This window comes from Paenibacillus sp. FSL H3-0457, assembly GCF_037981725.1.
GTDB classification, from domain to species: domain Bacteria; phylum Bacillota; class Bacilli; order Paenibacillales; family Paenibacillaceae; genus Paenibacillus; species Paenibacillus amylolyticus.
Genome location: NZ_CP150283.1, coordinates 4,613,723 through 4,670,692 on the forward strand (window position 1 = coordinate 4,613,723; position 56,970 = coordinate 4,670,692).

The 56,970-nt window shown below is 45.3% G+C and carries 63 protein-coding genes, 2 tRNA genes and 1 pseudogene (2 of these 66 only partly in view); 13 read left to right on the forward strand and 53 right to left on the reverse strand.

The features are described from left to right. Positions 1-1,620, reverse strand: the 5' portion of a protein-coding gene (acsA, locus tag MHH25_RS20430) for an acetate--CoA ligase (RefSeq protein ID WP_340017936.1). The gene continues 105 nt to the left of window position 1, outside the view; 1,620 of the gene's 1,725 nt are visible here — the first part of the coding sequence; it begins with the start codon at positions 1,618-1,620; its stop codon lies beyond the left edge, outside the window. A 298-nt stretch (positions 1,621-1,918) separates the two neighbouring features. Here acsA and MHH25_RS20435 point away from each other — a divergent pair, with 298 nt between their 5' ends. Beyond that, positions 1,919-2,551, forward strand: a complete 633-nt coding sequence (locus tag MHH25_RS20435) for a GNAT family N-acetyltransferase (protein ID WP_340017937.1) — start codon at positions 1,919-1,921, stop codon at positions 2,549-2,551. Positions 2,552-2,688: 137 nt separating this feature from the next. On the opposite strand, the gene MHH25_RS20440 is transcribed toward MHH25_RS20435, so the two are convergent. From MHH25_RS20440 to MHH25_RS20455, 4 genes are all read right to left on the reverse strand, one after another. Further along, a complete protein-coding gene (locus MHH25_RS20440; protein WP_340017938.1) occupies positions 2,689-3,384 on the reverse strand; it encodes a 5'-methylthioadenosine/adenosylhomocysteine nucleosidase in 696 nt (231 codons plus the stop codon). Positions 3,385-3,503: 119 nt separating this feature from the next. After that, positions 3,504-4,517, reverse strand: coding sequence for a catabolite control protein A (ccpA, locus tag MHH25_RS20445; protein WP_036674877.1), 1,014 nt, complete (start codon positions 4,515-4,517; stop codon positions 3,504-3,506). A gap of 92 nt (positions 4,518-4,609) precedes the next feature. Continuing rightward, positions 4,610-4,957: a bacillithiol system redox-active protein YtxJ gene (gene ytxJ, locus MHH25_RS20450; protein ID WP_036674876.1), complete on the reverse strand. Its 348-nt coding sequence runs from the start codon at positions 4,955-4,957 to the stop codon at positions 4,610-4,612. Between the two features lie 122 nt (positions 4,958-5,079). Then, on the reverse strand, positions 5,080-5,493 hold the full coding sequence (locus tag MHH25_RS20455) for a hypothetical protein (RefSeq protein WP_083677402.1): 414 nt from the start codon (positions 5,491-5,493) through the stop codon (positions 5,080-5,082). A gap of 276 nt (positions 5,494-5,769) precedes the next feature. Between MHH25_RS20455 and MHH25_RS20460 the strand changes: the two genes are divergently transcribed. Next, positions 5,770-6,294 carry a type 1 glutamine amidotransferase domain-containing protein gene (locus MHH25_RS20460; protein ID WP_076328047.1) on the forward strand — a complete coding sequence of 175 codons (525 nt, stop codon included), beginning with the start codon at positions 5,770-5,772 and terminating at the stop codon, positions 6,292-6,294. Positions 6,295-6,414: 120 nt separating this feature from the next. Here MHH25_RS20460 and ptsP read toward each other — a convergent pair whose 3' ends face one another. From ptsP to aroA, 4 genes are all read right to left on the reverse strand, one after another. Further along, positions 6,415-8,175: a phosphoenolpyruvate--protein phosphotransferase gene (ptsP, locus tag MHH25_RS20465; RefSeq protein WP_036674873.1), complete on the reverse strand. Its 1,761-nt coding sequence runs from the start codon at positions 8,173-8,175 to the stop codon at positions 6,415-6,417. Further along, positions 8,172-10,052 carry a glucose PTS transporter subunit IIA gene (locus tag MHH25_RS20470; RefSeq protein WP_036674872.1) on the reverse strand — a complete coding sequence of 627 codons (1,881 nt, stop codon included), beginning with the start codon at positions 10,050-10,052 and terminating at the stop codon, positions 8,172-8,174. Before MHH25_RS20470 ends, ptsP begins: the two co-directional genes overlap by 4 nt. Positions 10,053-10,248: 196 nt before the next feature. Next, on the reverse strand, positions 10,249-10,683 hold the full coding sequence (locus tag MHH25_RS20475) for a CoA-binding protein (RefSeq protein WP_340017939.1): 435 nt from the start codon (positions 10,681-10,683) through the stop codon (positions 10,249-10,251). Between the two features lie 61 nt (positions 10,684-10,744). After that, positions 10,745-12,040 (reverse strand): 3-phosphoshikimate 1-carboxyvinyltransferase, encoded by a 1,296-nt coding sequence (gene aroA / locus MHH25_RS20480; RefSeq protein ID WP_047843705.1) that lies wholly within the window; start codon positions 12,038-12,040, stop codon positions 10,745-10,747. A 105-nt stretch (positions 12,041-12,145) separates the two neighbouring features. Here aroA and MHH25_RS20485 point away from each other — a divergent pair, with 105 nt between their 5' ends. After that, positions 12,146-12,451 (forward strand): rhodanese-like domain-containing protein, encoded by a 306-nt coding sequence (locus MHH25_RS20485; protein WP_017687407.1) that lies wholly within the window; start codon positions 12,146-12,148, stop codon positions 12,449-12,451. 137 nt (positions 12,452-12,588) lie between these two features. On the opposite strand, the gene MHH25_RS20490 is transcribed toward MHH25_RS20485, so the two are convergent. The 4 genes from MHH25_RS20490 to MHH25_RS20505 all read right to left on the reverse strand — a co-directional run bounded on the left by MHH25_RS20490 (position 12,589) and on the right by MHH25_RS20505 (position 17,418). Next, positions 12,589-13,098 carry a shikimate kinase gene (locus MHH25_RS20490; protein WP_036614703.1) on the reverse strand — a complete coding sequence of 170 codons (510 nt, stop codon included), beginning with the start codon at positions 13,096-13,098 and terminating at the stop codon, positions 12,589-12,591. 592 nt (positions 13,099-13,690) lie between these two features. Continuing rightward, on the reverse strand, positions 13,691-15,100 hold the full coding sequence (gene gndA, locus MHH25_RS20495) for an NADP-dependent phosphogluconate dehydrogenase (RefSeq protein WP_036614715.1): 1,410 nt from the start codon (positions 15,098-15,100) through the stop codon (positions 13,691-13,693). 172 nt (positions 15,101-15,272) lie between these two features. Then, complete coding sequence (locus MHH25_RS20500; protein ID WP_036614719.1) at positions 15,273-15,872, reverse strand: hypothetical protein; 600 nt, start codon at positions 15,870-15,872, stop codon at positions 15,273-15,275. Positions 15,873-16,125: 253 nt separating this feature from the next. Then, the gene (locus MHH25_RS20505) at positions 16,126-17,418 is read right to left on the reverse strand and encodes an MFS transporter (protein WP_340017941.1); all 1,293 of its coding nucleotides are present in this window, start codon (positions 17,416-17,418) and stop codon (positions 16,126-16,128) included. 177 nt (positions 17,419-17,595) lie between these two features. On the opposite strand from MHH25_RS20505, the gene MHH25_RS20510 reads away from it, so the two are divergent. Next, on the forward strand, positions 17,596-19,071 hold the full coding sequence (locus tag MHH25_RS20510) for an aminotransferase class I/II-fold pyridoxal phosphate-dependent enzyme (protein ID WP_036675042.1): 1,476 nt from the start codon (positions 17,596-17,598) through the stop codon (positions 19,069-19,071). Between the two features lie 207 nt (positions 19,072-19,278). Here MHH25_RS20510 and MHH25_RS20515 read toward each other — a convergent pair whose 3' ends face one another. The 11 genes and pseudogenes from MHH25_RS20515 to MHH25_RS20565 form a co-directional block, all read right to left on the reverse strand. Beyond that, a complete protein-coding gene (locus MHH25_RS20515; RefSeq protein WP_036614722.1) occupies positions 19,279-19,596 on the reverse strand; it encodes a DUF1292 domain-containing protein in 318 nt (105 codons plus the stop codon). Positions 19,597-19,693: 97 nt separating this feature from the next. After that, entirely contained in the window at positions 19,694-20,248 is a 555-nt protein-coding gene (locus MHH25_RS20520) for a copper amine oxidase (protein WP_036614723.1), read from the reverse strand. Between the two features lie 475 nt (positions 20,249-20,723). After that, the gene (locus MHH25_RS20525) at positions 20,724-20,903 is read right to left on the reverse strand and encodes a hypothetical protein (protein WP_017687398.1); all 180 of its coding nucleotides are present in this window, start codon (positions 20,901-20,903) and stop codon (positions 20,724-20,726) included. Between the two features lie 142 nt (positions 20,904-21,045). Further along, positions 21,046-21,465, reverse strand: a complete 420-nt coding sequence (locus MHH25_RS20530; RefSeq protein ID WP_017687397.1) for an organic hydroperoxide resistance protein — start codon at positions 21,463-21,465, stop codon at positions 21,046-21,048. Between the two features lie 202 nt (positions 21,466-21,667). Beyond that, positions 21,668-22,354 (reverse strand): hypothetical protein, encoded by a 687-nt coding sequence (locus tag MHH25_RS20535; RefSeq protein ID WP_047843708.1) that lies wholly within the window; start codon positions 22,352-22,354, stop codon positions 21,668-21,670. 2 nt (positions 22,355-22,356) lie between these two features. Further along, a complete protein-coding gene (locus MHH25_RS20540) occupies positions 22,357-23,355 on the reverse strand; it encodes a hypothetical protein (protein ID WP_076318898.1) in 999 nt (332 codons plus the stop codon). Beyond that, positions 23,342-23,614 (reverse strand): hypothetical protein, encoded by a 273-nt coding sequence (locus tag MHH25_RS20545; RefSeq protein ID WP_076318897.1) that lies wholly within the window; start codon positions 23,612-23,614, stop codon positions 23,342-23,344. The genes MHH25_RS20540 and MHH25_RS20545 overlap by 14 nt, the downstream gene beginning before the upstream one ends. 182 nt (positions 23,615-23,796) lie before the next feature. Further along, positions 23,797-26,007, reverse strand: a complete 2,211-nt coding sequence (locus MHH25_RS20550; RefSeq protein ID WP_076318896.1) for a M1 family metallopeptidase — start codon at positions 26,005-26,007, stop codon at positions 23,797-23,799. A 225-nt stretch (positions 26,008-26,232) separates the two neighbouring features. After that, the gene (locus MHH25_RS20555) at positions 26,233-27,411 is read right to left on the reverse strand and encodes a recombinase family protein (RefSeq protein WP_340020528.1); all 1,179 of its coding nucleotides are present in this window, start codon (positions 27,409-27,411) and stop codon (positions 26,233-26,235) included. A gap of 18 nt (positions 27,412-27,429) precedes the next feature. After that, positions 27,430-27,882 (reverse strand): annotated as a pseudogene (locus MHH25_RS20560) (recombinase family protein); the annotation flags it as partial. A 197-nt stretch (positions 27,883-28,079) separates the two neighbouring features. Beyond that, positions 28,080-28,151: transfer RNA gene (locus MHH25_RS20565), tRNA-Val, on the reverse strand. A gap of 204 nt (positions 28,152-28,355) precedes the next feature. Between MHH25_RS20565 and MHH25_RS20570 the strand changes: the two genes are divergently transcribed. From MHH25_RS20570 to MHH25_RS20580, 3 genes are all read left to right on the forward strand, one after another. Beyond that, positions 28,356-28,613 carry a hypothetical protein gene (locus tag MHH25_RS20570; RefSeq protein ID WP_076318894.1) on the forward strand — a complete coding sequence of 86 codons (258 nt, stop codon included), beginning with the start codon at positions 28,356-28,358 and terminating at the stop codon, positions 28,611-28,613. A gap of 238 nt (positions 28,614-28,851) precedes the next feature. After that, positions 28,852-29,295, forward strand: a complete 444-nt coding sequence (locus tag MHH25_RS20575; protein WP_036614958.1) for a GNAT family N-acetyltransferase — start codon at positions 28,852-28,854, stop codon at positions 29,293-29,295. A gap of 112 nt (positions 29,296-29,407) precedes the next feature. Next, positions 29,408-29,644 carry a DUF3892 domain-containing protein gene (locus MHH25_RS20580; protein WP_076318893.1) on the forward strand — a complete coding sequence of 79 codons (237 nt, stop codon included), beginning with the start codon at positions 29,408-29,410 and terminating at the stop codon, positions 29,642-29,644. Between the two features lie 75 nt (positions 29,645-29,719). Here the strand turns inward: MHH25_RS20580 and MHH25_RS20585 are convergent, their stop codons facing one another. The 4 genes from MHH25_RS20585 to MHH25_RS20600 all read right to left on the reverse strand — a co-directional run bounded on the left by MHH25_RS20585 (position 29,720) and on the right by MHH25_RS20600 (position 31,082). Beyond that, positions 29,720-30,001 (reverse strand): hypothetical protein, encoded by a 282-nt coding sequence (locus MHH25_RS20585; RefSeq protein WP_076318892.1) that lies wholly within the window; start codon positions 29,999-30,001, stop codon positions 29,720-29,722. After that, entirely contained in the window at positions 29,985-30,206 is a 222-nt protein-coding gene (locus MHH25_RS20590; protein WP_017687387.1) for a hypothetical protein, read from the reverse strand. Before MHH25_RS20590 ends, MHH25_RS20585 begins: the two co-directional genes overlap by 17 nt. 190 nt (positions 30,207-30,396) lie before the next feature. Continuing rightward, positions 30,397-30,717, reverse strand: coding sequence for a DUF3889 domain-containing protein (locus tag MHH25_RS20595; RefSeq protein WP_036614744.1), 321 nt, complete (start codon positions 30,715-30,717; stop codon positions 30,397-30,399). A 56-nt stretch (positions 30,718-30,773) separates the two neighbouring features. Further along, positions 30,774-31,082, reverse strand: a complete 309-nt coding sequence (locus MHH25_RS20600; RefSeq protein WP_036614747.1) for a hypothetical protein — start codon at positions 31,080-31,082, stop codon at positions 30,774-30,776. Between the two features lie 261 nt (positions 31,083-31,343). Between MHH25_RS20600 and MHH25_RS20605 the strand changes: the two genes are divergently transcribed. After that, the gene (locus tag MHH25_RS20605; RefSeq protein WP_036614750.1) at positions 31,344-32,246 is read left to right on the forward strand and encodes a manganese catalase family protein; all 903 of its coding nucleotides are present in this window, start codon (positions 31,344-31,346) and stop codon (positions 32,244-32,246) included. Between the two features lie 218 nt (positions 32,247-32,464). On the opposite strand, the gene MHH25_RS20610 is transcribed toward MHH25_RS20605, so the two are convergent. The 11 genes from MHH25_RS20610 to MHH25_RS20660 all read right to left on the reverse strand — a co-directional run bounded on the left by MHH25_RS20610 (position 32,465) and on the right by MHH25_RS20660 (position 41,329). Further along, positions 32,465-32,758: a DUF6809 family protein gene (locus MHH25_RS20610; protein ID WP_074095811.1), complete on the reverse strand. Its 294-nt coding sequence runs from the start codon at positions 32,756-32,758 to the stop codon at positions 32,465-32,467. Between the two features lie 140 nt (positions 32,759-32,898). Then, a complete protein-coding gene (locus tag MHH25_RS20615; RefSeq protein WP_047843716.1) occupies positions 32,899-33,078 on the reverse strand; it encodes a ribbon-helix-helix domain-containing protein in 180 nt (59 codons plus the stop codon). A 185-nt stretch (positions 33,079-33,263) separates the two neighbouring features. Next, the gene (locus MHH25_RS20620) at positions 33,264-34,349 is read right to left on the reverse strand and encodes a DUF3626 domain-containing protein (RefSeq protein ID WP_076318891.1); all 1,086 of its coding nucleotides are present in this window, start codon (positions 34,347-34,349) and stop codon (positions 33,264-33,266) included. Positions 34,350-34,440: 91 nt separating this feature from the next. Then, positions 34,441-34,710, reverse strand: coding sequence for a hypothetical protein (locus tag MHH25_RS20625; RefSeq protein WP_076318890.1), 270 nt, complete (start codon positions 34,708-34,710; stop codon positions 34,441-34,443). A 42-nt stretch (positions 34,711-34,752) separates the two neighbouring features. Then, positions 34,753-35,163 (reverse strand): DUF5071 domain-containing protein, encoded by a 411-nt coding sequence (locus MHH25_RS20630; RefSeq protein WP_076318889.1) that lies wholly within the window; start codon positions 35,161-35,163, stop codon positions 34,753-34,755. A 278-nt stretch (positions 35,164-35,441) separates the two neighbouring features. Further along, entirely contained in the window at positions 35,442-35,780 is a 339-nt protein-coding gene (locus MHH25_RS20635; RefSeq protein WP_083669814.1) for a DUF3221 domain-containing protein, read from the reverse strand. A gap of 126 nt (positions 35,781-35,906) precedes the next feature. Further along, positions 35,907-36,236 (reverse strand): hypothetical protein, encoded by a 330-nt coding sequence (locus MHH25_RS20640; protein ID WP_076318888.1) that lies wholly within the window; start codon positions 36,234-36,236, stop codon positions 35,907-35,909. A gap of 233 nt (positions 36,237-36,469) precedes the next feature. Beyond that, positions 36,470-38,185 (reverse strand): ABC transporter ATP-binding protein, encoded by a 1,716-nt coding sequence (locus MHH25_RS20645; RefSeq protein WP_076250814.1) that lies wholly within the window; start codon positions 38,183-38,185, stop codon positions 36,470-36,472. A gap of 44 nt (positions 38,186-38,229) precedes the next feature. Next, complete coding sequence (locus tag MHH25_RS20650) at positions 38,230-39,261, reverse strand: iron ABC transporter permease (protein WP_036674863.1); 1,032 nt, start codon at positions 39,259-39,261, stop codon at positions 38,230-38,232. Between the two features lie 2 nt (positions 39,262-39,263). Further along, entirely contained in the window at positions 39,264-40,319 is a 1,056-nt protein-coding gene (locus MHH25_RS20655) for an iron ABC transporter permease (protein ID WP_036614761.1), read from the reverse strand. 272 nt (positions 40,320-40,591) lie between these two features. Then, positions 40,592-41,329 carry a glycerophosphodiester phosphodiesterase gene (locus MHH25_RS20660; protein WP_076250811.1) on the reverse strand — a complete coding sequence of 246 codons (738 nt, stop codon included), beginning with the start codon at positions 41,327-41,329 and terminating at the stop codon, positions 40,592-40,594. A gap of 231 nt (positions 41,330-41,560) precedes the next feature. Here MHH25_RS20660 and MHH25_RS20665 point away from each other — a divergent pair, with 231 nt between their 5' ends. Next, a complete protein-coding gene (locus MHH25_RS20665) occupies positions 41,561-41,827 on the forward strand; it encodes a hypothetical protein (RefSeq protein WP_076318886.1) in 267 nt (88 codons plus the stop codon). A 218-nt stretch (positions 41,828-42,045) separates the two neighbouring features. Here MHH25_RS20665 and MHH25_RS20670 read toward each other — a convergent pair whose 3' ends face one another. From MHH25_RS20670 to MHH25_RS20690, 5 genes are all read right to left on the reverse strand, one after another. Further along, on the reverse strand, positions 42,046-42,174 hold the full coding sequence (locus tag MHH25_RS20670) for a hypothetical protein (RefSeq protein WP_255319930.1): 129 nt from the start codon (positions 42,172-42,174) through the stop codon (positions 42,046-42,048). Positions 42,175-42,294: 120 nt separating this feature from the next. After that, entirely contained in the window at positions 42,295-42,879 is a 585-nt protein-coding gene (locus MHH25_RS20675) for a TIGR00730 family Rossman fold protein (protein ID WP_047843721.1), read from the reverse strand. 239 nt (positions 42,880-43,118) lie between these two features. Further along, positions 43,119-43,538, reverse strand: a complete 420-nt coding sequence (locus MHH25_RS20680) for a hypothetical protein (protein WP_017687369.1) — start codon at positions 43,536-43,538, stop codon at positions 43,119-43,121. Between the two features lie 19 nt (positions 43,539-43,557). After that, a complete protein-coding gene (gene ung, locus MHH25_RS20685; RefSeq protein ID WP_282320785.1) occupies positions 43,558-44,226 on the reverse strand; it encodes a uracil-DNA glycosylase in 669 nt (222 codons plus the stop codon). Positions 44,227-44,467: 241 nt separating this feature from the next. Then, positions 44,468-45,688, reverse strand: coding sequence for a MalY/PatB family protein (locus MHH25_RS20690; protein ID WP_076318884.1), 1,221 nt, complete (start codon positions 45,686-45,688; stop codon positions 44,468-44,470). Between the two features lie 250 nt (positions 45,689-45,938). Here MHH25_RS20690 and MHH25_RS20695 point away from each other — a divergent pair, with 250 nt between their 5' ends. Next, positions 45,939-46,646, forward strand: a complete 708-nt coding sequence (locus tag MHH25_RS20695) for a helix-turn-helix transcriptional regulator (RefSeq protein ID WP_017687366.1) — start codon at positions 45,939-45,941, stop codon at positions 46,644-46,646. Between the two features lie 150 nt (positions 46,647-46,796). Here the strand turns inward: MHH25_RS20695 and MHH25_RS20700 are convergent, their stop codons facing one another. The 3 genes from MHH25_RS20700 to MHH25_RS20710 all read right to left on the reverse strand — a co-directional run bounded on the left by MHH25_RS20700 (position 46,797) and on the right by MHH25_RS20710 (position 51,051). After that, positions 46,797-49,718 (reverse strand): insulinase family protein, encoded by a 2,922-nt coding sequence (locus MHH25_RS20700; protein WP_076318883.1) that lies wholly within the window; start codon positions 49,716-49,718, stop codon positions 46,797-46,799. Positions 49,719-50,089: 371 nt separating this feature from the next. Beyond that, positions 50,090-50,175, reverse strand: a tRNA-Leu gene (locus MHH25_RS20705). A 426-nt stretch (positions 50,176-50,601) separates the two neighbouring features. Then, entirely contained in the window at positions 50,602-51,051 is a 450-nt protein-coding gene (locus MHH25_RS20710; RefSeq protein ID WP_036674857.1) for a general stress protein, read from the reverse strand. Positions 51,052-51,258: 207 nt separating this feature from the next. Here MHH25_RS20710 and MHH25_RS20715 point away from each other — a divergent pair, with 207 nt between their 5' ends. Beyond that, positions 51,259-51,483 (forward strand): hypothetical protein, encoded by a 225-nt coding sequence (locus MHH25_RS20715; RefSeq protein ID WP_076318882.1) that lies wholly within the window; start codon positions 51,259-51,261, stop codon positions 51,481-51,483. A 194-nt stretch (positions 51,484-51,677) separates the two neighbouring features. Here MHH25_RS20715 and MHH25_RS20720 read toward each other — a convergent pair whose 3' ends face one another. Beyond that, positions 51,678-52,160, reverse strand: coding sequence for a NucA/NucB deoxyribonuclease domain-containing protein (locus tag MHH25_RS20720; protein WP_051450038.1), 483 nt, complete (start codon positions 52,158-52,160; stop codon positions 51,678-51,680). 109 nt (positions 52,161-52,269) lie between these two features. Then, on the reverse strand, positions 52,270-53,418 hold the full coding sequence (locus MHH25_RS20725; RefSeq protein WP_076318881.1) for an ATP-binding protein: 1,149 nt from the start codon (positions 53,416-53,418) through the stop codon (positions 52,270-52,272). Between the two features lie 313 nt (positions 53,419-53,731). Here MHH25_RS20725 and MHH25_RS20730 point away from each other — a divergent pair, with 313 nt between their 5' ends. Both MHH25_RS20730 and MHH25_RS20735 read left to right on the forward strand, forming a co-directional pair. After that, positions 53,732-53,920, forward strand: a complete 189-nt coding sequence (locus tag MHH25_RS20730; protein ID WP_083669812.1) for a DUF6199 family natural product biosynthesis protein — start codon at positions 53,732-53,734, stop codon at positions 53,918-53,920. A gap of 140 nt (positions 53,921-54,060) precedes the next feature. Then, positions 54,061-55,284 carry an MFS transporter gene (locus MHH25_RS20735; protein ID WP_076318879.1) on the forward strand — a complete coding sequence of 408 codons (1,224 nt, stop codon included), beginning with the start codon at positions 54,061-54,063 and terminating at the stop codon, positions 55,282-55,284. A gap of 41 nt (positions 55,285-55,325) precedes the next feature. On the opposite strand, the gene MHH25_RS20740 is transcribed toward MHH25_RS20735, so the two are convergent. From MHH25_RS20740 to MHH25_RS20755, 4 genes are all read right to left on the reverse strand, one after another. Beyond that, on the reverse strand, positions 55,326-55,655 hold the full coding sequence (locus MHH25_RS20740; protein WP_036614785.1) for a DUF1904 family protein: 330 nt from the start codon (positions 55,653-55,655) through the stop codon (positions 55,326-55,328). Between the two features lie 160 nt (positions 55,656-55,815). Beyond that, complete coding sequence (locus MHH25_RS20745) at positions 55,816-55,929, reverse strand: YjcZ family sporulation protein (RefSeq protein WP_082219140.1); 114 nt, start codon at positions 55,927-55,929, stop codon at positions 55,816-55,818. A 91-nt stretch (positions 55,930-56,020) separates the two neighbouring features. Beyond that, on the reverse strand, positions 56,021-56,719 hold the full coding sequence (locus MHH25_RS20750) for a hypothetical protein (protein ID WP_076318878.1): 699 nt from the start codon (positions 56,717-56,719) through the stop codon (positions 56,021-56,023). Positions 56,720-56,890: 171 nt separating this feature from the next. After that, positions 56,891-56,970, reverse strand: the final stretch of a protein-coding gene (locus MHH25_RS20755) for a hypothetical protein (RefSeq protein ID WP_036674855.1). Its footprint extends 100 nt past the window's final position; only the last 80 of its 180 coding nucleotides appear in the window; its start codon lies beyond the right edge, outside the window — the gene reads right to left on this strand; its stop codon occupies positions 56,891-56,893.

Below are 56,970 nucleotides of genomic sequence, written 5' to 3' on the forward strand. Positions count from 1 at the left end.
GAACTCAATCTCACGCGGAGCAGCGTGGGCAGACAGGCCCTCTTTGACAAAACGATAGATCTCTTCTTTCAGCTCCGGTGTCGCCTCATATCCTTCACGAAGCGCCACAAAGGCCTTGATGATCTCCCCACGTGTCACATCCGGCTTACCGATTACACCCGCCTCTGCTACCGCAGGATGCTCCACGAGCTTGCTCTCGACCTCAAAGGGGCCAATACGCTCGCCTGACGAATTAATCACATCATCAATACGTCCCTGGAACCAGAAATATCCTTCTTCATCCATATAAGCGGAATCACCGGATACATACCAACCCGTAAGCCTGAAATACTCCTCGTATTTCACCGGGTTATTCCAGATCTTCGCCATCATGGATGGCCAAGGTGCCCGTATGGCCAGATTACCCATACTGTACGGCGGTAATTCCTGCCCGCGATCATCAATAATCGCTGCTTCGATTCCAGGCAACGGACGTCCCATGGAGCCAGGCTTAATCGGCATTCCGGGATAGTTACAGATTAGCTGTGCACCTGTTTCCGTCATCCACCATGTATCATGAATCCGCTGACCATAGGCTTTCCATCCCCAACGAACAACCTCCGGATTGAGCGGTTCACCAACAGACATGACATGACGCAGACTGCTCAGATCATGCTGGGCAATGGTCTCTTCTCCCGCTCCCATCAGCATACGAAAGGCCGTTGGTGCACTGTACCAGATCGTGACTTTGTTCTTCTGGATGGTGCTGTACCAATCTTGAGGACTGAAACGACCACCCCGTATCACATTGGTCACTCCGTTGAGCCATGGAGCAAAGATACCGTAAGAAGTGCCTGTCACCCAACCAGGGTCAGCAGTGCACCAGTATACATCATCCTCGCGTAAATCCAAGACAACCTTACCTGTATAATAGTGCTGAATCATGGCATTTTGAACATGGTACACCCCTTTGGGTTTACCCGTAGAGCCTGAGGTATAGTGAATAAGCAAACCATCCTCACGATTCAGCCACTCTACTTCCATCTCATCCGAAGCGGCTGACATCTCTGCATCAAAATCGATGAGTCCTTCCTCAGTCTGCGCGCCCCCACCCACAATAAATATATGTTTGAGCTCGGGCAATTCGGAACGTTTGATGCGTTTTAGCAATTCCGGAGTGGTGACGAGCGCTACTGCTCCGCTATCCTCCAGCCGATCCTTCACAGCCGTTTCCATAAAAGCTTCGAATAACGGGCCCGCGATGGCTCCAGCTTTCAATATACCCAGGAGACTAAAATACAGCTCAGGACTTCGAGGCATAAAAATAAACACCCGTTCCCCTTTGGCTATGCCATATTTGCGGAGAACATTCCCGAATCGGCTCGACTGTTCACTCAGATCAGCAAAAGTATAGGCCTCTTCACGTGAAGCATCGCTATACAATAAAGCGGTTTTCCCGCCCCTTCCTTCCAGTACATGACGATCAATCGCTTCATGCGCCATGTTTACTTTTCCGCTGGCGTGCCACGTAAAGTGCCTTTCCACCGATTCCCAATCGAACCGGCTTCTCGCCTCCGTGTAATCGCCCAGATTAGATTCAGACACAACCGTTTGCAGCATCTCACCATGTGCTTGACTCATGCTTGCCAGCCTCCTTCAACTCGACATTTCGATTCCCGTTAGGGGTCACTTCTCATTGCCTTTGTGTTGACTGAACTTCCAGTTAGCGCTTACATTAGTAGAGAGAACTTCTCATCATGTACTTGCTCGGCCAAACAGATGTTAACTATACTGTATTGAATTGTGAACATTTTTTGTCTACGCAATTATAGCAAATCTTTTCAATTGTCGTCTATGGCTTTTCAATTTTTTGGATTTTTGCTATAGCGTTCTTTTTGAAGAACAACCTCTATAAGTAGGAAAGAGAGGAGCATGAACCATGGAACATATCAAAGAACATCATATGCGTTCCATCTTCAAGTCCGGCCACCGAATTACTGTTGAAGGCCCCGTGCAGGCCGAGGAGATAACCCATCTTGCCTTCCATCCAGATCTGGATGCCTTTCGGCGCCCAACGGAGCAGCAGGAAGCTCTGGCCGAGATCGCAGCATTGCCTGAAGGGCGAATTATCATTGCACACGAAAATGAAACGATTATCGGCTATGTAACCTTTCACTATGCGGATGATTGTGAACGCTGGTCCGAGGGTAATATGACTGATCTGATTGAGCTTGGGGCAATCGAGGTTGCGGATGACTATCGCTCGCTTGGCATTGGACGTGAGATGTTGCTTACTGCTCTGGAAGATAAATACATGGAGAACTACATTATTTTCACCACAGAATATTATTGGCATTGGGATCTGAAGGGCAGCGGACTAAACGTATGGGATTATCGCAAAATGATGGAGAGGCTGATGGAAACGATCGACATGACCTGGTATGCAACAGACGACCCCGAAATCTGTTCACATCCTGCGAACTGTTTGATGGTACGTATCGGAAGTCAGGTGCCCATCACATCGGAAGAACAGTTTGATCGTGTACGCTTCCGCCATCGGTTCATGTACTAATTCAATGATCTGTTCGAAAAACGATATACATAACAAAAACCGCCTCTCGCAGCGTTGCTCCATACTTCATGGAACAGCTAATCGAAGAGCGGTTTTTCATTGATTTTGGGTTGGCATTGCAATCGTAATTTATGCCATTACATATTTTCTAACATATGTTCCACAATGCGGTGTGAACGCTGGGAAGATTCAACCGTAAATTCAGCGAAGTTAACATGCGCCGAACCATCCGCTTTATCAGACATCCCACGCAGGACAACAAATGGTACACGATTCATGTAACAGACCTGAGCGACTGCTGCCCCTTCCATCTCGGCACATGCACCGTCCATTTCGGTATATAACATGTTAACCGTATCTTTATTTGCAATAAATTGGTCTCCAGATAACACTTTACCGATCAGGTAATTGGCTCCCTGTGCTTTACACGCTTCTTCAGCCAGTGTAATAAGCGAAGCCTCGGCAGGGAATGCAGATGTCTCCTGGTAAGGAATAACCCCGCGTGCAAACCCCAGTGGCGTTACATCCATGTCGTGCTGAACACATACAGACGATATAACCATATCTCCAATGTTCAGCTCCGGGTTAACTGCACCCGCAACACCTGTGAAGATAATCCGATTAACCTGAAAACGATCAATCAAGATCTGCGTTGTAACCGCTGCATTTACTTTGCCTACGCCGGATTTGCACACGACAATATGCTTGCCCAGCCACTCGCCCGCAACGTATGTAATGCCGGTTTGTTTGACCGTCTCAAGCTGCTTCATACCTGCCAGCAAAAGCTCGACTTCCTCATCCATCGCTCCGATAATACCAATGGTTTCACTCACCTTCAGATACCCCCTGTTTTCATTTTTAAACTAATTCAGCACAAAAGCTCCGTCTCCGGAGCTTTCGCATATCCACTATGTAGAGAGAATGACTTCTCCCTTACTGTATATAATCCCGATTAAACTACATCTGCGTGACTTACAGACAGACGTAGAATCGTTTCATGCGGCAAAATAACCCGTGGGTTCTCCACATTTTCTTTCTTCATCAACTTGGTCAGCAAACGCATCGCTACTGCGCCAAGGTCGTACATTGGCTGAGCCACTGTTGTCAACTGAGGACGCACCATGGAAGCCATACGGATGTTATCCACACTAATAATGGAGAAGTCATCCGGTACTTTCAGACCGTCATCCTGAATGCTGTGAATAGCACCAATGGCCATTTCATCTGTAGCAGCAAAGATAGCTGATGGTTTTTTCTTGAGTCCAAGGAAATATTTCATTGCTTCCACACCGGATTCATATCGATAGTTACCGATTCGAACAAGATCCTCCTGGTATTCAATCCCCGCTGCTTCCAGTGCTTTTTTGTAACCTTGGAAACGGGCATATCCATTCGCCGGATCTTGCAGTGTACCACTGATCATCGCAATTTCCTTGTGTCCATGACGAATCAGGGTGTTTACCGCATCAAACGCAGCCGACTCATGGTCAATATCCACCGAAGGGAATGTGCCCTTCTCATCACTTGTTGCACAAAGTACAATCGGCACAGCCGCAGACTGGAACGCCTGAATGTGTTCGTCCGTTACTGTTCCGCCCATGAAGAGCAGTCCGTCTACTTGTTTTTCGAGCAACGTGTTGATAACACGAATTTCTTTTTCTTTCTTCTTATCTGCATTACACAAAATAATATTGTAGTGATACATATTCGCAATATCTTCAATTCCGCGGGCAATCTCCGCGAAGGTTGAGTTCGAAATATCCGGAATAACAACCCCGACCGTGGTTGTCTTCTTGCTTGCCAGACCTCTGGCTACCGCATTCGGACGATATCCCAACCGCTCGATGGCTTCATATACTTTTTTCCGCGTTTGCGGTTTGACATTAGGGTTATTATTAACTACCCGTGATACCGTTGCCATAGACACTCCAGCTTCACGTGCCACATCATAAATGGTTACCGTCACAGTACTTCTCTCCATTACCAGTAAATTTTCATACCATTTTCATTAAGATTTATATTACGACAAATTTTTGCATTAATCAATTAAAATAGGCTTTAGGACTCACTCAAAACATTCGTAAGTGTGGTTCTAGTAATATCTGAATGGGAAGTATGCCATACAGGAATTCCCTTTTTAATCAGGATCGCCTGTGGAGATTCGTGCTTAACACCCAGCTTGTCTGCTGCTTCATTGGATACCGGGCGATCTTCCACAACATAGATAATGCCATATTTCACTTGTTCATTGGCATTGTTAAGCAAATAATCGTTCATCTCCTGATAAGCGTTTGAGCTGATCGGACAGCGCGTGCTATGCTTAAACAGAAGCAAGGGTTGATCCTTGGTAGCCTCCACTGCGGAGTTTAGCTGTTCAATACTTGTCATTTTAGTCATGTCAGCCATTAGATATACATCCCCCTTTACCAGGAATACCGCTATGTTGAGCGTTTTCACTCTTCGATATCTTAACAAAAAGTGCGCGAAAAAGCCAATTTTCATGAAAACAAGCATTTTACACGTCAAAATTAGACAGCATTTGAGAAGTACTCCTGCCACACAAATCCGGATAATTGACTTAATCTACGCTCCGTGGTCTCCATCCACGCTGCATCACCAGACTTCGTTGCGTAACCCATAATGTCCAGCAGCAGATTGATACGCTCCTCCACTGCTTGCTGCATACGATGTTCCATCTCCCGATCGGTCGCATCCGGCCAGGCCAGCAGTAACTCATGAAACAGGTCTGCCAGTTCATTACGTTCACCAAAAGATACGTCTTGCTTCACGGGCTGTTCACCCAATGTGTTAATGCATTCTGTTAAGTCCGGCTTGACCGGCGGAAGCACTTCATATGATACACAGTCTGTACACGCAAATACGGGTACGTTTCGAATCTCCACTTTTTTGGCGTACACCACTGTTCTTAATTCCAACTCCATTACATGTCCACATCTGCACGACTTGCGCACCACCATCACCCCATTCGTTCTATACTCTATATAAGTACCATTCGACCTATTTCGGCTCAAATCCTGCTATAAACGAAAGGTTGCACAAATTACCACTCCCTCCAGATGAAGGTTGTCGAATGCAGGCAGTTACTGACTTGTAATCGCTTCCTCCAAACTGAATATGCACTTCCATGAAGTCCCTTGGAGAATCTGTTACAATTAAAGACGCAACAGACCTAATCACCACAAAAAGGAGAGATGGACATGAGATTAACCGGCAAAAAAGTCATCGCTCTGGTCGATGAAGAATTCGAGGATTTAGAATTGTGGTACCCTGTACATCGGGTTCGTGAAGAAGGTGCAGAAGTGCATCTTGCTGGAGAGAAAAAAGGAAAAACCTATATTGGCAAATATGGTGTGCCTGCTGAAGCCGAATACAGTTTCGATGAACTCGACAGTTCAGATTACGATGGCATTCTCGTGCCAGGCGGCTGGGCACCAGACAAGCTGCGTCGTTATCCCAAAATACTGGAGCTTGTAAAGGAAATGAATGCAGACCGGAAACCGATTGGACAGATCTGTCATGCGGGCTGGGTGCTGATTTCTGCCAAAATTCTGGACGGGGTTACAGTAACCTCTACACCAGGCATTCGGGATGACATGGAAAATGCAGGTGCTATCTGGAAAGATGAAGCCGTTGTTGTTGATGGACATATCATCTCAGCTCGTCGCCCGCCTGACCTTCCCCCTTATGGCAAGGCATTCTGTGATGCACTCGCTGACAAGTAAAAATAACCCCATTGTGCTCTCATGCACAGTGGGGTTATTTTATATAACAAGGTTTCCAACAAATAATTATCACAAATGTAAATATATTAACTTAAAGGTATTTATATCCAGTTATCCTAATTACGATGCGTTCGAACCACTTTGTTCATCCGGACTTCCCGTGGAGTCATTAAAGACTTGCAGTCGCTCCTCAATATCTCCGCTGGTCCGTAAGGCGAAGCACTTTCGCGCTTCTTCTTTGGCGGTCGATGCTGTTGTGTTCAGCACTCTGTGCTTCACACGTAACAAGGATTGTGGAGACATACTCAAGTGGCGAATGCCAAGCTCCAACCAAAGCGGAATGGCACGTTCGTCCCCTGCCATCTCTCCGCACACACTGACATCAATTCCAGCCGTATGAGCCGCATCTGCTGTCGCACGAAGCATCCGCAGAACAGCCGGATGATAGGGGTGATACATATGAGCAATCTGCTCATTCATTCGATCTACTGCAAGTACATATTGAACCAGATCGTTCGTACCAATACTGAAGAAATCAGCTTCCTCTGCGAGCAGATCAGCAATCATCACCGCTGCAGGAACTTCGATCATAATTCCCACCTGAATGTGAGGATCGTATGATAATCCCCGCTCGTCCAGATCAGACATCGCCTCACGGAGAATCTCATTGGCCTGTTGAAGTTCTTCCACCGAAGAGATCATCGGGTACATGATTTTGACATTTCCGGCCGCACTGGCACGCAAGATGGCTGTAAGCTGTGTTTTGAACAGATCCTTGCGGTCGAGACTAATCCGAATGGCACGGTACCCCAGAAACGGATTGTCTTCCTCCGGCAATTCAAAATAATCGAGTTGCTTGTCACCACCGATATCCAGTGTACGAATAACAACAGATTGTCCTGCTGTTTTCTCTGCCACAAGACGATATACCTCATACTGTTCTTGCTCACCCGGGAACGTAGCACGGTCCATATACAAAAACTCTGTTCGGAACAAGCCCACACCTTTGGCTCCTTGTTTCAAAGCAAGGTCCAATTCCTTCACCGAACTGATATTGGAAGCCAAGTGCAAAACGGCCCCATCTTTGGTTACAGCATCCACGGTAGCAAGGACTTGAAGTTGTTCCTTTTTCTTCAGTTGCTTGCTGCGAAGCATGGTATACCGTTCAATGGTCTTGCGATCCGGGTCCGTAAATACCAAGCCATTGTCACCATCCACCACAAGCATATCCCCTGTCTCTACCGGCATGCCAAGACTCGCTTCCAGACCGGAAACGAGAGGAATGCCAAGGGCACGAGCCATAATCGCAGAATGTGATGTTTTCCCACCAATCAAGGTCACGATCCCTAGCACATGGGTCGGATTCAGATGCGCTAGTTGAGATGGCGACAGTTCTTTGGCAACGAGTACATACGGCTGGGTATCCGAAGGAAGTGTAATCTCCGGTGCACCGAGCAAATGCTTGAGCAGACGGTTACCCACATCCTTGATATCAATGGCCCGCTCTTTCATATACTCGTCTTCCAGCAAGTCAAACATCGTGACAAAGTGGTCAATGGCTTCTTTGACCGCCACTTCTGCTGCCTTATATTGACGCTCAATAATACCGCGAATTTCGTTCATGAATACCGGATCTTCGAGGATTGCCAGATGTGCATCAAAGATACTGGACTCCTCTGGACCAACAACTTCCTTGAACTCATTTTTGATATATTCAATCTCATCCTTAGATGTCCGTATGCCCTCATACAGCCGTTCGAACTCTTGGGCGAGATCCACCGAATCCATCTTCTGATCCGGCAGATCCCATTCCCAACTGGGCAGGACAAATGCTTTGCCGATGGCTATGCCTGCAGCTCCGTTGATGCCTTGTATCTTCATTCTACCCCTCCAACGTTCCTGTCATAGAGCACCACGGACATAACGGATGCCTGACCTTTCTTAACTTGCTTAAATGGAGCAAAACTCCACGATTTTACACGATCTGGATTCGTAATTACCATTGGTGTTGTTAGTGACGCCGCTTGCTCGCGGAGTACTGCCAGATCAAACTTGATCAACAACTGCCCCGGCTCCACCGTATCGCCCTCCTGAACAAAAGCTTCAAAATGGCCTTTCAACTGAGAGGTATCGATGCCGATATGCAGCAACACTTCAAGCCCCTCACGGGTAGATATACCCAAGGCATGCATGGTCGGGTACAAGTGCATAATCGTTCCGTACACGGGTGAGACCAGCTCTCCCTTTTCCGGGACAAAGGCTACACCATCACCGACAAGCTTGGCTGCAAAGATCTGATCCGGCACCTCTTCAATCGGGAGCATTTTGCCCTGAACGGGGGCACAGAACAGAACCTGTTGCAGATCTCTTTCCAGCAGCTTCGCGATTTCTTCCCGAATCAATTCCGAGTAGGTCCCGAATACCACCTGTACGTTACCGCCACCCAGCTTGATCAGTCCAGCGGACCCCATACTCTTCATGGCACCCGTGTCGATCAGGCGGTCATCATGCACAGTCAGACGAAGACGTGTAATACATGCTTCAACCTGTACAATGTTACTCTTCCCACCCAATGCTTCGAGGATTAAAGGTGCCTGATAAGGAATGTTACCTACCCAATCTTCCAGCATGGAGCCCTCTTCACGTCCTGGTGTTGGAATCTTGAACGTACGAATCGCCCATCGGAACAGAAAGTAGTAAACCAGCCCATATAGTATGCCAATCGGAATGAGCTTCCAAGCATTCTCCGATAGATGGAAATTGAGTATGTAATCAATAATACCTGCGGAGTAAGAAAATCCATGCCGGATATCAAGCCAGTAACTAATCCACATGGCAACGCCGGACATCACTGCATGCACGATGAACAGATATGGTGCCGCGAACAAAAAAGCAAACTCAATCTGTTCCGATACCCCGGTTAGAAAACAAACGAGTGCCGATGTCAGAAAAGTTTTCTTGATCTTTGGTTTCAGATCTTCCCTGGCTTCCTGAATAATAGCAAAGGCTATTGCCGGAATGGCAAACATCATGATGGGAAACAAACCTGCCATAAAGAATCCTGCTGTTGGATCACCTGCAAAAAATCGGGGCAAATCCCCTTGCACAATGTTACCATCAGGCGTTTCAAACGTCCCTAACTGGAACCAAAACACATTGTTAAGCAGGTGATGAAGCCCAAAAGCAACCAGCACCCTGTATAACACCCCGTAGATGAATAGTCCAAAACCCCCGAGACTGTATTCCCAGGTAGCAATGCCGTTCAATCCATGCTGTAGGATCGGAGCGAGCCATAACATAAAACAGGAGAACAATGCCGAACAGAGTCCGACAATGAGCAAAACAAACCTTGAACCTCCAAAAAATTGTAAAATTTCAGGCAGTTTAATGCTTTTAAACCGATTATGCATCCCACCGGCAAGCGCGCCGAGTATGATTCCGATTAAGGAAGCGGGCTGAACGGTGCCATCCCCGAAGTTCCGAGTCACCTGATCATATATCACGATACCAGCCAGAGCAGCAAGTCCCGCTTGTCCGGCCTGGTTGGAGAGTCCCAGTGCTACACCGACAGCGAACAGATACGGTAAGAAATAAAAAATACCGTGTCCGGCCACGGTAGACACTTCACCGACAATATCCAATCCCCAGGCGTCCCAAGGCAGACTGCCAACACTGAGCAAAATTGCGGCGGCGGGCAGGACCATTGTAGGCAGCATTACCGCTCGTCCGAGCTGCTGCAAGGATCCGAGCCAATTCATGGCGACCTCTCCTTTCTATCCTAGATGGTAAGCTTTACGCAACGTTTTGTCAAAGCAAAACAGTAACCAATTGGTAATTAATACGGCAAAAATAGAACAGAAAAAATCCCGTCAACTTCAAGTTAACGGGATTCATCCTATAATCATTCAATTGGTTCAGATCAGGAGATCATTCGATCACAGGTGAACGAGCCTCTCAGCCGCGTCCAGCGCCGCGCAGAACGATGGAATCCTCTACCTTGATACAACGATTCGTTACCGCTATCATGCCGTTCTCTGCAGCAATCTGGACCGCTTCATCACTATGGATGCCAAGCTGCAACCACAGCACATTTGCTTTGATGGCAGCGGCGTCACGAGCGACATCCGCGCAAAACTCTTCGCGACGAAACACATTGACAATGTCTACCGGCTCTGGGATATCCGCGAGTGTAGCATATACCGTCTCTCCCAGGATTTCACCTTGCACCTGTGGATTAACCGGGATGATGCGATAACCTCTGCTCTGCATGGCTTCTGCCACCATATAGGAAGTGCGATCTGATTTGTCTGATAAGCCGACGACTGCGATGTTGCCTGCCTTGCGCAAAAGTTGTCCAATTTCTTCACGAGTAGGGTTGTTAAATTCCATGTTCAAGCACCATCCTTTTCTGATTAAAGTGCGTGTTCAAAAAAAACAGGTTTTCAGTTATTTACTCTTTTACCCATTGAACCGAGGCGCCAAGCGCCTGCAAATGATCGAAATATTGCGGATAAGACTTGGCTACATGGTGTGCATCCCGAATACGAAGCGGCTCCTTGGAACGCAGACCAACGACAGTGAGCGCCATAATTACGCGATGATCGTAGTGAGCGTTAATCTCCACGCCGCCTTCAACGCCTTCTGGACGTCCGTGTACAATAATCTCAGCTTGACGCTCTTCAACGTTCGCTCCTGCCTTCCGCAGTTCGTTCAAGTAATCGGTGATTCGGTCACATTCCTTGTAACGCAGGTTCTCTACATTATAGAACCGTGACGTGCCTTCCGCAAACACAGCTGCGGCTACCATAGCCAAAACGGCGTCCGTCGCGGCATCCCCATCGAATTCGATTGCTTTCAGTCTGCCATTACCTTGAACGTGTACGACATCGTTCTCATGTGTCAATGGCACTTCCATCATGCGCAGAACGTCAACGATGGCACGTTCACCCTGTTTGCTCTGCTCCATCAGGCGCAGAATTTTCACATCAGACTGTGTAACCGCTGCTGCGGCAAGAACGGCTGCCGAGCCCGGATAGTCCCCTTGAACCGTGTAGGTCGTCGGCTGGTAAGCCTGTCCACCTGGTACACGGAAGGACATGTAATCATCACTTGCATGGATAACGATGCCTGCCTGCTCCAGCACTTCCAGCGTCTGTCCGATAACGACCTTGGACTTCAGGTCATTCAGTACTTCGATGGTGCTGTCTTCTGCAAGCAACGGCGTAACAAACAACAATGCACTCAGATATTGGGAGCTGACGGAGCCGGATACACGAATGTGTCCACCCTTGGCATTGCCACCCTTGATTGTAATTGGCAGGCGTCCTTGTTCATGCTGTACATCTACACCCAATTGACCAAGCGCATCGATCAGGTCATCATGTGGACGTTTGCCCAGTGAATCCGGGTACGTATTCACAAATGTAACGTCAGGGCAGAGCGCTGTAACGCCCATCAGGAAACGAAGTACAGCACCCGCATTCCCTACATTCAATTCACGCACATCACGGGGATGACTGCCAAAACCCTGGATCACAATCTTGCTGTCGTCTTCTTCAAGTACTGCCCCCAGATCACGAATACATCTGCGCATGGCGTCACTGTCTTCACTGTGTGCTGGGAAATGAATGGTACTTGTGCCTTCCGCCAGCGCAGCAGCCAGCAAATAGCGAGTAGTATAATTTTTGGAGGACAGAGCCCCGATTTCCCCGTTCAGAGTGGGGGTTGGTTTAACAATAACGTCCATGGATGAAATTCTCCTTCATTGATTATATTGTGGCCAAATTGACATTCCGTGCATCGCTTGGGTATCATTATAGCGTTAAGTCCATACAGAAAAGAGGACCTGAATATGACACAAATAGCTGAAATTGAAACGTCTGAGCTGCGCCGCCGTTTACAGGCGGGAGAGAAGCTGCAGATGATAGACGTCCGCGAGGACGATGAAGTCGCGCAAGGCATGATCGAAGGAGCCAAGCATATTCCGCTTGGACAGATTCCGGACCGACTGTCTGAGATTGAGAAATCAGGCGAGATCGTGATCATCTGTCGTAGCGGTTACCGCAGTGAGCGTGCATGTGAATATCTGCAGCAACTGGGATATGAAGGCTGTACAAACATGGTCGGCGGTATGCTTCAGTGGCAACAGGAAGACTAGAGAACCCCGGAGCGGAGCGAAGTCATTTGTAACCTTGTGACCTCTGCTCTGGCTCCACTTCTAGAAACGGGCCTATATGGCCCGTTTTGTTATATCTGCCACCACCTATCACCCATCAAACTTCGATGATAACAAGCTTAGACGCGGTAATGCGCTAAAATTAAACGAGTCACTTCAGCAGCGGATAACTCCGTTGTATCCACCGTATAATGTGCGAACCGGTATGCGTCTTTCCGTTCTTCCATAATTGCCTGAATGCGTTCCTCTGCATTACCCGCGAGGAGTGGGCGATTGTCACAGCCACTAACACGCTCTACAATCACTGCCGGATCAGCAGTCAAGGCAACAACCCAACCATTTTTCAACATCACGTCACAATTATCCGAACGCAGCACCACGCCACCTCCGGTCGCTATGACCTGTGACTTCTTCTCCAGCACCGAGCATAACATGCGGCTCTCGGCATCACGGAAATACGTCTCTCCCTTGCCAGTGAACAATTCCGGAATCGTACAGCCTTCCTCTTTTTCCACCGCGGCGTCTACATCAATCAATCGATAACCAAGCTCGCGTGCAAGCATGTCAGCGACGGTTGATTTGCCGGTTCCCATCATACCAATGAGAATAATATTGTTAGACTTGCTCAAGGTGTACACTCCTTTAATTCAAGCAATTCGTGAGCACTTTTGTCCTATCATAACACAGCCCTGCGGACTGGGAAAGACCATCTCCTTACCGACTTCCTTTCGACCATCCGCAAGTACTTCCAAGACAGATTAAGTAACTCCCGGCGTCTGAGCCTACGTCAGATCACCCTCAAGCAGTTTTGAGCACCCAAACGTCTAAAATAGTAACCATCCAGCAACCTAACGAACTCCTATGAGCTTTTTTACCTAAAATAGGAGCAGTTAAACTTCTAACGAATCTCAGTAAACTTATTTCAAAAAATCACCGTCAAAACCTCGACATCTCGCTACGAATTATCTGAATAGGCCTTCTGAGTTCGTTAAAAAATAGAACCGGCTCATTTTGCCAAAATAGAGTGTCTCCTGTTCATTAGGTCTAGAACCAGCTACATATCTTCTCCATAAACACTATTACTGTATAACACAGTAAAAAAGAGGCCTAGCGTTAACCGGCAATCACCGGAACGCCAAACCTCTTTTGAGCCCCTTAGCAGGCCAAACCTGCCACTTAAAGGGGCACTAGCCAAATCATAATAGAATTGTATATGTGGTACTACTCCATCCAATTGTGGTGGAAGCTGCCTTCTTTGTCCACACGTTTGAACGTGTGAGCACCGAAGTAGTCACGTTGAGCTTGCAGCAAGTTTGCTGGCAAACGCTCTGTACGGTAGCTGTCGTAGTAAGAAAGAGCGCTGGAGAAGCCAGGTACCGGAACACCTTGTTTTACAGCAGCCGCTACAACTTCACGCCATGCGCCTTGATAAGACTCAACGATGTTTTGGAAGTAAGGATCCAAGAGCAGGTTTTTCAGAGCTGCATCTTTATCATAAGCTTCTTTAATGTTTTGCAGGAACTGCGAACGGATGATGCAGCCACCGCGGAAGATCATGGCAATGTTGCCGTATTTCAGATCCCAGCCATACTCGTCGGAAGCTGCACGCATTTGTGCAAATCCTTGTGCGTAGGATACGATTTTACTTGCAAAGAGGGCTTTACGAACGCTCTCGATGAACGCTTTTTTGTCGCCGGAGAACGCTTCAGTCGCTGGTCCATTCAGGATTTTGCTAGCTGCTACACGCTCGTCCTTCATCGCAGACAGGAAACGGGAGAATACGGATTCTGTAATCATGGACAATGGTACGCCGAGATCCAGCGCGCTTTGGCTTGTCCATTTACCTGTTCCTTTTTGTCCAGCAGCATCCAGAATGACGTCAACCATTGGTTTGCCCGTTTCTGGATCGTATTTGGAGAAGATATCTGCTGTGATTTCAATCAGGTAGCTATCCAGCTCTCCTTGATTCCATTCCGTAAAGATCGCATGCAGCTCTTCAACGGAAACGTTCAATACGGATTTGAGCAAATGGTACGCTTCACCAATCAACTGCATATCTCCGTACTCGATACCGTTATGCACCATTTTCACATAGTGTCCGGCACCGTCTGGTCCAATATATGTACAACATGGATCGTCACCGACTTTGGCCGAGATTGCCGTCAGGATCGGTTCAACCAGTTTATAAGCACTTTCCTGTCCACCTGGCATGATGGAAGGGCCTTTCAGTGCGCCTTCTTCACCACCGGATACACCTGTACCGATGAAACGAATGCCTTTGTCTTCCAACTCTTTGCTGCGACGTTGCGTGTCAGGGAAGTATGCGTTCCCTCCATCAATGATGATGTCGCCCTCATCCAGGTGAGGAAGCAGTTGTTCAATGGTAGCGTCGGTCGCTTTACCAGCTTGTACCATGATCAAAATTTTGCGCGGGGATTCCAGGGATGCTACGAACTCTTCAATGGAGAATGAGCCTGTCAGGTTTTTACCTTCAGCTTCTTTCAGAAGATCATTGGTTTTCTCGGGGGAACGGTTAAATACCGATACTGAGAAACCTTTGCTTTCAATGTTAAGGGCCAAATTTTTGCCCATGACAGCCAGGCCAATTACGCCAATTTGTTGTTTTGTCATCTGGTCCTCCATCCTTTGCTCCAATTAATTTTATTGAAATAAATTCTCAACAATACTCCCATTTTAACGGTTTTATGTATAGAAGTGAACCCCGTGGCACAGCTACGCAACGAGAAAACACCCCAATCTGCTGAGGTGTTCATCGTATTTTCATAAATACGGCCGTATCTTGTCATCCTTCCAACATTAACAGATGTCCAGACAACTGTTTTAAGACTTGACGGCAAGCATTTGCTTTTTCGATATTATCCATCTGCATGGCCGTGTAGAGGCGCTCCAGTTCATCGTCTACTTCCATGCGCAACAACATGAGCCTTTCCTCGCCTTCACGCGAGAGGAACATTTCTTCCATCTCTTCCGCCGTCGGCGCAGGTTCCTTTTGAAAAATGACACGCTGTTTGAACCCAGACACTTCCACGAGCCGAATGACTTCACCGAATAAAATGTTCTCCACAGTCATCTGCTGATCCTTAAACCGCTTCACAACTGCATGCCCGCGTGTATCTCCAATCAGCTTCTCCAGCCACTCTGCAAGTTTTGCATCCTTAATGATATAATCCCCAGTCATCTTGTAGTTCCCCGTGCGTGTCTGTTGAAAGCGGAGCTTTACCAGCTTGCGGCCGGTCCGGACTGACAGGATAAAAAAGGATTCGTCCTCGCTCCAATATAGTGAATATCCCTCACGAATAAGGTCTCTGATCAAATTTTGGATATGCCGACGGTTGAACCGCAGCTCCAGATTGCAATATTCAACTTCATAACTCTTATTCACGGCACTCCCTCCATCTGTACCGGATCAACTCCGGCCCTCGTCTTCAATCGCTTCTACTCAATCGGCTTACCCTATTTTATACTTCATTTTATGTAAGGGTACTTGGTTATTTGACTATTTTTCACCGAAAGGACCGCCGGATTGCAGCTTTCCGCAGACGCACAGGGGCAAGCCCCCGATTATCGTGATATATTGGACGCGAAAAAGGGAGCCCCACAACCAAGACGGTTGGTGGGACTCCCTTTTCTTTTGCTTATTTGGCCGGAGCAGTGCGAAACGGATTGCGGGATAACACAAAGTGCACAACGGCAAGTCCTGCCATGACGATGGCACTGCCGATGAATGGAGCCGGATGGCTCACGTGGTCCCACAGCAGTCCAGAAACAATAGGTCCTACAACCATGCCTGATCCCTGCAATGTAAGGAAAAATCCCCAGATCGCTCCCCGCTCTCCTTTGGGAATCAGTGTGGCTACAAAAGCATTCCAGGCGGGCAAAATCATGGCATAACTGATGCCCACCAGCATGACAACACCAAACACCACCGGAATGGATGTTATGGAGGAGAATGCAAACAGACTGGCCGCCGCCATCAAAAAACCAATGTTCAGGAACGGTTTCGTGCCAAACCTGTCTACCATTTTACCTACAGGCAGTAAGGCAATAATAGTTATTCCACCACCCGCAATCAGCAACAAACTGTAAAGGTTCGGCGAGATGTGCAGATCTGTGCGTGTATATAGCGTGATTACTGGACTGAGCAGCCCGATGACAAACGACTGCATAAACAGTGCAGGATACACCAGTGGATTGACATTAAGCGTGCTGCGCACTCGTTGCAGTGTACCCTTCACACTCTTTTGCAGCCGGATGAACGGTGTGAGCAAATTCGGTTTGGCTGGATATTTCACATCACTATTCTTCGCTGCTTGCTCGGCATGCTCGCCTTCAACAATGACACGTCCAGGAAGAATCATGGCCACCAGAATAACGAGAATGGCACACCCCATTAATACAAGAAAAATGGTGCGATAATCATGATGCGTGCGCTCCAGCAGCCAGTTCATGCCTATAGGTCCAAGCCCCGTTCCGCCGAGAGCAGCCATCTCCAGCGCCCCCATTGCTGTACCATTCTTGTTCTGTGGGCCTGACATCGCCGTCACCCCTGTCATGGCGCAAGGCCAGAGCGGTGACGTACCAATGCCAAGAATCAGACAGGCCATGGCCAGTCCAACGGCACTTTTGAGAAAAAGGATCATAGTAACAGCGATTAAGGTACAGATTAATGCTGTAACCATCGTTGCGCGGAACCCGATCCGTTCTGCTGCCCAGCCGGAAGGCGCCCGGAACAGATTATCTCCCAGATATTGAAGAGCAAATGCCACACCAATGACGCCTGCAGACAGACCCAGTATATTGTCCATATACACGGGCAGAACAGCTACCAACAGGGCTCCTTTGATAATTTCAACTAGAAAAAGTGTCAGCCACATCGCGATAAAAAATGGTGATCGCAGAATTTTGGCTGGTTTTGTGTCGGTTTGCATTCTTTTTCCCCTTTCGGTGTTCATTTGCCTATTCCCTATCCTTAGTGTAACCGTGGGGAATGTGCCCAAATCTCGGCAATTTAAAAAATTGTCGATTTATACTGTTGCATTCGGTTCTTAATTTGCTATACTCATCTTTGTTTACCAATTTTATTAGGAAGGGTTGTGACAGCACTGATGAATCACCACCGTACGCCGCTGTTTACCGCTTTAAAAAATCATGCGGCACTCAATCCGGTACAGTTTCATATTCCGGGCCATAAAAAAGGATTGGGAGCGGATACCGAATTCCGTGAATTTATTGGCGATAATGCCTTCTCCATAGATTTGATTAACATCGCACCGTTGGATGACCTGCATCAGCCAACCGGTGTCATTCAGGAAGCACAGATTTTGGCAGCAGATGCCTTCGGAGCCGATTATACCTATTTTAGTGTACAAGGCACAAGCAGTGCCATTATGACCATGATTCTGTCTGTATGCTCACCGGGTGACAAAATTATTGTGCCCCGTAATGTGCATAAATCGGTTCTGTCCGCGATTATTTTCTCAGGCGCCAAACCCGTATTTGTTTCTCCTTCACAAGATCCCAATCTGGGCATTGACCACGGAGTGACCACACAGTCTATCCGTCGCGCACTGGAGCGTCATCCGGATGCCAAGGCATTGCTTGTAATTAACCCGACTTATTACGGCGTGGTTACCGATCTGAAAGAGATTGTTGAGCTGGCACACAGTTATCAAGTCCCTGTGCTTGTTGATGAAGCCCATGGCGTACTCATTCATTTCCATGAGGATCTGCCACTGTCTGCGATGGCAGCAGGTGCCGATATGGCTGCAACCAGTGTTCACAAGCTTGGTGGCTCCATGACACAGAGTTCCGTACTCAACCTGAATACCAAGAATGGGTTCGTAAATCCACAGCGTGTACAGACGATCCTGAGTCTGCTCACCTCAACATCAACTTCATACATTTTGCTTGCTTCACTCGATACATCAAGACGTAACCTGGCACTCCACGGTCGTGAGATTGCACAGAAGGCGATTGAACTAGCTGAGTTTGCCAGACGTTCGATTAACGATATGGATGGCCTGTATTGCTTCGGTAGAGAGCTGCTGGGTACAGAAGCGACCTTCAACTATGATCCAACCAAGGTAACGATCCATGTTCGCCATCTGGGTATTACAGGGTATGAGACAGAGAACTGGCTGCGTGAACATTACAACATTGAGGTCGAACTTAGTGATATGTACAATATTCTGTGTCTCATTACGCCAGGAGATACGGATAATAGTGTGGATATCTTGCTGAACGCTTTGCAGGATCTCTCCCGTACCTATTATCAAGTGAACCCGGCCCATGAACTGGTCGTAAAAGTTCCGGATATTCCACAGTTGATGCTGACTCCACGTGATGCATTCTACGGTGATACCGAAGTGATTCCGTTTAAGGAATCCGCAGGACGTATTATCTCGGAATTCATCTATGTCTATCCGCCAGGAATTCCGATCCTGTTACCGGGTGAGGTTATCACCCAGGAAAACATCGACTACATCATCGATCATGTCGAAGTTGGATTACCCGTCAAAGGACCCGAAGATCGCAGCGTAACCAACGTTAAAGTGATCGTGGAAGCCGATGCCATTTTCTAAAACAACCTCCTTGCGCTGTGCAGGGGATAAACTTAAAGGACCAAGCCCTAGCTTGGCCCTTTTTTATTTTATGGGACAAGCGAGTTTGCATTTTCCCGTCTATTTCGTCGTTCAAACCGGTGGTGTAAATGCTCGTATACCTCTTGAAAAACAAACAAAAGGCCCCCTGAGATCAAGGAGCCTTCATGTTATGTTCCAAAAGAATGACTATTCTTGTGATGCAACGAGTTCGTTGTAAGCCGCTTCAACGCGGTTCCACTCTTCTTCGTCTTCAATATTGTAGAGCACCATTTCCTCGTCTTCTTCTTCCATACGCAGGATGATGCCGTCAGCTTCAGGATTGTTACGTTCCAGCAGGAGCGCATAAACATGCTTCTCCACGTCAAACGTCTCCACCAAAACCATCTCCACGTCTTGGCCGTTCTCGTCTGTTAATGTGAGAAGGACTTCTTCATGCTCGTGGTCGTGGTCGTGGTCTTGCCCGCATCCGCAGCCATCGCCGTGTTCATGTGTGTGATCGCTCATTGAAATACCTCGCTTTATAAATAGAAATTGTGTAACCTTGCATATCGTAACATGTTCAATGACACAGGTCAATTTAACTCACAAGGTAATTTTCGCTTCAATCGTTCAGCGCTGTAATGATTTTCTCCGCTACCAGGACGTAGCTGCTGTTTGCATTTTCTTTAATATGAAAGCCGACCTGATACTTGCCGGCACGGCTGAAATCATACGTAAAATCATATGTGCGGAACCAGAAGTTATCCTTCTGGGTCGTAAGCTCCTGTGACTGGATATCCTTCACCTGACCGCTTGGATTGGTAATCGTTACTTTCACCGCAGCTACATCTGCTGTCAGACTGTCCACTTGTGAAAATACATTGAATTTCAGCTTACCTACGTTAACGTTGCCAAATACAGTGTCTCCCTTGAAGAGAAAAATATGTACATTCGGTTTGATCACCGTTACTCTCTTGTTACTGCTGTCCCATTTGACGACGCCTCCGGCTTCCCTTACAGGTACATAGGTCGTTCCATCAATGAGATAACCTCCATCAGCTGCTTCCTTGCCGTTAATGAGAACACGAATCTTCTCGTTCACCGAATCTGCAAACAATAAAGACCCGCCGAGCAAGGAGAATACCGTGACACAAAGCAATATTCGTTTCCATTTCATCCCGTCAATATTCCCTCCCCTGCTGCTAGCTGTTGTACATTTATACTGCAGATTCATCCACAAAGTTGCGCTGTTTTTCATCATTTTTCATTTTTTATCCAGAATTTTTTCCACCCCTTGGAATGCACAAAAAGAGACGATCCTCATTAAAGGATGCCCCTGATCTATAATTGTTATAAATACGGGATTATACGAAGAGTTTATGAAGAAGTATGGCGGGTCAATATACAGGGAACGCCCTTGCCTAAAGCCCCTTCAATTCTCATACGTTCAGCGTAATCCATGCCTCGTGTACATGGTGTCTTACATCTCTCGCATACATCCGATGTGACCAACTTCATGGATACACGTATTTTATCACTCTTTAATGCGGGAGCTTTCTTACCCTTTGCCTTTGCCATCCCGGATTCCCCATTTCCCCAAGTGCTTACTGATGTAATGCATCATATGGGGATTCGCCCGGTTGTGTGTCTATTTAGAAAACGTATTTAAATAATAAAAATATGACAAGGAGGATACCTCCGAGAATGAGCCAGTTGCTGATTTCATACCAAATACTCTTGCCTCCGGACAGGTATTTCTGTTCATTCTCCTGATGACGCTGACGGTGGGTATCGGTCTCAGAGCCATGGGGTGGTTTGCTAAAATCCATCATAAGTACATTCCCCTTTCAGCAGTTTTTTGTAAACTTACTACCATTATAACCCACAATTGAGTGTGAAATTGATTTTTATGCATAAAACACCAAAAAACCTCCGATTTCTCGGAGGCTTCTTATCAACAAATAGTATCAGTGATTACGCGAGTTCCACGTTAACATTCACGTTCCCTTTGATTCCTTTGGAATATGGGCAGTAGTCATGGGCAAGTTTCACAAACTTCTGTGCTGTTTCTTCATCCAGACCAAGGATTTTAACTTCCAAATCTACTTGAAGCTTCACGCCGTTATCCTCAGAGTCCGTCACCAACATTACCGTTGCAGCTACGGTACTTCTTTCAATCTCAACTTTGTGTTTCTTCAATTGAAACTCCAGTGCGGAGTTAAAACAAGCACTATACCCTGCTGCAAACAACTGCTCCGGATTGGTAGCTGTCGTCACTTGTCCTCCGAGTTCAGGCGGTGCAGCAACATCCAACATAAACACGTTATCTGGGGATTGTACGATGCCTTGACGTCCGCCTGTATTGATTACTGTTGTTTCATATAATGTTTTCATTTGTGAAAACTCCTCTTCAACATTTATTTGTATTGGTTAAACATGATTTCTTGTTTTTTTGTTTTGCTAACAATTTGATTGTACACAATTTAATTGTGTTTGTAAACCATTATTTAAACAATAAAAGAAGAAGCCGCTTACATAGCGACTTCTAAGCGAACCTTTTATCGTCATCACAGGTCATACACGATCGTCATTCCAATCAGTTACTCCAGATATCCACTTTCATCTGTGCACATTTGAAATACTTGGCCTCGGCCTTACTTGTAGTCAGTTTCAAAAGACATTGCAGTTCTCCATGTTGGAACAACCCACCGCTAAGGTCAGCAGCAACACCGCCATATTGATCATCTGCACCAAGCCATACGGACGGTCTCTCGAACCCAGCTGAGAACTGTAATCCGGTACAGAGCAACACAGTGAGATTCTTACGGTTCTGTGCTTCATCTCCTGCTACGCCATGTGTGGTGAAGAACACCATGTTTTGATTAAAATCCGTGTACGTTCCATCTGCTTTATAGGCACGGACCATACCATATTTCTGATTTACGTTTTGAAAAAAAGTGATTCCGGCCTTGCTATCCTTCGATTTAATGCCAACCTGAACTGAAATTCCAATGTTCCCGTTTAATTGTAGCGCTTCCAAAGTGATTGCAATTGCTGTTACTTTCGAGCTGTCAATCAGATGTTTCATTTTTAACTCTGCCGTGGCTCCTGCCGTTGTCGGAGTTGTAACAGTAATGGTCCCTCTGTCGGGCAAAGGCTCAAACGTAGGGGTGCCCACCACCTCCACCCAATCCGGTAACGTTCCGTAAAGAAAATCAGCCACAAGCTGTTTGTGAACCTTTCCAAAGGGCACAATCTGACCCGCTGCATCACGTATAACCATTTCTACACCCCCACCGAATAGGCTACACCGATATTATGATCGGTATTGTAATACACGTACACTACACCGTCCATAACGGACACCATCAAGGACTGCATGTTGGTCGTTTCCCAATCCAATGCCGGAAAATATATATCTGTAGGTTTGTCCAGCAGTTGACGAAAGTCTGCACTGATCTTGGCAATGGCAGGCCGAGCTACCGTCGTAACCCCACCGGAAGCATAAGCTGATAACATACCCAGCCACCACATGCTCCCTTTGTACATAAATACACCAGCATTGGGTCTCGAAATGTTTTCTCCTGCACTTAAAGTGGCATCATTCCCACCCATTAATGGTCTTGGATCAGCTAACCAGCTACGTCCGTCATGTGAATGCCAGATACATTTACGACCAAAGTCCCCACCGCCCATCACTGAGAAACCGATCCATTTGCCACCATTTCTGAAACACGAGAAATATCCGGTATGACCATCACCTGGGAAACCGGGAGGTTTGTCCAAAATCAAACCCACTCTTGTCCAGTTGATCATGTCTACAGAGGTCGCAAGTGCCGTCGATTGATTGATCCCCAGTCCGTTTTGTTGATAATACATAAAAAACAATTGTTCTTCATCGTTCCAGATCACAAATGGAGTTTCCGTCGAATTCCCAACCACAGTATCGAGATACACCTGTCCGTGTTTGGTCCATGGTCCTGTCGGGCTGTTCGAGTAGGCTAGTCCAATTCCTCCGATGTGATTATGGTTGGTAGAATACGTAGCATAATAATCTGCTTTTGCATCAGGGATAAGCCCCTTTACCTTGATCGCCCGAAACCAATAGATCGATTGAAGACCCGCCATTGCAGCGGTATACATAGGATTGTCCATTTTTTTATCAAATTGAGGCGTGTACATCCGTCTGGTTTCTGCATCGCAATAATCATAAGGCGCAACGGCCCTGCTTGCCTTCATCGCTGCGTCGAGTGCTTCCTGAGCAATATTATCAGTCATAGACATGGAAACTCAACTCCTTCGTGAGCAGGGTATTACCATTTACCGGTCGCGAATATAAAACATCCGAAGTGTCCTTTAATAGGATTGAAAAATCAACAACGTTACCCTCATTCGCAACCGGCTCCTGAGTAACACAAAGGATAGGACAAATTCTAGCATTATATGAATGCGCTTTCATTTTGTTCATTCCTTTATTTCTTTTACAGTTGTAATCAGCAACTGTCCCTTTCATTGGTACGCCCGGATAATGTTGATCCTTCATATTAATCCCTCCTATTGTTTTCTCCCGATAAGTATATTCATGAAGTTGCCTTTGTGTTAAAGCATTATGCCCATCTTGCAGCCTATTATTCTAAGACTGGTTCTCATATAAAACACAAACAGGCTAACCAATACAAATTGGCTAACCTGTTTGAACGAAGAAACTGCAAAACCAATTCCTTATTACTCCGCAAAAAGTGAAGATATGGGATTCGCAACTTTTTTATTGGATTTCTCCTTGCCTTGGTTATCCAATACATAGTACTGGTAAAAGTCGTTAGTGAAGCCGATAGACTCCTGTATTTTCAGCTTAAAAGCTTCAAATGCCTCATCACTCAGATGATCCTCATTCCAGAAATAATGAAGCATCAATCGATTCTGGTTATAGGGATGTTTGATAACATATGCACCAGCCGTGAGAGGTTGATTCATGGTATTCTTCCAAGGAAACCCCGTCTGTTTCGTTCGATCAATAATGTTAAGTTTTAAAGCCTGCACCAATCCGTTTGACTTGGCATTGCCAATGACAATAAGGTTGCTGTTGCCGATCTTTTTTTTCATCTTTTGCTTCAATTCCTTGCGATCCCTTATAATGTCGTATTTCATACCAGTCATATCAAGGAATCCGGTCAACTGATTAACCATATCTTCCTGCTGTTTAGTTGCAAGCTTACTCACCTGATCGCTGAGCAAAATGGTTAATTCCTCGCCTTGAAGGGCTTTGTACATCAATCGATTCATCACTTCATAAGGCAGATTAGGAACCATACCCATGACAGCCTGATATTGCACTTGTAAGACATCATGCACATAGGCGGCGGTCTCTTCCTGTGATAGTTGGTATTCCGGCTTTAAGACAAAATCAGGCTGATATAGGGCCATCTGCATTTCTGAACGTATTTCTTTACCAAGCACATCTTCAATGGTTTGAAGCAGCCCCTCTACCGTTGCATTTTGGTACACGTAGCGTTTGAAATATGTCCTCATCAACTCGTCAAATTTCTCTTCACCGACGGAACGGTAAAGCTGATAGATCGCTTGTCTTCCCTTCTGATAATACACCAAACCGGCCAAATCCCCAGCTTCATCGTTTGTTGACGCAATCGCCATATCTACGGGCGCAGTATCAAACTGTATGGATCTGAACCCATTTAGCTTGTCTCCCTGTTTCTCGGCAAAATACACCATGGAGAAATCGGCAAAGCCTTCATCCAGGAAGGATTCTGTCTCCGAGTTATTACCGATCAATGCATGGAACCACTGATGTGCTATTTCATGAATAAATGTTGTGTCTTCTTCTGGAATAGCACCATTTTGAATCTGTCCCATCTGGATGAGCCTCGCGTACTCCACGGCAACGCCTTGTACATACGTCTCGACAATTCGGAACTCTGGATAGGGATACTTGCCATATTTCTCACTATAAAAATCGATGACCTTGAATGCCTGATTAATGTACCGGTCAACTATCTTTTTCTTGGATGGATCATCGTTATAATAGTAGTATTCCACCGTCAGACCGTTACGGGTAACACTCTCCAATTGAAGGTTTGGACTAGCAAAGAATACAAACTCCCTTGTATTCTCGGCCACAGCAGACACAATCTTACGACCATGTTCTGTACTGTCTTGAGTGGTGATCGTGCCCGGCATGGCTACCTGATACTCATCAGGAACATTGAATTGAACTTCAAAGTCCGATGAGGTGTAATAATCGCTCTCAAATGTTCGACTATACGGCGCCTTGTTCCATTGATGCTTAACCTCGTCGTATACAGACATCACCGGGAACCAGTGTGCACCATTGATCATGTCCTTGTAGTAGGAAACTCGCTGTGAGCCATAGGGTATATTCAACTGAAACTCCAGTTGGAATGATACTGATTCGCCTGGTTGTACGGGCTTTTTCAACTGCACGGTCAACGCTTGGTTTTCCTTATGGAAATCCAGCGATTGCCTATCTGCGGTTACAGCCTGAATATCGATGCCACCCAGAAAGTCCTCCGCTGTCTTCTCCGGGTGATCTTCACTAATCTTCTCATTATGCTGTTGGTACATGCTCGCCTGTGTAGACTTGGAGAGGTTTGCGTCAGCATATGTATGAAGGACCAGCTGCTGGAGTGCATCCTTGCTTGTGTTGCGATACGTTACCTTCTCGCTCCCCTGGATCGTCATGTCCTTCTCATTTAATCGAGCCTGAATCTGGTATTGAATCGGCGTCTGCTCTAAAGAGTCTTTAGGTGTGTTATATATCTTCGTAGATACAGGTGCTGGGCCTGCTTCCGCTGCAACAACCCCCATGTTGGCAAGTGGGCTTGCTGCCAGTATTAAAGCCAGTGTACCCGCGATCCCTACTCTGGCTAACTTTGATGTAAATGGGTTTGAATAATTCATAAGTTCTCTCCTTCTCCTGTTCTATGTTGACCTCAGAACCAAGTATAGAAGACGAACCTTACGCTGAATTTATGTTTTATTTAAGTTTTGTTTAAAAAGAGGAGAGCAAATGAAGCTATCGCAAATCGCATTCATGTTTGTATGTAAAAAAAGAAAAGAAGCCTTACATTGTAAGACTTCTCGTGTATGATCTGTAGTGGGCTCGAACCACTGACCCCTACCCTGTCAAATAAGTGAGCTCTTGATATCCTTACTCTCTCTGTATAGATGACCGAGTAATTCTTTTATTCCACCCTTGATTTCAACCAATATTTTATCTTTGCTAATGTAGACCACCTCTAGCAATGTGCTTAACATCATTTTCTTCTTTTCTGTAGATGCATTTGTAAATATCTCCCCCCAAACTGGGAGATCATCTTTTAGAGCCTCCATCTCTGATATCTCCATTTTTTTGGAGGATAACAATTGCTCTATTCCCTTAATGTCTTCAGTAGTTTTCTGAATTTCGTTTTCTTTTTTCTCGATAAGACCATTGAGCATTTCTGGTTTGAATGCGCTCTTACCCATTATAGATTTTGGAACCTCAGCGTTTAATGTCACAAGCTCCTCGTAGTTCTCTTCCAGTAAATTTTGCATTGTTTTTATTTTTTCCTCTTCTTCATTAGAAACCTTCTTTTTTAATGATTCAATTTCAGATTGGAAATCTATTGTTCTGAGTTGACTTAAGTATACATCCACTCTTTCTAAGACTTGTCTCTCTACCTTCTTTGAAGAAAATGTTGCCTGTCCGTTACAATCCGTCTTTCCTTGCAATTTTCCACTACAACGGTAACTTTTATTCTGATTGTATCTGACTATTTCTCCATTAGCTGCTTTGTATTTATTTACAAATGTAGTCGTGGTCAATCTAGAATTACAACAACCGCATCTGGCTATTCCAGTTAAAAGTAAACTTCCTTTAGTACTTATGGGAATGGAATTTTCATTTCTTTTTGGATTCTTAGGGTTCTTTTTATCCCTTATATCCTGTACACTATTCCAATCCTCTTCTGAAACTATCATTAATTCAGGGATTGGTTTTGAAAATATATCGTCTCCTTTTTCTTTTCTGTATCTCATTACTCCTTTGTAAATTGGATTCTTAAGTATAACGTTTACAGTAGGAGCACCCCATTGTTTTGCTTTTCTTGTCGGAACATTTTTTTCGTTTAGAAGTTTAGCTATTCTTAATTGTCCGTAACCTTCTTCAAGCACTAGTCGGAATATTTCTTGTACGATCTTTGACTCTTCTTCGTGCTTGCACAGTTTTTGCAGTGCTTTTCCTTTTTTATTTACATTACCGGAATCAACACTTTTATACCCGTAGGGAATACCTCCTCCCCTAAAAATACCATCTTCGACCATCTGTATATGTTTTTCGTTGACTCGTTCAGAGGTCTTCCTACTTTCATCGCTTGACTGCCAAAATCTTAAGTAGTTGACCATCCGATCGGTGTATGCTTCAATTTTTTGCTGACCTTCTATTACAGACCACATTTCTACCCCTTTGTTTACAAACCACTCAAGTACAAAGGGAGTCTCATCATCTTTTCTTCCAAGCCTATCAAACATAAATACCAACAAGACATCGAATAAACCATTCTCTGCATCCTCTTTAGCCTTTTGGATAACATCACGCTTCTAGGCAGGTACTTTAAAACCTGATACCCCTTTTTCGGTATATTCCTTAACTAGCTTCCATCCCTCTTGTTTCTCTACCATCTTCCTGCATGCTCGTTGTTGCATTGGAATATCGTTCCCGTCCATCTGACCTTTTGTGGACACTCGATATAGTGCCGCAACACGCTTTATTTGTCCCATTCCATCAACCACCATATCTTTTTTCTGTATTATTTTTATCGATAGTCGTAACTACTTTAACTGCTTAATTTTATCCAAATTGTACCATTAAGTATATTTATTATCAACAAAAACCACCTACACATATTATTGGAGGTAGCCATATTATTATATAAAAAAACAACTCCTCTTGAGATATAATTCTCAAAAGAAGTTGCCTTTAATTTTACATATAGGACGAGTGGGGATCGAACCCACGACCCTTACCCTGTCAAGATAATGCTCTCCCGCTGAGCTATCGCCCTGTAATAATTAAGATGTATCCATTACGGTCATACTACTAAACTTAGCTGAGCTAACAGATCATGATATATAATTGTTTCCCAATCAAGTAACAGTATCATATCAAGTAACCGTGTTCATTGTCAATGATTTATTTGGTTATAATTCACCCGAAATGGTGCACAATAAAGGAAAGATTACCATTTCTACAACGAGGTGAATTCCCTATGAGAAACTTAACAAAACGGTCAAAATCCAATAAACATACATTTACCAAATGCTTCTTTCTCTTTGCTGGGCTTATGATTCTCATTACAATCGTTACTGGTTGCAGCTTGGAGAAGGATGAACATACGGTACAATTCCAACAATTACAACAGCCCAATGAAAATGGTGAATCTCTGCCGGTCTGGCTGGACGTATACTCCAAATCTGTAATTCAAGATGTATATTCTCCGCGAGGAAGCAGTGAAGTCTTGCCGTGAAGGTTAACAGATGAATTACTCGTCTTCATCCCACTTGCGTGAGTATGCTTTCTTCGTAACATAATACAACAGAGTAATCATTCCCGCCGACATTAGCAATGTAATTACCATGATGCCTGTCATGCCCATCACTACCCCCTCCTCTCCCAATATGTTCCAGACTTCACTATACAGGAAAAACATTTTTTTGTATAATTCAGTCTGATATGTCGCGCAAGAGCAGAAAGAAGGAATGGAATTGGCAGCTGAGATTAGTTATGTATCGACAGAAGAACAACTGGAGCAAGCCTTGGGAATTCGCCATCACGTTTTTGTGATCGAGCAACAGGTGCCTGCCGAGATTGAGATTGATCAATATGATGTCATCAGTCCGGATGTGCATCATGTATTGTTAAGTACGGATGGCCAAGCTGTAGCCACAGGACGTCTGATCTATTACAGCAAGGATACGGCCAAAATGCAGCGAATCGCAGTGCTTGAATCTCATCGTTCATTTGGTTATGGACGTGTGCTTCTGCTCGCGATGGAGGAGCTGGCACGTGAACTCGGCTTATCCTATTCTGTACTGGATGCGCAGTGTCAGGCACAGAAATTCTATGAAAAACTGGGTTATGAAGTGATTTCGGAAGAACCTTTTTATGATGCAGATATTCTGCATGTTCGTATGAGAAAGAGCTTGTAAAACCTCGACGTTGGCAGGTCTTATCAGCATATGGTGCATACTTCCGATGAATTCGGATAGGCTAATCAGGTAAGCAGATTCCTATCTCGTCATATAAGGAGAGTGTGACATCATGGATCAAACGACACGCGAGAGTTTCACAGCCGTACAGAAAAATGGTGACGGTGACCTGACAGCATTTCAGACTTCAGCAGGACGTGTACTGGATTATCACCAGGCACTTGCAGAAGTAAAGGCTGGCGCTATTGCCGGTGTGAATGTATTTAAAGGCAAGGATGGCGAAATGTACATTCGCGGCGATGCCGACGGTGACCCAACCAATAACCTGGACCAACTTCCCCATTTCTAAAATAGATGCACATGTCATATGTGTGACACAGTAAGCGCCGATCCGGATATCCGGGTTGGCGTTTTCTTATTATGATTAGTAGTCCGTAAAATATTTTACGGAATCACCGGAAGGTTGGCTTTTGCGAATCGGCTGTTGTACCTGTTCCCATGCCTGCAAAATCTGTATCCCTTCAAGAGTAGACCGGTTCTCCCACGCGATGTGCCCGGTGCGTTCAAGCTCCAGCAAAGACTCATAAATGTAAGCTCTGCTTCGTCCCGTCTTGTTCTCCAGTTCATCCATACGCGGCAGCCTGCGCCGTTGTCCTGCATAGTTCACCATAATACGCAAAATCTTGCGTTCAAAGTCGTTCAGCATACTTTACCTCCCCATTCAGATCGGTAACAGGACGCCATGCCAGAATACCTTGCTCCAGAAATGTTCGGGGCGAACCTTCTTTTCCCGCTGAAGCTCTAATCATCCCGCCACGTACACTGTTAATTCGAATCTGTCGCTGCGTAATCTGCCCTGCACGATCCATGTAGACAAGCTCCACCATCTGGCCAATATATTTCCCTAGCATAATCATCCCTCCGATAAGAACGTTTGTTTGTATTTCATATTATATGCGAACATAAGTTCTTTATTCAATAGTAAAAAAAGGATTTTGTAAAATAAAAAAAACCAGACTGCCTTAATGATTAAGGCAGTCTGGTTCAACCCATAGTATAGCTAATATGAAAACATGGCTTGTAATGACCAAGTCCAGCGGATCAGTGTCGATCCGATTCGGAAAATTGTACTTTCTTTAATTGCTGTGTAGATGGATTAAAATCAACATTTACATAGACTGCGAATTGTTTGCCGTCTTTCGCACGAACCCATAGCTTGAACTGTTCCCGTGATTGATCTGCTGTTAGAGAGGTGCGACCGATATGCTTATAGTCCAAAATATCCACATTATACTTGGTCTGTGTTTCTTTGACCGCAATAATTCCCCACTTCGCATAATCAGGGATAGCGGCACCTGTTCCTGATGTAATTCCGGCTAAACTCAGAACTACCGACATGACGGTAACGATAAGCATTCTCATTTCACTCACTCCTTGGGACAATATGTTTCTGTTATATTGCCCGTCCGGGTTTCATTTTACACGAATAAACGAAAGATCCAGGCCAATGGCCGTAGGGAAAAAGGAACCACATGAACAAGCCGGTCAAACGAATCAGGAGGCTCCGTCCGAAAACTCATTCCCCAGTCACCCGAGAAAAAGTGTTGTTGTGTCTTCGGCTCCTCAGGACGATCCAACCCGTATTTCTTTTCAAGTAACTGCCGTGTTTCTTCATCCACCTGAACCTCATTCGTAACGACATATGCTGTGGCAGGCTCGCTGCTTATGTACATTTGGATCATTAGAAACATCACAATCCCAACTATTTGTATCCAACGCTTGTTCATCTCTTACTCCTTTATGGATTCATGACTCTCTTCTCTTGTACGTGAAGACTCGTTTGAATGTTTGATTATACATAAATTTGACCGTATTGGAAATAACAAATGGGAGAAGAGTTGGGGCATGCGTTATGCGATGCTTAAGTCCCATTTGGTTGATTTTTTGTTTAAAAAACCCAATAGACGTGTAATAGGCCATGACAGAGTGACTTCACGATCTGAAACTCTACACGATCTGCAATACCAATAAGAGGAGGTTACACCCGAATGTTCAAACGCTTGGATGAAATCCTGATTGAGATTCCCAATGTCGAGAAGCCAGATCCGAATGCTGCGGCAGCTATACAAGAATTACTCGGCGGCAAATTCGGAGAAATGTCAACGTTGAACAACTACCTCTATCAATCATTTAATTTTCGATCCAAAGAAAAGCTGAAGCCCTTCTATGACCTCGTCATGAGCATTACGGCCGAAGAATTGGGTCATGTTGAACTCGTGTCTCATGGCATTAACAAATGCCTCCGAGGTTCAACCGAGTACAAAGAACCCGACGATACACCGCTAGGTTCCGTGAAAGATGCTCGTCTGTCGTATCACTACCTGGCAGGTGCACAAGGCGCAATGCCTTTTGACTCTATGGGTAATCCATGGACGGGAGCAAACGTCTTCAACAGTGGTAACCTGGTCGAGGATCTGCTACATAACTTCTTCCTAGAATGTGGCGCTCGTACCCATAAAATGAAAGTATATGAGATGACGGATCACCCGGCAGCCCGGGAAGTGGTTGGTTTCCTGCTGGTACGTGGCGGCGTGCATGTTGTCGCATATGCAAAAGCACTTGAGATTGCAACTGGCGTAAATGTGACCAAGCTGGTTCCTATTCCTTCACTGAACAACAAAGCCTTCAACGAGGCTCGCAAATATGAAGAAAAAGGGGTACACACCAAACTGTACACCTATAGTGATAAAGATTTCAACACGATCGGCCAGATCTGGAAAGGAACCCACCCCGAAGATGGACAACCTCTTGAAGTCATCCAAGGGATACCTGAAGGATTCCCGATTCCAGAAGCTCCTGCGGTCGAGGAAGAATTTGCACCGGGCATCTCACAAGAAGACTTTAAGGAAATTGCACGTCGTCTGAAAATGGCAGGGAATATTGCGGATTAAGGAACAATTTGTTTAACAATTTCTTTCCCTATATATTGTTAACTCTATGTTTATGTGAAGCCCTCGAACCCTGCTGCTGAATGCAGAGAGGATTTGAGGGCTTTGTTACAATCAATTTTTGATACCATTTTATGATGCAAAATAAGTATTTTGTATGCCGTCATTTTCTGAGAATTTAGCTGTAAAAGTAAACCGGATCTCTGCTCACATCGTTAAACTTAGTTAAACTCCAACACCGATTCCTCCCGCTGACTCATGACTTCAATTAGCATGTTGGCACCCAGACGAAAACCTTGTGCAAACGCTGCTTCCGTATGCATGCCCTCACATCTGCCACACAAGTCAAATAACTGTTCAAGCTCACGGAATTCTTCCTCGCTCAATCGATTCTTCCACTGCTCTGTCAGAGCTGCAATCTGCCGTCCTAACGCTTGGTATTCAGGATGTGTCGGCATCATCATCTCATCCGGTCGAAGTCGTCCATTATATAATGCTTCTAATATCGAATTCATGTGCATCCTCCTGTATATCAATTCGCACCTCACTTGAATGAACGTTCTGCACATGGTAGGATATTTATGCAGTCGCTCATTTAAGTGATTGCGGGATAGGAAGCAGCGTGTTCTTCGTGGGACTCAAGCTGCTTCCTTTTTTATTTTTGGAGCTCGTCGTAAATCTTCTCAATCCCTTTGCGAACGATGTCTGATCGATTCGTATTCAGCTTCTCAGCCGAAATATCGAGCTTGTTCATAATTTCCTCGTCGACACGTATATCAATCGTTCTGCTTTTGGGTTTGTCAGATTTAGGCCGCCCCATCTTTTTGGCGGACATTTGCTTCACCTCTTTTTTTGTCCTGACAACAATATATTATTGTCAGGACAAAAAATCAATTTAATTATAAAACATACGTTCGTTTTTGTGACAGCAGATTCATAGATAAATCTATAGTCAGTAATCAGTTTCAATAATAAAACAACCTTGAAAGGTTAGGCGCTCAAGGTCGTTAGAGTACTATTTCACTCTTCCATTGGCTTTCCATATCTCACCAAGACATGCCAGAGTAATTTCAACTCTTGTAGAACTTCTTTGTAGGTTCCTCTATCGCTCCAATGACTTGGGTTTTGTTTCAATTCCATAGCTGCAGAACCAATGATATTTGCATCAATCAAATCACTTTTTGCAATTCTCTTGGCTAGTGATGGCATCGAAGGACCTCGAAAATCCATAGGAACGTCATCAACCAATAGTGTAAAGCCCATGTGCCAATGGAGATCAATGGAATACTTTAAACATATCTGCTCTAAGATTCTTCCTGTATGGGTGCCTTTAAATGATGGGTCGGCAACAAGCATCTCTACATCCTTTTCAAGGGAAATGTCACCATGAACCTGAGCTTCGATATAATGATCCAGATTTCGGTTTGGCTCTTGGTTTGATGGATTTTGGAATGGTTTCTCAAGATTGACGTGCATATGGTCAATTAACTTTTGAACCGTTAGATTTCTTTCACCAATGGCAAAATTACTATAGAATACATCCCTCATGAGAGTAGCCAAAACAAGGTCAAATTCCTCATACGTTCCCTTTTCCTCGGGGTCTTGGTGAGAATCCAAATATGTATACGTGCAACGTTGAGAGACCTCAGTGGATAAAAGGAAGTAACATGATCCAAAACGCGGAGCAGGTCCATCGGGATGTAACATAACATTGAGTGCCCCATACTTGGGCCGTTCGCTATCGGTTGAGCCATTTATTTGGTACGCTCCGCCAAACATTTTATTCTCCCAAACGTCACGTTCACCGCCTGAAAATGCGGAGACACTTCCATTTGATAAGAAAGTCTCAAACTGACTTTTATAAACTCCCTGCTCAAGTAGTGCTTCAGCAACGCTTTTCATGGTCGGATCTAATCGATCTGGATGAAAGTGTAACGCGATACTTTCATGAGCTTTTAGTTTGGTGATAGCTTTTTCAAATGTCTTCAGCTCGATGTTGGACATACGAAGGATTTCTCTAATGGTTTGCTCCGCCTCATTTTTGCGGCTTCTTGCATAATTGGTTACATGCTCTAGAGCTAATTGCTGAGACCTTGATAGTTCCATGGGCAGAGGAGTCCTTTCCCTTACTATAAAATCATAATGGCGGTTTCCTTGTTTATCATATAGATTGTAGCCTAATTATAGTTTTGGATCTTCAATCTATTTTTCTAGGGATTAGTTCATTCTCAGAGAAATTCCACCAATTGGATTCCTCATAATAAATTGTTTTTGCCCAAAACTCAGGGGACTCATGAAAAATCAGGTCTTCTTCTGATAAAAAATCATTGCCTTCCCAAAAAGAATTAATCCTGAGAAAAGCTTCCTTCTCTGAAATATCAAATAATTCAATTAATAGTTGAACAATGTGCAAACAATATATTTCCGAACTCAAAAAGGTAGGGAAAAGAAGTTGGTATTTTAGCATTTTTATCACTCCATCTTCAATATTTCAGTCTTTCTTAGAATGCTAATTCCAAGTCTCTATGTATCCAACCTTCATCTTTTCCAAAAGCTCCAAGATAACCTCATCCAACTCCTCAAGTACCTCACTCGGTGTAGGAGATTCCAGTATCCTTACCAAATCCGTCTGTAGCATACTTAGATGAGATATAGGTAATCGATCAATTAATCCGACCAAAATGAAATATTCCCACTGTGGATCTTGGGTTTGCAATACATCTTTAATATGAGGAATTAAGTCTTCGCCTAGTCTCAATAGTATATCCTCTACCGGCTTAGAGATAGGCCAATTCCCGTCTTGCAACCACTCCATAAGCTCTGGGATGATAACTTTTAATTCGACATCACTGAACTTACTTAACTTACGCACCGCTTCATAATCAAACTTATCGCGGGGAAGGCACTCCCTAATATCCATTTAAACTTCCTTCCTCATCTCAATGCGCAAAATCATAAACTCCCTGTGTTAGTCGACTGTCGCTACATCGTCTACTCTGATCTCAATCTCATCTTGATTCTTCGTCGTTGACATCGCATCTCTCATGCGAATAGTCCACGTTCCTGCATCCTGATAATAGTGTACATCTTCAATCACAGGAACACGTAATTTTTCTCCATCTGGTGAGTATAGCCCACCCCGAATTGCGTCCTCCTCACTTAGATGAGCACCATCTGGAGTATTTGGACAAGATACCGCTATCGTTTCTGCTCTAGCCTCCCCACAGGATAGGGTTGATTTTCCGGGCCTCCATCCGTCCAGACTTCAACATAGGAGCCGATCTGCGGATCAGGCGCATTGGAGAACCATTTTGCCGGATAATACCGACTTCCTCCTCCGTTCGCATTGAAATCCTCATATGCGGGATCAACCACAAGAATGGAATTGTCTTTACGATCAACCACATAACCAGTGAATCCATCTTCACTTGGTGCATTCGCTTGAGTCTGCACAGAGTTGCACTCGATCTGTTCTGAACATCCGGTAAGGCATACGATTAGGGTTGAGAGCAACATAAAGACTTGACGATAGGACATATGTAAATCTCCCTTTAATGACACCTCTTTTCTAAATTTAACGTTCCATATCAGTTTATTGTTACAAATACAGCTGTCAGCTCACCCTTAACTTTCTGACGGGCTCAACACGATCAACCCAAATATTCACTTCTTCATATCCCTTTTGTACACATACCTTCCCCATACCACCAACGCCGCACACAACAAGATCACACAATAAGCCCATACAAAAAACATGGCAAGCCCCAACCCGATGTTGGCATCCAGGCGCTTATCAAAGATCTCTGTGTATAGCGAAAAACCGAGTGGCACGGCGCCAACAACGAAAAGTCCAATGGACCATCCACCCCAGCGTTGGAAACCGGACCCCGCACGACTTCTGGAAATTTTGCGAATCCCTTGAGTCAGTAGCCACCAAATCAGAATAAATAATAGACAGGTTATAAGAATTTTCAGCATATCGTTCAACTGCATATCGTGTACCTCCTATATCTTGCAAGATGATGAACATATCTTACACGTTAAGTGTTCTCTTTACTATATTACCCGTTTCCACATCCATGATCACAGGCAGATATGAGCACAGTACCCCTGACCCACTGATTATGAAAAAGAAAAAAACGCCAACGTCCTGACTCCTTCCAAGTCAAGAACGATGGCGTTACTTCTCGTATTTACATTGTTATATCCACATAGGATAGGATAGGTTACGCACCAAACTGCGCATAGTGAAGGCGGCTGTATACCCCACCTGCTGCGAGTAATTCTTCATGACGTCCCTGCTCCGTAATGCCTTGTTCAGCAACGACAATAATGCGGTCTGCATTTTTGATCGTAGCCAATCGGTGGGCAATAACCAGTGTGGTCCGGCCCTCGGACAGCTCAGCAAGGGATTGCTGAATCGCCGCTTCCGTTTCTGTATCCAGAGCAGATGTTGCTTCGTCCAGGATCAGAATTGGCGGGTTTTTCAGGAACATACGGGCAATCGATAAGCGCTGTTTCTGTCCACCGGACAGCTTCACACCGCGTTCACCAATTAACGTATCCAATCCTTCCGGCATCGATTGAATTAAAGGCTCCATCTGGGCCCGTCTAGCGGCCATCCAGATTTCTTCTTCGGATGCATCCAGCTTGCCGTAGGCAATATTCTCCCGAATGCTTCCATCGAAGAGGAACACGTCCTGTTGTACAATTCCGATATGACTACGCAAGGAGTCTAGTGTCATATCCTGTATCTCCTGCCCATCGATCGTGATGCGACCTTCCAACACATCATAGAACCGCGGCAGCAGACTGCATAGCGTTGTTTTACCTGCCCCCGATGGACCGACAAGCGCTACAGTTTCACCTGCACGTACGTTTAGATCAATACCTTTGAGAACAGGTTCCTGATCGGAATAACCAAAGGTCACTTGCTCATAACGGATATCTCCACGCAAATGGGATACCGTAACGGCTCCTGGACGATCTTCCACATCCGGTTCCATATCGAGCAGCTCCGTATAACGTTTGAAGCCTGCAATCCCTTTTGGATACGTCTCAATAACCGAGTTGATCTTCTGGATCGGTGTCAGGAACACATTGGACAACATAATAAATGCAATGAACTGACCGTAGGTCATACTGCCTTGAATGACAAACCACGTTCCGCATACCAGGACAAAGAGGGATACCAGCTTCATCAGCATATAACTGACAGAGGAGTTCCAGGCCATGATTTTGTATGCGATTAGTTTGGTCTGACGGAAACGACCGTTGTTCACAGCGAATTGTGCTTTTTCATGCTCTTCATTGGCAAAAGCCTGAACAACACGAATACCTGTAATATTGTTCTCAACACGAGCATTGAAGTCCGCAATATCACCAAACATTCGGCTGAATGCCTTGGACATTTTGCTACCAAAGTAGAGTGACAGATAAATAATCAGCGGTACGATGATAAAGGTTAACACCGCCAGATTCCCGTTAATGCTCATCATGATGCTGAATGCACCAATTAGCGTCATGACCGCGATAAATACATCCTCCGGACCATGATGGGCAATCTCACCGATATCCATCAGATCGTTAGTCATACGGGACACGAGGTGTCCTGTTTTTGTATTATCGAAGAAACGGAACGATAACTTCTGCACATGATTGAACAGACTTTTACGCATATCCGTCTCGATGTTAATACCGAGCTTGTGTCCCCAATAGGTAACCACGAAGTTGAGAAATGAATTCAATAAGTAGATGCCGAGCAATGCCAGACACGCCCATAGAATCCAGTCCCAGCGGCCGCCTGGCAGCAGATCATCGACTACCCGGTTGACTGCCAGTGGAAAAGCCAGCTCCAGCAGGGCGACTAAAATCGCACAACTGAAGTCAAGAATAAAGAGCTTTTTGTAAGGCCTATAATAGGCAAAGAAACGGCGAAGCATGGACTGAAGTCCTCCTTATGCAACCACACAATGGTGATTACGTTTTATTTCGTCTTGCTTAAGAGGTACAGGAAGTATGGCGCACCAATAATGGCAACCAGGATCCCCGCAGGAATCTCCGAAGGCTGCAGGATGACACGACCCAGCGTATCTGCAACCAGTACAAGCAATGAACCGATCAGTGCAGATGCGGGTAACAGGAATTGATGTTTTGGACCCACCAGACGACGTGCCAAATGCGGTCCGATTAGACCAACAAAACCGATCCCCCCACTCACAGATACACATGAGCCGGCAAGTCCTACAGCAGCCGCAAGCAAAATCAGTCGCTCACGCTCAACCGGAGTCCCGAGTCCACTTGCAGTCTGGTCACCCAGATTCAACACGTTCAGTACACGCGCCTTATACAGGACAAGCGGTACAAGAATGATCAGAAACGGTAGCAATGCCGTTACAAATTTCCAGTTCGAACCCCAGATGCTGCCTGCCATCCAGGTAGCTACAAATTGATACTTTTCCGGACTAAGCCGTAACGTAAGCACGATCATGGCAGAACTGATTCCCGCCGCTACCCCGATCCCCGTAAGTAACATACGAGTAGGCATAATGCCCTCTCCTTTTTTGTAAGAGAGAACGTAGATCAGAAATGCAGCAAAACCCGAACCGATCAGGGCCAGAATTGGCAAAAGAAATACCGGCGCTGCTGTCGTTGTCGGGAAAAAGGAAACAAATAACATGACGACCAGACCAGCACCTGCATTAATCCCCAGGATCCCCGGATCTGCCAACGCATTCCGAGATACTCCCTGCAAAATACAACCAGATAACGCAAGTCCGGCCCCGACCAGCACCGAAATCACAATACGTGGCAGACGGAATTCAAACAGGATCAATTCCTGTTTCGCCGTGCCTCCACCAAACAGGGTTCGCAACACCTCAAGCGGCGAAAGCTTGGTAAAACCTGTGTTCATGCTCACCACAAAAGCCGTAATAATTAATAGGGCAAGCACAATGAGGACAATCGTACTCTTGGTTCTCTTCTTGCGCTCTGCTCCAACTATTGTTGAGGATTCCATCGTTACAGAGTCCTCCTTTCTTTACGCGCCAGATACAGGAAGAATGGTACCCCGATGAGGGCAACCAAAGCGCCAATTGGCGTCTCGTACGGCGGGTTAATCATACGTGCAGCCAGATCCGCAAATACAAGCAACAGACTGCCCATCACAGCGGAACATGGAATAATCCAGCGATAATCGACCCCAACCAGCTTCCGCGTGAGATGGGGAATAATGAGTCCGACAAAACCGACCGCACCCACCACGGACACAGCTGTACCCGCGAGAATCAGTACAACAATCAGGCCTATGAGCTTGATCAGCCCAGTACGTTGCCCCAAGCCCACCGCAATATCTTCTCCGAGACTAAGCAGAGTAATGGAACGGGAGATGAGAAGACCTGCAATCAGTGCCGCGAGTACCCAGGGGAACATGACCTCAAGTTGAGACCACTTCGTTCCGGCTACACCACCAGCTGTCCAGAAAGCCAAATCTTGTCCAATCCTGAAATACAATGCAATCCCTTCACTGAGTGCCGACAACATCGCTGATACAGCCGCACCTGCAAGAACAAGGCGTAGTGGCGTAAGACCCGATTTGGAAGCTGCACCAAAACCATACACCAACAGGACACCAAGCCCTGCTCCAAGGAAGGAATACATGATGATATACATAAATGGCAAGCCAGGGAAGAAGGCAAAACAAACTGCAAGTGCAAATCCAGCTCCTGCATTTAACCCAAGCAGACCTGAATCGGCCAGCGGGTTACGAGTCATGCCCTGCATGATCGCACCAGCTACAGCGAAACATGCACCTACCATTGCTCCTCCAAGGATACGTGGTAATCGAATCTCCCATATGATCTGATGTGGAGTCAACTCAGGATTGAAATCAAAGATAGCCTTCCAGACTACACTAAGCTTAATATCAGCAGCGCCAAAAGAAATGGACAACGCCATACCCAGAGCGAGTAGCAAAACTCCCCCTGTAAGAATAAGTGTGGCCGCCCACGGACGAGTGTGTATCTTCGCTGTGGGTGAATCCGGATTATGTTTTTCTGGTGAAGCTTGTGAACTCATACGCGCCCACCCTCGTTATGAGTGGAGCTGCTCAAACCTATGTACATAACAATCACCTCTCTATAAATACCGAACTTTAATGATATTGATTCTCATTCCCATAGACCATTGTAAGTGAATCCACCGGCTCTGGCAATGGACAAATAGGACATGTTTATTGCATATATGAATATTTGCACACAATTTCACACGCAAAAAGGCTGCGCAAGAGCCAAAAAGCTCGAACACAGCCTTATCATTGCATATGTAGAACATGTAAAATACAGACTCGTTTAACGGGCATGTACCGTAAGTAAGGATGCCAGGACATCCGGAACATCGGTAATAATCCCTTGCACACCCATATCAATCATGGCCTGCATCTCGGCAGGATCATTCACCGTAAATGGATAGGTAACAACGCCATGTGCCAGTGCAGCAGCAACATCTTCTTGTGTGACTGCCAGCTTGTAGGGATGAAGGCCGGTAGCTTCGAGTTTGGCGGCATAATCATAGGGACGATATAACTTTTCCATATATAGAAGTGCTGTACGAATCTCCGGGGCAAGACGTTTACATCTCACGAGCGAAGCATGATTGAAGCTCGACAGCACAACCTGTTGCTCCAGATTCCAATCCCGGATCGCCTGTATGACCTTCTCTTCCATCCCTTTATAACTCACAATACCATTTTTCAATTCCAGATTAAGCAGTGTTCCTTTCCCCTGTACCAGCTTGAATAATTCCTCCAGAGAAGGAATACGTTCCCCAGTAAAATCAGCATGGAACCAGGACCCCGCATCCCGTGTGCGCAATTGATCGTAAGTCGTATCCTTAACCCAGCCTTCTGCGCCGCCAGTTCGGCTTAACGTCTCATCATGAATCAGTACCAGTCTGCCATCACTCGTCATCTGCACATCGGTCTCAATGCCTGTCGCTCCAAGCTCCAGACTCCGTTCAAAAGCGCTCATCGTATTCTCCGGGCATACGGCAGATGCACCACGGTGGGCAATAATCTCCATGTTCCTCATTCCAGCGCCTCCTGTGTTCAAGCTTCACTCTATGATCATCACTATAAACACGGTTTGTTAGACCTGTATTAACAGAACGTATAATCGGTTGCCTGCTTCGCTAATACTAGCGACCGGGCCCAACATCTAACGGGCTGGGGATTCACTCATTTTTGCGAACTCAATCTGAAAATCGACATAACATAGTATGAACGATGGAAGCACTGAACTCCGTTATAAGGAGGTTGACTATTGAATACCTCAAAGAAAAAATCGATACCTACGCGTCCTCACACATCCCAGTTACAGTCGGCTTCCAGGCTTTCCAGATCATCTGTCCATATCAAAAACAAATCCGGCAAGACGGCTAATCAGCGTTCTCTTAACTCCAGTTCACCCAACACACTGGATCAGCTGGCTATTGTTGCAGCAATACTCTCCTTAATTGCAGCCGCCATCGGGCTATATATCGCCTGGAAATCGTTAAGTAATCCGGATCAAACTGCTGTTGTGGTGTAAGCTGCTTGTTGCGCAGCTAATGGCTCAGGAGGCTCTCTCCTGCTTCTGACCTTATTCAGGGGCAGGTTTTTGCTTTTTCAATTACTCAACGTATGCTGGAAACGTCAAAAAACCGTTCCCCTGAAACGCCGGCATATACCGGCGTCTCTTTGGAAAGGTCATTTTTTATTCGGGCGCTGCCTCTGCAGCTTAATCCCCGTCCCGGGATACTGACCGAATTACAGAATGAATGTGCGAGAGATAATAACCAACAGAATGAACAATACCAGAATCGCACCTGTTGATGTCCATGCTCCACCACCGAAGCCTCCGCAATATCCGTAACCTGTACCTTTGAGTTCGCTCATCAGTGACACTCCCCTCTTCATCGAAGTACACTATAGACTATGTCCGATAACGCAACTTGCTTGGGCAGATCGAAAATTCTCCCGAGGAACGAGTAGATTCAGGCCCGTCTTCTTATGCACTCATTTCCCGTTGAGTTGTGACCACTTCTGAGTCAGCTCTGCAGGAATATAGGATGACATTTGTTTGAGCAGTTCAGCCGGATCAGCTTCCAAACTCCATAGACTGAGATGCGAGGTGTTGGAGAATCCTTCCTGTACGCTATGTTCTACCATCTTCATCAGCGGTCCATAATATCCGTTGACATTTAATAAGCCAACAGGCTTACGATGAATACCGATCTGTGCCCAGCACAGTACCTCAAATAGTTCTTCAAATGTACCCATACCTCCGGGAAGTGCAATGAATCCATCGGATAATTCAGCCATCGTTGCCTTCCGTTCATGCATGGTTCCCACTTCAATCAGTTGTGTGAGCCCTCCATGAACAACCTCGCCCCGGAACAATCCGGTAGGCATAACCCCGATTACCTCTCCCCCTTGCTCAAGAGCAGCATCGGCTACTGCACCCATCAAGCCCATGCAAGAACCACCATAGACCAGTGCATAACCACTATCAGCAATCTGTTTGCCCAGTTGAACAGCCTTCTCTGTATAATCGGGGTGATTTCCCGGATTGGAGCCTGCAAAAACAGCTATACGTTTCATTGGGTTTCACTCCTTCTCATGATCTATTTTAATAATATATAACATGAATGTTATGGGTATGTACAACGTACAACAGGTTAACAGAACCAATGGGCAAAAAAATACCCGACCGTTTGCAGCCGGCCGGGCTCCCATTTCAATACACATCAATTTAGAAGGGGTTGTTATTACCTAATATACAGACCGAACATTAAATCCGTATGATCTTTGCATGAAATGAATATTAAATCTTCGTATAACTAACGTATCCCACGGCGTGAACGTACGACAAACATATGCTTGTCTTTACGAAGAACCCGACCATCTGCAAGTTCAACCTGATCCTCGTCATGACGCAGAATCGTCGTGGATAATGCTACAATCTTGGCCCGGCGCCAGATCATCACCTGTGACTTGAAATAGATCGCATTTTCGAACTGAATCGCCTTTTTCATCACATATCCAACCTTGTGCACTTCAGAACGTGCTTTCTTTAAGGGAAGACTCTCTTCGGGAAGAGGTCTGATCATTGCGATATTGTCAAACGATACCTTAATCCGTTTCGGTCCGATCCGTACACATTCCGCTTCTTCATCCCACTCGACCAGCGTTCCCTTTAATGGCTCCCGTATGCCTGTTGCACGATATACCGCTACTTTTCGTCCTATCCAATGTCGCAATGTTCTCACCTCCATCTGTCTAGTTTTCAGGTATCTTCCAATCGATCGGTTCAATACCTTTGGAGGTCAAGAAATCATTGGCTTTGGAAAAGGGACGACTGCCGAGGAATCCACGATGCGCAGCCAGCGGACTGGGATGTGTAGACTCCAGTACCAGGTGCTTGTCCCTGTTAATAAAAGCACCTTTCTTCTGGGCATGACTGCCCCATAGCATATATACCATTGGCTCTGAACGTTCATTCAGCGCACGAATGACAGCATCCGTAAACGTCTGCCAGCCCAATGCCTGATGGGAGTTTGGCTGACCTTCACGGACCGTCAGAACGGCATTTAATAGCAAGACTCCCTGCTGCGCCCAATGAACCAGAGATCCATGATTCGGAATGGGCAGGTCCAGATCGGCCTGAAGTTCCTTATATATATTTTTCAGAGAAGGCGGTACACGTACCCCCGGTCTAACCGAAAAACTTAATCCATGAGCTTGTCCCGCTCCGTGATAAGGGTCCTGTCCAATAATAACGGCCTTAACCTGATGATATGGCGTCAGCTTCAGTGCGGAGAACAGGTCTTCTTTGGGCGGAAAGACCGTCTGCGTTTTGTACTCGGCGGCGAGAGTGTAACGAATCTTGTTAAAATAGTCGGCTTCCGTCTCTTCCTGAAGCACCTTGTCCCAATCGTTTCCAAACATATGTATAGGCTCCTTTCCCCTGATGAATACAGTTTCGTTCAGCCCAACTACTGGGCTCTTCCTTCTGAGAGCCGCATGTCATGCAACTCATAGACTATCCACCATTTTAACATAACCGGGGACAGCAGACCAGAATTGCACATCAGGGTATACGTTCACCTCAAAATAAATCGTATTCTCGCTACATTCCGTATACTCATCCAAAAAAGTCACCTCGCTATTGCGTGGTGACTTGATGACTTTATACTTGAACGGGCACCTCTTCGACTTCTTTCACAAGCACACTGCTGATTCTCCGTAACCCTTCCTGAAGGACAGAACGCGGACAAGCCAGATTCAACCGAATGCAACCCTCACCATTGGCTACAAACATATGACCATCTTCGAGCAATACACCCGCTTGCTCAGCGAAGAATAAAGGTAAACTTACATTTTGTGGAGCATATGCCGAGATATCAATCCAGGCCAGATACGTGGCTTCCGGGATGTGAAAAACAGCCAGTGGCAGATGCTGCTTCACATACTGTTCTACGCAGGCGAAATTGGCGTCTAGATACTCTTTTAATTGTTTCAGCCATTCATCACCCGTTTCGTAAGCCGCTTGCGTGGCAGCAATGCTCAGTGGGTTTTTGAAACCATAATGGCGTGCCTGCCAGATGTCTCGAAGTGCCTCATTCGGAATGATGACATTGGAGAACATCAGACCAGCCATGTTGAATGTTTTGCTCGGGGACATGCATGTAATGATTCGATCCGTATCCGGGAACAGCTTTGCAAGTGGCGTATGTCTTTTGCCAGTCCGCAGCAGATCACAGTGAATTTCATCCGAAATAATCCATACATTGTTCCGCAGGCAGATCTCACCCACACGTTGTAACTCTTCGGTTGTCCAGACACGTCCAGACGGATTATGGGGGTTGCAGAAAATACATACCCTTACCTTCTCATCCTTCGCCTTAGCTTCAAAATCCTCAAAATCAATCGAGTAACGCCCCTGCTCGTTGATCATATCCGAACATACCAGTTCAAGATCATTATGCTCCGCAGCCGACTTGAAGAAACCATAAGACGGGGTCACGATCAGTACTTTCTCATCCGATTGACAGATGTATTCCACCAGTTCATATAAAGCGGGGATGATCCCGTTTGAGGTCTCCAAATGCTCCTTTGGGAAGGACCAGTCATAGTATCTTTTCATCCAGTTCGAGACAGCTTCATAGTATGCCGGATCAAATACCTGAGAGTAACCCATGATTCTACGGTCCAGACGTTCCTTAACTGCATCCAGAATCTCGGGAGGTGTGGCGAACTCCATATCTGCAATCCACATGCGAATAAATTCTTCATCTTTGAATGGAAAAGTCATGTCCTCTGTGGCATTAAAAATATATTGACGGAAACCATCCGTATTCATGGCATTTGTACCTGTGCGGTCTATAATCTCATCAAAGTTATATTTCATAGCTTCTGCTCCTCTGTCTGCTCAACATTTCATTGTCGTTTCATGTCGTATTACATCTATTATTTCATGACGCAGGAGTTGCATCAAATGCAATACAATCTATTCTGACGAAACAAATGAAGTTTATTGTTTCTCCAAAATAGGTATTTCCGTGAAAAAGTGATATATTTCTCATATAACATCATTTTTATGAATGACTTTCATCATTTTCACGTACTCTCAAGAAACATTGGCATAAGGAGAACCGGTTATGAACAATATCAATCAGGAAGTTGGCAAGAAAATACGAAACTTTCGGAAGTGGCGGGGACTGACCATTCAACAGCTTGCGGATCAGATCTTCAAAAGCAAAGGAACCCTGTCCAAATATGAGAGCGGAGATATTACACTTGATCTGGTCACGTTACATCATATTGCTAATGCACTCAACATCCAGGTGGAGCAACTCTTGTACCAAGAACCAAGGCATGCATCTCCCCTGATGAATGCGGTCCCGTCCAGCTTTTTCAAGAACTCCACACGTTTCTATTCCTACTTCTATGACGGGCGTAACAACAGTCTCATTCGTTGTGTCATTGACATGATGGCTCAATCGGATGCCAACCGTTATCGCACCGTGATGTATATGAATGTGAAGGATTTTGAGAACTACCAGGAGTGCGAGAATATGTATTGGGGCCACACCGAGCATTATGATACACTCACCACGCTGATTTTGAAAAATCAGGCCACGCCGCTGGAGAATCTATATATTAATATTCTGGCGTCTTTTCAGGAATCAGAGAAAAAGTGGGGACTGATGGCTGGTGTCTCCTTCAGACCTTTCATGCCTATCGCGCTCAAAATGTTATTCTCCAGAACCCCGCTGCCCGAGAATCAGGAGTTATATAATGAATTAAAAATCTCAAAGGAAGATCTGCGGACCCTGAAAATATACAACATGCTCGCCGTCACCTGAACAACGCAGAGCGTCACACATTCTCATATCATATGGTATGGAGACAGTCCCTCCCCATTAGAAAAGGCACTTCTATAAGCTGTTGGAACCAGCTCATAAAAGTGCCTTTCGCTTTGACGCTATTCGATCAGGGAATAAGCGAGACTACGCTTAGTTTTTAATTAAATCAAGCGTTTCGTCAAACATTTGTTTCTGTTCCTCAATCTTGTTCTCATTACCGATCACGCAGCGCTGTTGCTGTTCAAGTATGGCCGATAAAAGCTCAGCAAAACCGATAATGTCGCTTTCCTTCGTGCTTAACACTTCGTCACGTTCCTGTTGCAGATCCGCTTCAGTCACATTCGACAGATAACACTCCAAAGAGAAAGCTCCTTCGCCATAAGGCGTTCTCGGCGTATCGAGATCCTGAATGGCACCAATGATATAACGCGTCATTTCCCGCTCGTCTGCCCGGAAATCTTTCAAATATTGCGGTATTTCTTCATATACTTTGTACGTTTTATCGAGGTTCGGATCACGATACGATGCAACGTAGCTGTCTCCGTTTCGTCTGAAGCCTGACATACAGCCATAGGCTCCGCCTTTGGCGCGGATATTGGTCCACAAGTAATCCAGAGACAGGATTCCCTGCAAGACCCGTAGTGAGCCGGTGTATTGATATCCTTTGTCGATATAATTGCCCGTTTGCACCACGTACTGCACCTCCGAAGGAGAACGGAATCCTTCCTTATGAATAGCCGGTGTGAATGTAAATTCTTCCTTGGCAACTTCATGTGTGAACAGCTTCGCTTTCAGGTCGGATACCTGTTGTTCCAGTCCTTCATATCCCTGCTCATCGGCAGTGTAACTAACAAGCAAATTCTCCGGTCTGAAAATATACCCCGTCAACTCTTGCAGACTGGAAGATAACTCTTCTTTTCTCGCCTCAAAGTTCGCCTGAAGATCCTCAAGCCACTGGTAAAAGGCAATGCCACTTACAGCTTCTCTGAAATCCGCGACCGCTGAATGTTTGGACGAAGACCGACCAATTCCCGCAGAGTGTCCGCTATTGATCAGATTACGTTGCAGGTTACCTTTCATCTGAGAGATGATCTCATATAACCGCTTCGAATTATCAAATTGGGAAGTGAACACGATTTCTTTGATCATATCAAAGGCAAATCCAAGCTTGTCATACAACACTTTTGCGTTGAACTCATAGGTCGCCTTGAATTCATTGTGCTTATGCGCGTTAGCATAAGATCCTATCCCGCTATGAATACCACCCGAATGGATATGGATTTCATTGGACAGTTCATTGAACGAGTAGTTTTGAGTATCCACGTAACCCAGTACATTTTTCAGCAACCCTGCATACGGCAGGAGATGACGTGGCACTTCTTTGATATCAAACAACAGTCTCAGATAACCAATTCCATTGGTATAAAGGTTATGATGGAGAATGGTTGTGCCGTCGACCTGTTTCACCGTTTGATGCAACGTAGAGGCCTTTGGTTCAATATCTTCAATCGATAACGTTGGAATGACCTGCTGCTGCTCTTTAGTTGAAGGTGTATTCTGATACTCGGCGAGTGCCTCCGTTTTCTGAATCAACGTCTGAACTTCTTCCTCACTAAGACCAGCCTGAATAGTTTTCAGACGTTCTTTCAACGCTTCTTCTTTGCGTGAGTTCAGCCCCTTATCCGGGGTAAGCGCCACAAAGGAAGTATGTGTGTTTTGCAAAATATATTTCTCAATCAGTTGCTCGAAGTAACCTTCGTTCATTTTTGTCCGCAGTTCAGCAAATACGTCATTGGCTTCCAAATGAGTGAAAGGTGCATCTTCATCGTACAACCAGCTTTGCAGGGAGGAGAATCCGTAGATCAGACCCTTCGGCATTCTGCCATAGTCCGCTTCTCTATGATTGAACTCATACGAGTTAATTCCAGCAAGCAGCGCTTTTGGATCAAAACCTTCTTTTACCACACGCTCAAGCACTTCTTTGACCGTTCCTAGGAAATCCTCTTTGCTCATCAGATTGCTCTTCTTCAGTCCAACGGTGAATACAGGCTGATATAGACTATCATCATACGAACCGTAGACGTCCTTCGCAATGCCTTTATCCAGCAAAGCCTGTTTCAATACCGCTCCCGGAGCGTTCAGCAGTGCGTATAACAAAATTTGGAACGAAATGTTCAGTTCCTTGTCCAGACTTGTGCCGATCACCGCATTGTAGGTCAAGAAGCTGTTATCCACTTCCGATTCCGTACTTCCCGCAGAGTAAGTCTTAACTGTGTCTACCCGTTCTGCAAAAGCAGGTTGAAGTTGAATGGCCGAATCAATCTCGATTCGATCATATGCACTCAGATAGTTTTCATCCAGCCATTGCAGCTTCTCTTCCATATCCATATCCCCGTAGAGATAGATGTAACTGTTGGAAGGATGGTAGTATCTCGTGTGGAAATCCAGCAGCCCCTGATACGTTAGATCCAGAATAGCTTCCGGGAATCCACCAGACTCGGAGGAGTATGTGGTATCCGGGAAAAGGGAGTTCAGCACTTCTCTACGCACCATTCGTTCCGGTGAAGAAAAGGCACCCTTCATCTCGTTATATACAACTCCGTTGTAGGTTAACTCATCGTCAGCAGAGGTCAGGTTGTAGTTCCAGCCCTCTTGTAGAAATATCTTTTCATTCTCATAAATATTTGTATTCAATACTGCATCCAGGTAAATATCCATCAGGTTATGGAAGTCATGATCATTACGACTCGCGATCGGATAGATCGTCTTATCGGGATACGTCATGGCGTTAAGGAATGTATTTAATGAACCTTTCAGCAACTCAACAAAAGAATCCTTGGCCGGAAATTTCTTGGACCCACAGAGCACGGAGTGTTCGAGAATATGGGCTACCCCTGTATCATCTTCCGGAGGTGTGCGGAAACCGATACTGAATACTTTGTTATCATCCTGATTGGATAAGAGTACAATTTTGGCTCCGGATTTCTGATGTTCCAACAGATACGCATCCGATTTCAGTTCTTCGATTCTGCGCTCCTGTAACACCTTGTATGGCTTAAGCTGTTTCAACATAAACTTGAGTCCTCCGTCCATAAGATTGTTTTATTGGTTTTGTGACTCTACATAAGTTCAAATATGTTTATTTACACGGGCACTCCGATGACAGAACAACATCTGTCCTCTCCGTTATCGTGTACATGTGTAGTTGAACCTATATCGTTCAGCAAGGTAAAGGTAATATATGCCTACGGATAGTATACACCATTGTTCTCTCTCTTCATAAAAGTCAGGTAAATGTCCCTTCTGATATGTATTATGCAGGGTTTATGTTTATGAGCTGCATGGTGATGTGGTCTGCAATGAAGTGACGATCATATTAAAGAACACAAAAAAAGATCGCATGCAGCTTGGTTAACAAGCGTCATACGATCTTCTTTTTAAGATGCCGAGGACCGGGATCGAACCGGTACGGTAGTCACCTACCGCAGGATTTTAAGTCCTGTGCGTCTGCCAATTCCGCCACCCCGGCAGGATTATGTATTTCTTGGCGACAAGAAATATCTTACCATGAACTAATTAACTTTGCAACACTTTTTTATAAAATAATCTAACTATATAAGTTTAACTAATGATTTACACGATAACGGAGAGGACAGAAAAAACTGAAAAAGCGAAGCGTTCGCCTTTATCACCAGATTTTCCCTTGAGAAGAGGGAATCGAAAAAATCTGGGGATAACAGCGATTAGAAGGTTATTCTGTCATCGGAGTGTCAGTGTAAATAATCTTTAGTTCAACTTATATAAATGAAACAGGCACTGCAAGCGTCAGCTCACAGTGCCTAGAAAGTCCGAGTTGCGGTCCCGGACTTCCGGTAAACCAATCTATATTAAGGGAGGTGTGAGATAAGAATACCTCCCCAACATTAAAGAAACCTAAAATCAGCCTTAAATTAAACTAAAAAAGTAAAATAGGTCGAACACGAGCCGCTTCTTCCTCACTGCACTCCACGATAACCAAGATATGGTCCTTTAAGAGCCACTCTTCGTAATACCGCGCATCCTCCTCCGAGATTCCCGCTTCAGTCAGTGTAAGCACCAAATCATCGGTCTCACTCCCAATCTCATTACCAGCGAGTCTACGCACTGCATTTCCGATCGACATCGTCTGATCCATTCGCTTCCCCAGACCAGCCAATATGCCTTTCAGAGCGCCAAAGGCACCATCTGTTCCGGCACCCTTCAAAGGTTTGGGCAGCCCCGTCTTTTCGCTCACCAGCTCCAGATTAAGCTGCTCCTTCGCCACCGCTCCCAAATATTTATCCTTGATGCCTTCCTCTTTGACCTTATTCAGCATAATTATAGCCTCGTTCTCGGTACGGGCCAGCCCAATAATCAATTGTGTCATTCCGTTCCCCTCCTTTTACCCTAATATAACCCCGTAATCCCCATTCAAAAACGGATCATCCACAGCTAAGACAAATCACCTAGAAGATTGTTGATTTCTCTTCTGGAAATCTATACCTAGTTCTGATAGACTAGATAAAGAAGACAAATTAACCATTGAAAACATTGACATATGGATTTAACATCTCATAATCAGGAGCAATGACTTATGAAAAAAGAGGTAGAAATTGCCATCCGGCGCAAGCAACAGATCATGGTTCGTAATACAAGCGGTCAGACGGTAACCGGATTTCCCGAGCGTACCGCTGATTCATCCATTCTCTCCTTACGTACGGTTCACGGCAGTCTGTGGATACCGTTTGATGAAATTGAACATGTTACGCGTCTGTTAAGCATCCGGTCTCATCATTTAAGCGGAATGCAACTCGTTTAGTCGGCTCTGCAATCCTTGAAACTCCAGTTCCCGTATAGATACGTTAACTAGATCTATTTATGCCAGCACTTTACACCAAAAAACCAGACGCATGCACGTCTGGTTTTTCTCTTCTACTTATCCTGTACCACGCTGCCACTAACCTCACAACAAAGGCCTTACTATCCTTGTTTCTGCCCAACCATATGCTGTTGTTACTTCACTACAAACTTCACTCGTGTTCCATCCGGATATGTACTTAACTGATTCCCTACCCATGAACCTGCACCACGATTATCTTTCGGGGTGATGTACTGGATATCTGCACCTGTTCCTCCCTCAGCGCACATCGCCATGGGCCACTCGTCACGATCCTTACCTTTTTTGACCGGAACACCCTTAAGTGATAAATCCCGATTGCCTTCCGCTCCATTACGATCAATGGTGCATACATCCGAATGCCCTGCCTTGATAGCAGCTTTAATATGGTTGGCTGTTTCGGGGTAACGCTCTGAAGGGAACGTAATGGTATGGTCTACACTCTTATTAGTCCCACCGAATGGATTAGGTATCTCCTCGGGCCATTCTCCCCCAGCCCAGGCGTAGAGGGCTACCAGCAGCATTGCTACCAGCGTCAGTACCTGCTTTTTGAAACCTTGTTTGCCTTTCCGCTTTCTTCTTGTGCGTCTCTTACTCATGCTGTGTCTCCCCCATTCAACACTTGCATTATAACAGAACGCCCGTTCGTAAAACAATCCAATACAATAAAAAAACAGCCGAGACCGCCCGGCTGTCCTGCTTGATTGATTATCCTACATTGGGAATGGCCTGTTGGCGCAGCAAGGGCAGTGTCACCTCAAACTGTGTACCTTTCCCCTCTGTACTCTCCACCGAAATCTGACCATTCATCAGTTCCAGCAGTTCTTTGCAGATGGTCAGACCAAGACCGCTTCCGCCAAATCGGCGCGCATGGGAGATGTCGGTCTGGGTAAATGCATCAAACAATTGTTCGATCTGATGCTGAGGAATGCCAATCCCCGTATCGCGCACAGAGAATACCAATACAACGGTATCCATCAGTTGTTGCCTCACATCCACCTGTAACTGCACTTCACCTTGTTCCGTGAACTTGATCGCATTACTAAGCAAATTATCCAGTACCTGCCGGAGTCTTAGCGGATCACCGATAAGCACATCAGGAACATTCAGATCAGCATGACAGAGCAGACGTATTTGTTTATTCCGTGCCGCAGGCTCATGTGTCTTCACAATCTGTTGAATCAGCTTCAGAGGTTGAAACTCAATGTTTTCAACATCCATTTTGCCTCTGCCCAGTTTCGCCATATCCAGGCTGTTGTTAATGATGTTCAGCAGCGCCTCCCCTGATTGACGTGCAAGCTCCAGATATTCTGTCTGCTCATCCGTAGTTTCACCCATACTGGCAAGTTCGATCATACCCATAATGCCGTTAAGCGGGGTACGAAGCTCGTGATTCAGCTTGCCGATGAATTCCAATTGCCCTCTACTGTTCATCTCAGCCATGGAAGTTGCAAACTTCAACTGCTGTTCGGCATACTTCCGTTCTGAAATATCGTATTGAATGCCTACAAAATATAAACACTCTCCGGATTCATTAAAGATCGGATCGATATTCAATTCGTTCCAGAACTTCTGACCACTTTTTGTATAATTTAAAATATCAATCTTAATGGACTGTTGTTTCTTTAACGCATCACGAATCTGCATTATCGTTTCCGGGTCTGTATCCTGCCCTTGCAAAAATCGGCAATTGTGTCCGACCGACTCTTCATACGTATATCCTGTCAGTTGGGTAAAGTGTTCGTTTACATACATGAGCGGAAGCTCAGGCAAGGTAGCATCGACCACCGTCACGGAGGATTTCACTTTCGAGATGATAAATTCCCATTGTAATGAGAGTTGATTATGTTGGCTCATGCCTTCCTCCTTCATCTCACACACATTAATGTTTATATATTCTGCAATCGTACATTATAAGGAGAGAAAACTAACCAGTCGGAATGTGTTGATATTAAATCAATATATTTTAATTGTAACATAGTTATTCAAGTCATGTGGTTTATGGGTAATAGTTGATAACTAACATTCCACAATAACCTAACTACTCACCAGGAGGAACATACATGAAATTTCTGTTAATTATCATCATTATTATTTTGATTGTAGTCTTTTTTACCAGACGCAAACGTTAAAATAAGATCCGTTATGTAAGTGAGAAAGGAAGATGGGTATGAGAACCCTCTTTTTTATATTCATGGTACTCTGTATCATCAATCTCTGTTTCCCAAAATTCGGCTGGTATCTGCGCTATGGCTGGATTTCCCGGGGCGAAGCCGAACCCAGCAGGCCTTATATGACTATGGTCAGAACGACCAGCCTGCTGATGTTGCTTATCGCCTTCACACTTGCTGTGGCATGAACTATAGGCATTAGAAGATAACTGCCCTGTTGGGCAGTTTTTTTGTGATGAAATGACGGGAAAATGATAACTTTGTTTGTGGTGCAATGATGACAATGCCCGTAATATAGATATATCGTTTCGGAAAGGACATCATTGGCATGAACATCGCATTTTATCCGTACTGGGCCGCCAAAACGCTGCTCTCGCTTATTAATGTCATATATATCATGGTCATTACTACATTTATATACGGTCTCACTGGATCGGTACTCTCTGCTGCAATGTTTCCACTTATTCAGATCATTGCACGCATAATAGCCGGTCTCACTTTGCCATTACTTGTGAACCGTTTCCCATTCTCCAGACTATTGATCAGCATTTCCATAGCCAAAACATTAATCATGACCTGTATAGCCATTTCGTTGAATCACTTGATTTCACAACTGCCGCTTCTATTGCTCGGAGTGATTGTATTATCCTTCTTGGACGGATGGGAAACTCCGTTACTGAAGACTTTAACGCCACGATTGGTTCAAGGTGAAGACCTTATAAAAGCAAATAGCCTACTATCTTTCTCCAATCAGACTGTAACCATTGTCGGTTACGCCATGACGGGATTCGCCGTGATGAACTGGGGGGCGTCACAGACCTTCTGGGCAGCTACAAGCCTGTCCTGGGCCGTTCTGATCTTCATGATTGCCATGGGCTCGCTCACACGGAATGTAGAACAACCTCAGAAATCTGCTGTATCGCGGAATGTATTGAGGGAAGGTTGGAGTATACTTTGGAAGAATCCATCCTTACGGCTGATTACGCTTATGGACATTGCCCAAGCACTTGCGGGTTCCATCTGGATCGGAGCTGTTACGCTGGCCTTTGCAAAAGAAGCTCTGGGACGAGGAGAAGGTTGGTGGGGACTCATGAACTCGAGTTACGCTGCTGGAACCATGCTTGGAGGTATTCTGGCTCTTTCGCTGGCCAAACGTATTCAGAAGCATCTATTCGCAAGTATGACCATGGGTTCTCTTCTCTGCAGCCTGCTGACAGTCGTTTATGGTCTAAACAACCTGCCATGGCTCGCTCTGGTGTTATGCATACTCATGGGTCCAGTTCATCAGATCCGTGATGTGGCTCAGCAGACAGCGCTTCAGAACAGTGTACCTGTCGAATCCCTAACCAAGGTATACGCCACCCATGGCGTCCTGATATCCACGGTTATGAGTGTATCCATAGTTATCTTTGGTCTAGTCGCCGATCAACTAGGCGTTCGATGGGTATACCTTATCGGCGGAGCCTTGTTTATTGTGTCTGCGATATGCTCATTATCGTTGAGCAGGGTTCACAGGAACCAGCCCATTGGTAAACATACGAAAAATATGTAAAGCAAAAGAGACGAGCAACATTCTGCTCGTCCCTCACAATCTCAATCCAATCGATAATCTGTCAGCGGCTTGCCTTTTTTATAATACAAAGTAGGTGACAATATATTGAAGAAAATGTGCACATCCGGCATATATGCTTCTTCCAAAATAGCTTGCACCGACGATGCAATCCGATTATGAATCTCCTGGTCACGTTGAAACATCAGAATCTCTATAGAAGCCGGAGAAGGTGTTAGCGCTTGTACATCATGACGCTCTGCCTTCATTCTCTCCCTTGGAATATGAGTAATTAGGGCCATCTGCTCTGTAATTTGGGGTACAACTTCCTCTAGTTGAGGACCTGTGAATCCTTTAAAGCGAATAAACGGCATTGCTATCCCTTCAATCTCTGTTAATAGTCTCTTATGTGATTTTAAGCACATTGTTTTCAGTTGTCAAATGTCATGGATGGCATATGTTGTTTCTTATAAACAGGAAAAGCCCCGCTGAAGTCTCAGCGGAGCCCACTGTTTGCACGTTTCTATACGTGACTTACAGCCAGAAAGATTTTGTGATGATCACGAGCAGGATAAAAAGCACAAGAATTGCACTTGTAGAAGTCCATCCGCCACCAGCATTACAACAACCGTATCCAACTTGACTCATTTGATTGGCCTCCTTTGAATTTCAAGGTATGCCATAACATATGCGTATTCCGCGCAAGTGACCGGGCGAATCGGCAAGTTCAACAGCCCATTCATCCGGGATTCATACCCGTTGATTTAACCGAATGGGCGATGGAGATTTTCAGTTGTTTTTCTTGTGACTCCTGAGGTGAAGGGTCTGTATTTCCTCTGTCCAGAAGGATTGTAAGAGTACGTGTATCACTTCGGGATGCCAGAACAACCTCTCCATCAGGTGTTATACAATACGCGATTGGAATGGATATCTCGCTATCACGGTACGAACCATCCGCATGGCTTGTCCCCATGACAATACATTGATGCTTCAAGGCGATCTGCCGAGCCTCTTCTACCCACTCACTGTACTGCTCTTCACTGAACATGCCCACACCAATGGAATGCATCACAATGTCCACATTCCCTATATTCTCATTGCGAAATCCTTGCAAGACCAGCTCATCACACAACAAAGTGCTTATTACCCAACCCTGTTCCTGAGCCGTCTCAGCAGGTGTATATTTAGCTTTCTCCAATACAACCTCTCCAGCCGTACTGATGATGATCGATCGGTCCTTCGGGCGTTCGTCCAACCTGCGATGACCTGATACAATCATGGTTCCATATTCAGCCGCCAGGCGGCAAGCGTCTTCGACATTCTGGTTCAGATAACCTTCAGGAAAAAACAATATATCCGCATCAGGGTGTTGCTTGAGTTCGGCTTCAAGCTGCAGCAAATCCTGTTCCAGCCTCGGTTGTCCAATAATAATCTTCATCTGGTATCCCCCATTCATAAATAAAAGCCGGTTCATACCTGAATAAGGTACGAAACCGGCTTAAAGGTTGTACGGACAGAACTCCTGCTCATCGTACATCACTTCAAGAGTAATTGTTTCTCATGTTATTGCTCGACGACACAATTACCTTTACAGTTGAATGATATGTAGTTAGGCATTTCTACGTTCAATACTATCATATATAGCCTGCCCATCATAGCTTCGATCTGTAGCGATATCTTTCACAAAGA

Coding starts and splice junctions, on each gene's coding strand:
- ptsP (WP_036674873.1), bottom strand. CDS start 8,175: ATGAAGATACAAGGCATCAACGGAGCTGCAGGCATAGCCATCGGCAAA.
- MHH25_RS20520 (WP_036614723.1), bottom strand. CDS start 20,248: ATGAAATGGAAACGAATATTGCTTTGTGTCACGGTATTCTCCTTGCTC.
- MHH25_RS20620 (WP_076318891.1), bottom strand. CDS start 34,349: ATGGAACTATCAAGGTCTCAGCAATTAGCTCTAGAGCATGTAACCAAT.
- MHH25_RS20625 (WP_076318890.1), bottom strand. CDS start 34,710: ATGCTAAAATACCAACTTCTTTTCCCTACCTTTTTGAGTTCGGAAATA.
- MHH25_RS20595 (WP_036614744.1), bottom strand. CDS start 30,717: ATGAGAATGCTTATCGTTACCGTCATGTCGGTAGTTCTGAGTTTAGCC.
- MHH25_RS20460 (WP_076328047.1), top strand. CDS start 5,770: ATGAGATTAACCGGCAAAAAAGTCATCGCTCTGGTCGATGAAGAATTC.
- MHH25_RS20540 (WP_076318898.1), bottom strand. CDS start 23,355: ATGTCTATGACTGATAATATTGCTCAGGAAGCACTCGACGCAGCGATG.
- MHH25_RS20635 (WP_083669814.1), bottom strand. CDS start 35,780: ATGTCCTATCGTCAAGTCTTTATGTTGCTCTCAACCCTAATCGTATGC.
- MHH25_RS20485 (WP_017687407.1), top strand. CDS start 12,146: ATGACACAAATAGCTGAAATTGAAACGTCTGAGCTGCGCCGCCGTTTA.
- MHH25_RS20690 (WP_076318884.1), bottom strand. CDS start 45,688: ATGAAATATAACTTTGATGAGATTATAGACCGCACAGGTACAAATGCC.
- MHH25_RS20640 (WP_076318888.1), bottom strand. CDS start 36,236: ATGCAGTTGAACGATATGCTGAAAATTCTTATAACCTGTCTATTATTT.
- MHH25_RS20735 (WP_076318879.1), top strand. CDS start 54,061: ATGAACATCGCATTTTATCCGTACTGGGCCGCCAAAACGCTGCTCTCG.
- MHH25_RS20555 (WP_340020528.1), bottom strand. CDS start 27,411: ATGGTCGAAGATGGTATTTTTAGGGGAGGAGGTATTCCCTACGGGTAT.
- MHH25_RS20470 (WP_036674872.1), bottom strand. CDS start 10,052: ATGAATTGGCTCGGATCCTTGCAGCAGCTCGGACGAGCGGTAATGCTG.
- MHH25_RS20715 (WP_076318882.1), top strand. CDS start 51,259: ATGAAAAAAGAGGTAGAAATTGCCATCCGGCGCAAGCAACAGATCATG.
- MHH25_RS20515 (WP_036614722.1), bottom strand. CDS start 19,596: ATGAGCGATCACACACATGAACACGGCGATGGCTGCGGATGCGGGCAA.
- MHH25_RS20660 (WP_076250811.1), bottom strand. CDS start 41,329: ATGAGGAACATGGAGATTATTGCCCACCGTGGTGCATCTGCCGTATGC.
- MHH25_RS20645 (WP_076250814.1), bottom strand. CDS start 38,185: ATGCTTCGCCGTTTCTTTGCCTATTATAGGCCTTACAAAAAGCTCTTT.
- MHH25_RS20545 (WP_076318897.1), bottom strand. CDS start 23,614: ATGAAGGATCAACATTATCCGGGCGTACCAATGAAAGGGACAGTTGCT.
- MHH25_RS20525 (WP_017687398.1), bottom strand. CDS start 20,903: ATGATGGATTTTAGCAAACCACCCCATGGCTCTGAGACCGATACCCAC.
- MHH25_RS20435 (WP_340017937.1), top strand. CDS start 1,919: ATGGAACATATCAAAGAACATCATATGCGTTCCATCTTCAAGTCCGGC.
- MHH25_RS20700 (WP_076318883.1), bottom strand. CDS start 49,718: ATGTTGAAACAGCTTAAGCCATACAAGGTGTTACAGGAGCGCAGAATC.
- MHH25_RS20550 (WP_076318896.1), bottom strand. CDS start 26,007: ATGAATTATTCAAACCCATTTACATCAAAGTTAGCCAGAGTAGGGATC.
- MHH25_RS20570 (WP_076318894.1), top strand. CDS start 28,356: ATGAGAAACTTAACAAAACGGTCAAAATCCAATAAACATACATTTACC.
- MHH25_RS20695 (WP_017687366.1), top strand. CDS start 45,939: ATGAACAATATCAATCAGGAAGTTGGCAAGAAAATACGAAACTTTCGG.
- MHH25_RS20510 (WP_036675042.1), top strand. CDS start 17,596: ATGAATCACCACCGTACGCCGCTGTTTACCGCTTTAAAAAATCATGCG.
- MHH25_RS20505 (WP_340017941.1), bottom strand. CDS start 17,418: ATGCAAACCGACACAAAACCAGCCAAAATTCTGCGATCACCATTTTTT.
- MHH25_RS20600 (WP_036614747.1), bottom strand. CDS start 31,082: ATGAACAAGCGTTGGATACAAATAGTTGGGATTGTGATGTTTCTAATG.
- MHH25_RS20605 (WP_036614750.1), top strand. CDS start 31,344: ATGTTCAAACGCTTGGATGAAATCCTGATTGAGATTCCCAATGTCGAG.
- MHH25_RS20675 (WP_047843721.1), bottom strand. CDS start 42,879: ATGAAACGTATAGCTGTTTTTGCAGGCTCCAATCCGGGAAATCACCCC.
- MHH25_RS20725 (WP_076318881.1), bottom strand. CDS start 53,418: ATGAGCCAACATAATCAACTCTCATTACAATGGGAATTTATCATCTCG.
- MHH25_RS20455 (WP_083677402.1), bottom strand. CDS start 5,493: ATGGAGTTGGAATTAAGAACAGTGGTGTACGCCAAAAAAGTGGAGATT.
- MHH25_RS20655 (WP_036614761.1), bottom strand. CDS start 40,319: ATGAGTTCACAAGCTTCACCAGAAAAACATAATCCGGATTCACCCACA.
- MHH25_RS20590 (WP_017687387.1), bottom strand. CDS start 30,206: ATGCTAGGGAAATATATTGGCCAGATGGTGGAGCTTGTCTACATGGAT.
- MHH25_RS20585 (WP_076318892.1), bottom strand. CDS start 30,001: ATGCTGAACGACTTTGAACGCAAGATTTTGCGTATTATGGTGAACTAT.
- ung (WP_282320785.1), bottom strand. CDS start 44,226: ATGTTTGGAAACGATTGGGACAAGGTGCTTCAGGAAGAGACGGAAGCC.
- MHH25_RS20745 (WP_082219140.1), bottom strand. CDS start 55,929: ATGAGTCAAGTTGGATACGGTTGTTGTAATGCTGGTGGCGGATGGACT.
- MHH25_RS20670 (WP_255319930.1), bottom strand. CDS start 42,174: ATGAGCGAACTCAAAGGTACAGGTTACGGATATTGCGGAGGCTTCGGT.
- MHH25_RS20730 (WP_083669812.1), top strand. CDS start 53,732: ATGAGAACCCTCTTTTTTATATTCATGGTACTCTGTATCATCAATCTC.
- MHH25_RS20710 (WP_036674857.1), bottom strand. CDS start 51,051: ATGACACAATTGATTATTGGGCTGGCCCGTACCGAGAACGAGGCTATA.
- MHH25_RS20650 (WP_036674863.1), bottom strand. CDS start 39,261: ATGGAATCCTCAACAATAGTTGGAGCAGAGCGCAAGAAGAGAACCAAG.
- MHH25_RS20615 (WP_047843716.1), bottom strand. CDS start 33,078: ATGTCCGCCAAAAAGATGGGGCGGCCTAAATCTGACAAACCCAAAAGC.
- MHH25_RS20630 (WP_076318889.1), bottom strand. CDS start 35,163: ATGGATATTAGGGAGTGCCTTCCCCGCGATAAGTTTGATTATGAAGCG.
- ytxJ (WP_036674876.1), bottom strand. CDS start 4,957: ATGGCTGACATGACTAAAATGACAAGTATTGAACAGCTAAACTCCGCA.
- gndA (WP_036614715.1), bottom strand. CDS start 15,100: ATGACAAAACAACAAATTGGCGTAATTGGCCTGGCTGTCATGGGCAAA.
- MHH25_RS20530 (WP_017687397.1), bottom strand. CDS start 21,465: ATGAAAACATTATATGAAACAACAGTAATCAATACAGGCGGACGTCAA.
- aroA (WP_047843705.1), bottom strand. CDS start 12,040: ATGGACGTTATTGTTAAACCAACCCCCACTCTGAACGGGGAAATCGGG.
- MHH25_RS20740 (WP_036614785.1), bottom strand. CDS start 55,655: ATGCCGTTTATTCGCTTTAAAGGATTCACAGGTCCTCAACTAGAGGAA.
- MHH25_RS20720 (WP_051450038.1), bottom strand. CDS start 52,160: ATGAGTAAGAGACGCACAAGAAGAAAGCGGAAAGGCAAACAAGGTTTC.
- MHH25_RS20610 (WP_074095811.1), bottom strand. CDS start 32,758: ATGAATTCGATATTAGAAGCATTATATAATGGACGACTTCGACCGGAT.
- MHH25_RS20580 (WP_076318893.1), top strand. CDS start 29,408: ATGGATCAAACGACACGCGAGAGTTTCACAGCCGTACAGAAAAATGGT.
- MHH25_RS20750 (WP_076318878.1), bottom strand. CDS start 56,719: ATGAAGATTATTATTGGACAACCGAGGCTGGAACAGGATTTGCTGCAG.
- MHH25_RS20475 (WP_340017939.1), bottom strand. CDS start 10,683: ATGGAATTTAACAACCCTACTCGTGAAGAAATTGGACAACTTTTGCGC.
- MHH25_RS20535 (WP_047843708.1), bottom strand. CDS start 22,354: ATGGTTATACGTGATGCAGCGGGTCAGATTGTGCCCTTTGGAAAGGTT.